This window comes from Maritimibacter harenae (assembly GCF_009882975.1).
GTDB classification, from domain to species: domain Bacteria; phylum Pseudomonadota; class Alphaproteobacteria; order Rhodobacterales; family Rhodobacteraceae; genus Maritimibacter; species Maritimibacter harenae.
Window position 1 is genome coordinate 403,093 of the sequence record NZ_WTUX01000010.1, and the last position, 55,105, is coordinate 458,197.

Annotated in this window: 53 protein-coding genes (2 of these 53 running past the window's edge); 23 read left to right on the forward strand and 30 right to left on the reverse strand. The window is 68.3% G+C overall.

From position 1 onward, the window contains the following. Window positions 1-501: the start of a putative DNA modification/repair radical SAM protein gene (locus GQE99_RS06200; RefSeq protein WP_161350716.1), read on the reverse strand. The gene continues 732 nt to the left of window position 1, outside the view; the window shows 501 of its 1,233 coding nt (coding positions 1-501); its start codon is at window positions 499-501; its stop codon lies off the left edge, out of view. Between the two features lie 64 nt (window positions 502-565). After that, entirely contained in the window at window positions 566-1,411 is an 846-nt protein-coding gene (locus GQE99_RS06205) for a helix-turn-helix domain-containing protein (RefSeq protein ID WP_161350823.1), read from the reverse strand. Between the two features lie 87 nt (window positions 1,412-1,498). Here GQE99_RS06205 and pobA point away from each other — a divergent pair, with 87 nt between their 5' ends. From pobA to GQE99_RS06225, 4 genes are all read left to right on the forward strand, one after another. After that, entirely contained in the window at window positions 1,499-2,683 is a 1,185-nt protein-coding gene (gene pobA, locus GQE99_RS06210; RefSeq protein ID WP_202530592.1) for a 4-hydroxybenzoate 3-monooxygenase, read from the forward strand. 184 nt (window positions 2,684-2,867) lie between these two features. After that, complete coding sequence (locus tag GQE99_RS06215; RefSeq protein WP_161350717.1) at window positions 2,868-3,275, forward strand: universal stress protein; 408 nt, start codon at window positions 2,868-2,870, stop codon at window positions 3,273-3,275. Between the two features lie 89 nt (window positions 3,276-3,364). After that, complete coding sequence (locus tag GQE99_RS06220) at window positions 3,365-3,703, forward strand: TFIIB-type zinc ribbon-containing protein (RefSeq protein ID WP_161350718.1); 339 nt, start codon at window positions 3,365-3,367, stop codon at window positions 3,701-3,703. 53 nt (window positions 3,704-3,756) lie between these two features. Continuing rightward, complete coding sequence (locus GQE99_RS06225; protein WP_161350719.1) at window positions 3,757-4,074, forward strand: antibiotic biosynthesis monooxygenase family protein; 318 nt, start codon at window positions 3,757-3,759, stop codon at window positions 4,072-4,074. Window positions 4,075-4,077: 3 nt separating this feature from the next. Here GQE99_RS06225 and GQE99_RS06230 read toward each other — a convergent pair whose 3' ends face one another. From GQE99_RS06230 to uvrB, 5 genes are all read right to left on the reverse strand, one after another. Next, window positions 4,078-5,052, reverse strand: a complete 975-nt coding sequence (locus GQE99_RS06230; RefSeq protein ID WP_161350720.1) for a hypothetical protein — start codon at window positions 5,050-5,052, stop codon at window positions 4,078-4,080. Between the two features lie 90 nt (window positions 5,053-5,142). Beyond that, window positions 5,143-5,649, reverse strand: coding sequence for a YdcF family protein (locus GQE99_RS06235; RefSeq protein ID WP_328794059.1), 507 nt, complete (start codon window positions 5,647-5,649; stop codon window positions 5,143-5,145). After that, window positions 5,646-6,020 (reverse strand): hypothetical protein, encoded by a 375-nt coding sequence (locus GQE99_RS06240; protein WP_161350722.1) that lies wholly within the window; start codon window positions 6,018-6,020, stop codon window positions 5,646-5,648. Before GQE99_RS06240 ends, GQE99_RS06235 begins: the two co-directional genes overlap by 4 nt. Window positions 6,021-6,116: 96 nt before the next feature. Further along, window positions 6,117-6,449, reverse strand: a complete 333-nt coding sequence (locus tag GQE99_RS06245) for a hypothetical protein (RefSeq protein ID WP_161350723.1) — start codon at window positions 6,447-6,449, stop codon at window positions 6,117-6,119. 150 nt (window positions 6,450-6,599) lie between these two features. Next, window positions 6,600-8,765, reverse strand: a complete 2,166-nt coding sequence (gene uvrB / locus GQE99_RS06250) for an excinuclease ABC subunit UvrB (protein ID WP_161350724.1) — start codon at window positions 8,763-8,765, stop codon at window positions 6,600-6,602. Window positions 8,766-9,145: 380 nt separating this feature from the next. On the opposite strand from uvrB, the gene GQE99_RS06255 reads away from it, so the two are divergent. Both GQE99_RS06255 and GQE99_RS06260 read left to right on the forward strand, forming a co-directional pair. Further along, window positions 9,146-9,457: an ETC complex I subunit gene (locus GQE99_RS06255; RefSeq protein ID WP_161350725.1), complete on the forward strand. Its 312-nt coding sequence runs from the start codon at window positions 9,146-9,148 to the stop codon at window positions 9,455-9,457. An 86-nt stretch (window positions 9,458-9,543) separates the two neighbouring features. After that, window positions 9,544-10,266, forward strand: a complete 723-nt coding sequence (locus tag GQE99_RS06260) for a phosphatase PAP2 family protein (protein ID WP_202530593.1) — start codon at window positions 9,544-9,546, stop codon at window positions 10,264-10,266. A 3-nt stretch (window positions 10,267-10,269) separates the two neighbouring features. Here the strand turns inward: GQE99_RS06260 and GQE99_RS06265 are convergent, their stop codons facing one another. Continuing rightward, window positions 10,270-11,028 carry an alpha/beta fold hydrolase gene (locus GQE99_RS06265; RefSeq protein WP_161350726.1) on the reverse strand — a complete coding sequence of 253 codons (759 nt, stop codon included), beginning with the start codon at window positions 11,026-11,028 and terminating at the stop codon, window positions 10,270-10,272. 72 nt (window positions 11,029-11,100) lie between these two features. Between GQE99_RS06265 and GQE99_RS06270 the strand changes: the two genes are divergently transcribed. After that, window positions 11,101-11,463, forward strand: coding sequence for a hypothetical protein (locus tag GQE99_RS06270; protein ID WP_161350727.1), 363 nt, complete (start codon window positions 11,101-11,103; stop codon window positions 11,461-11,463). Window positions 11,464-11,595: 132 nt separating this feature from the next. Here the strand turns inward: GQE99_RS06270 and glyA are convergent, their stop codons facing one another. After that, a complete protein-coding gene (gene glyA, locus GQE99_RS06275; RefSeq protein ID WP_161350728.1) occupies window positions 11,596-12,888 on the reverse strand; it encodes a serine hydroxymethyltransferase in 1,293 nt (430 codons plus the stop codon). Between the two features lie 168 nt (window positions 12,889-13,056). On the opposite strand from glyA, the gene GQE99_RS06280 reads away from it, so the two are divergent. Next, window positions 13,057-13,818, forward strand: coding sequence for an NAD kinase (locus GQE99_RS06280; protein WP_161350729.1), 762 nt, complete (start codon window positions 13,057-13,059; stop codon window positions 13,816-13,818). 10 nt (window positions 13,819-13,828) lie between these two features. Here GQE99_RS06280 and GQE99_RS06285 read toward each other — a convergent pair whose 3' ends face one another. The 3 genes from GQE99_RS06285 to GQE99_RS06295 all read right to left on the reverse strand — a co-directional run bounded on the left by GQE99_RS06285 (window position 13,829) and on the right by GQE99_RS06295 (window position 18,424). Continuing rightward, window positions 13,829-15,256 carry a sigma-54-dependent transcriptional regulator gene (locus GQE99_RS06285; RefSeq protein ID WP_235917123.1) on the reverse strand — a complete coding sequence of 476 codons (1,428 nt, stop codon included), beginning with the start codon at window positions 15,254-15,256 and terminating at the stop codon, window positions 13,829-13,831. A 140-nt stretch (window positions 15,257-15,396) separates the two neighbouring features. Beyond that, window positions 15,397-17,283, reverse strand: a complete 1,887-nt coding sequence (locus GQE99_RS06290; RefSeq protein WP_161350731.1) for a propionyl-CoA synthetase — start codon at window positions 17,281-17,283, stop codon at window positions 15,397-15,399. Window positions 17,284-17,518: 235 nt separating this feature from the next. Continuing rightward, the gene (locus GQE99_RS06295; protein WP_161350732.1) at window positions 17,519-18,424 is read right to left on the reverse strand and encodes a hypothetical protein; all 906 of its coding nucleotides are present in this window, start codon (window positions 18,422-18,424) and stop codon (window positions 17,519-17,521) included. 137 nt (window positions 18,425-18,561) lie between these two features. Here GQE99_RS06295 and GQE99_RS06300 point away from each other — a divergent pair, with 137 nt between their 5' ends. Beyond that, window positions 18,562-19,500 carry a hypothetical protein gene (locus GQE99_RS06300; protein ID WP_161350733.1) on the forward strand — a complete coding sequence of 313 codons (939 nt, stop codon included), beginning with the start codon at window positions 18,562-18,564 and terminating at the stop codon, window positions 19,498-19,500. A gap of 33 nt (window positions 19,501-19,533) precedes the next feature. Here the strand turns inward: GQE99_RS06300 and GQE99_RS06305 are convergent, their stop codons facing one another. Beyond that, window positions 19,534-21,816, reverse strand: coding sequence for an NADP-dependent malic enzyme (locus GQE99_RS06305; protein WP_161350734.1), 2,283 nt, complete (start codon window positions 21,814-21,816; stop codon window positions 19,534-19,536). A 155-nt stretch (window positions 21,817-21,971) separates the two neighbouring features. Between GQE99_RS06305 and GQE99_RS06310 the strand changes: the two genes are divergently transcribed. The 5 genes from GQE99_RS06310 to GQE99_RS06330 all read left to right on the forward strand — a co-directional run bounded on the left by GQE99_RS06310 (window position 21,972) and on the right by GQE99_RS06330 (window position 26,540). Further along, on the forward strand, window positions 21,972-22,373 hold the full coding sequence (locus GQE99_RS06310) for a cytidine deaminase (protein WP_407943785.1): 402 nt from the start codon (window positions 21,972-21,974) through the stop codon (window positions 22,371-22,373). Further along, on the forward strand, window positions 22,370-23,581 hold the full coding sequence (locus tag GQE99_RS06315) for a phosphopentomutase (RefSeq protein ID WP_161350735.1): 1,212 nt from the start codon (window positions 22,370-22,372) through the stop codon (window positions 23,579-23,581). Before GQE99_RS06310 ends, GQE99_RS06315 begins: the two co-directional genes overlap by 4 nt. Next, window positions 23,581-24,585 (forward strand): adenosine deaminase, encoded by a 1,005-nt coding sequence (locus GQE99_RS06320; protein ID WP_161350736.1) that lies wholly within the window; start codon window positions 23,581-23,583, stop codon window positions 24,583-24,585. Before GQE99_RS06315 ends, GQE99_RS06320 begins: the two co-directional genes overlap by 1 nt. Next, complete coding sequence (upp, locus tag GQE99_RS06325) at window positions 24,578-25,210, forward strand: uracil phosphoribosyltransferase (protein ID WP_161350737.1); 633 nt, start codon at window positions 24,578-24,580, stop codon at window positions 25,208-25,210. Before GQE99_RS06320 ends, upp begins: the two co-directional genes overlap by 8 nt. 103 nt (window positions 25,211-25,313) lie before the next feature. Next, entirely contained in the window at window positions 25,314-26,540 is a 1,227-nt protein-coding gene (locus GQE99_RS06330) for a hypothetical protein (protein ID WP_161350738.1), read from the forward strand. Between the two features lie 52 nt (window positions 26,541-26,592). Here GQE99_RS06330 and GQE99_RS06335 read toward each other — a convergent pair whose 3' ends face one another. Both GQE99_RS06335 and GQE99_RS06340 read right to left on the reverse strand, forming a co-directional pair. Then, window positions 26,593-27,615: a hypothetical protein gene (locus GQE99_RS06335; RefSeq protein ID WP_161350739.1), complete on the reverse strand. Its 1,023-nt coding sequence runs from the start codon at window positions 27,613-27,615 to the stop codon at window positions 26,593-26,595. A 318-nt stretch (window positions 27,616-27,933) separates the two neighbouring features. Next, window positions 27,934-28,923: a hypothetical protein gene (locus GQE99_RS06340; protein WP_235917124.1), complete on the reverse strand. Its 990-nt coding sequence runs from the start codon at window positions 28,921-28,923 to the stop codon at window positions 27,934-27,936. Window positions 28,924-29,120: 197 nt separating this feature from the next. On the opposite strand from GQE99_RS06340, the gene GQE99_RS06345 reads away from it, so the two are divergent. Further along, entirely contained in the window at window positions 29,121-30,377 is a 1,257-nt protein-coding gene (locus GQE99_RS06345; RefSeq protein ID WP_161350740.1) for an MGH1-like glycoside hydrolase domain-containing protein, read from the forward strand. 120 nt (window positions 30,378-30,497) lie between these two features. On the opposite strand, the gene GQE99_RS06350 is transcribed toward GQE99_RS06345, so the two are convergent. Beyond that, window positions 30,498-31,457, reverse strand: coding sequence for a zinc ABC transporter substrate-binding protein (locus GQE99_RS06350; protein ID WP_161350741.1), 960 nt, complete (start codon window positions 31,455-31,457; stop codon window positions 30,498-30,500). Between the two features lie 71 nt (window positions 31,458-31,528). Between GQE99_RS06350 and GQE99_RS06355 the strand changes: the two genes are divergently transcribed. Genes GQE99_RS06355 through GQE99_RS06365 form a run of 3 tightly spaced genes read left to right on the forward strand, consistent with a single transcriptional unit; the run spans window position 31,529 to window position 33,535 of the window. Then, entirely contained in the window at window positions 31,529-32,017 is a 489-nt protein-coding gene (locus GQE99_RS06355; RefSeq protein ID WP_161350742.1) for a Fur family transcriptional regulator, read from the forward strand. Next, window positions 32,014-32,760 (forward strand): metal ABC transporter ATP-binding protein, encoded by a 747-nt coding sequence (locus tag GQE99_RS06360; protein WP_161350743.1) that lies wholly within the window; start codon window positions 32,014-32,016, stop codon window positions 32,758-32,760. The genes GQE99_RS06355 and GQE99_RS06360 overlap by 4 nt, the downstream gene beginning before the upstream one ends. Then, a complete protein-coding gene (locus tag GQE99_RS06365; protein WP_161350744.1) occupies window positions 32,753-33,535 on the forward strand; it encodes a metal ABC transporter permease in 783 nt (260 codons plus the stop codon). Before GQE99_RS06360 ends, GQE99_RS06365 begins: the two co-directional genes overlap by 8 nt. A 39-nt stretch (window positions 33,536-33,574) precedes the next feature. Here the strand turns inward: GQE99_RS06365 and GQE99_RS06370 are convergent, their stop codons facing one another. The 7 genes from GQE99_RS06370 to GQE99_RS06400 all read right to left on the reverse strand — a co-directional run bounded on the left by GQE99_RS06370 (window position 33,575) and on the right by GQE99_RS06400 (window position 39,869). Next, a complete protein-coding gene (locus tag GQE99_RS06370; RefSeq protein ID WP_161350745.1) occupies window positions 33,575-34,504 on the reverse strand; it encodes an AEC family transporter in 930 nt (309 codons plus the stop codon). Beyond that, window positions 34,504-35,307 carry an MBL fold metallo-hydrolase gene (locus GQE99_RS06375; RefSeq protein WP_161350746.1) on the reverse strand — a complete coding sequence of 268 codons (804 nt, stop codon included), beginning with the start codon at window positions 35,305-35,307 and terminating at the stop codon, window positions 34,504-34,506. The genes GQE99_RS06370 and GQE99_RS06375 overlap by 1 nt, the downstream gene beginning before the upstream one ends. Continuing rightward, entirely contained in the window at window positions 35,307-36,098 is a 792-nt protein-coding gene (locus tag GQE99_RS06380) for a TatD family hydrolase (protein WP_161350747.1), read from the reverse strand. Before GQE99_RS06380 ends, GQE99_RS06375 begins: the two co-directional genes overlap by 1 nt. Continuing rightward, complete coding sequence (locus tag GQE99_RS06385) at window positions 36,095-37,225, reverse strand: DNA polymerase III subunit delta' (protein ID WP_161350748.1); 1,131 nt, start codon at window positions 37,223-37,225, stop codon at window positions 36,095-36,097. Before GQE99_RS06385 ends, GQE99_RS06380 begins: the two co-directional genes overlap by 4 nt. 69 nt (window positions 37,226-37,294) lie before the next feature. Further along, on the reverse strand, window positions 37,295-38,122 hold the full coding sequence (gene kdsA / locus GQE99_RS06390) for a 3-deoxy-8-phosphooctulonate synthase (protein WP_161350749.1): 828 nt from the start codon (window positions 38,120-38,122) through the stop codon (window positions 37,295-37,297). After that, window positions 38,119-38,919: a 3-deoxy-manno-octulosonate cytidylyltransferase gene (locus GQE99_RS06395; protein WP_161350750.1), complete on the reverse strand. Its 801-nt coding sequence runs from the start codon at window positions 38,917-38,919 to the stop codon at window positions 38,119-38,121. The genes kdsA and GQE99_RS06395 overlap by 4 nt, the downstream gene beginning before the upstream one ends. Continuing rightward, complete coding sequence (locus GQE99_RS06400; RefSeq protein ID WP_161350751.1) at window positions 38,916-39,869, reverse strand: KpsF/GutQ family sugar-phosphate isomerase; 954 nt, start codon at window positions 39,867-39,869, stop codon at window positions 38,916-38,918. Before GQE99_RS06400 ends, GQE99_RS06395 begins: the two co-directional genes overlap by 4 nt. A gap of 376 nt (window positions 39,870-40,245) precedes the next feature. Here GQE99_RS06400 and GQE99_RS06405 point away from each other — a divergent pair, with 376 nt between their 5' ends. Next, entirely contained in the window at window positions 40,246-41,112 is an 867-nt protein-coding gene (locus GQE99_RS06405; RefSeq protein WP_161350752.1) for a DMT family transporter, read from the forward strand. Between the two features lie 4 nt (window positions 41,113-41,116). Here GQE99_RS06405 and GQE99_RS06410 read toward each other — a convergent pair whose 3' ends face one another. Further along, the gene (locus GQE99_RS06410; RefSeq protein WP_161350753.1) at window positions 41,117-41,554 is read right to left on the reverse strand and encodes a hypothetical protein; all 438 of its coding nucleotides are present in this window, start codon (window positions 41,552-41,554) and stop codon (window positions 41,117-41,119) included. Between the two features lie 124 nt (window positions 41,555-41,678). Here GQE99_RS06410 and selD point away from each other — a divergent pair, with 124 nt between their 5' ends. Further along, complete coding sequence (gene selD / locus GQE99_RS06415) at window positions 41,679-43,862, forward strand: selenide, water dikinase SelD (protein ID WP_161350754.1); 2,184 nt, start codon at window positions 41,679-41,681, stop codon at window positions 43,860-43,862. On the opposite strand, the gene mnmH is transcribed toward selD, so the two are convergent. From mnmH to GQE99_RS06430, 3 genes are all read right to left on the reverse strand, one after another. Next, window positions 43,859-44,899, reverse strand: coding sequence for a tRNA 2-selenouridine(34) synthase MnmH (mnmH, locus tag GQE99_RS06420; RefSeq protein WP_161350755.1), 1,041 nt, complete (start codon window positions 44,897-44,899; stop codon window positions 43,859-43,861). The genes selD and mnmH overlap by 4 nt on opposite strands. 87 nt (window positions 44,900-44,986) lie before the next feature. Further along, window positions 44,987-46,207 (reverse strand): glycosyltransferase family protein, encoded by a 1,221-nt coding sequence (locus tag GQE99_RS06425; RefSeq protein WP_161350756.1) that lies wholly within the window; start codon window positions 46,205-46,207, stop codon window positions 44,987-44,989. Continuing rightward, window positions 46,200-47,009, reverse strand: coding sequence for an HAD-IIB family hydrolase (locus GQE99_RS06430; RefSeq protein ID WP_161350757.1), 810 nt, complete (start codon window positions 47,007-47,009; stop codon window positions 46,200-46,202). The genes GQE99_RS06425 and GQE99_RS06430 overlap by 8 nt, the downstream gene beginning before the upstream one ends. Window positions 47,010-47,179: 170 nt before the next feature. Here GQE99_RS06430 and GQE99_RS06435 point away from each other — a divergent pair, with 170 nt between their 5' ends. Beyond that, complete coding sequence (locus GQE99_RS06435; RefSeq protein WP_161350758.1) at window positions 47,180-47,881, forward strand: fumarylacetoacetate hydrolase family protein; 702 nt, start codon at window positions 47,180-47,182, stop codon at window positions 47,879-47,881. Window positions 47,882-47,890: 9 nt separating this feature from the next. Here the strand turns inward: GQE99_RS06435 and topA are convergent, their stop codons facing one another. The 3 genes from topA to tldD form a co-directional block, all read right to left on the reverse strand. Beyond that, entirely contained in the window at window positions 47,891-50,422 is a 2,532-nt protein-coding gene (gene topA, locus GQE99_RS06440) for a type I DNA topoisomerase (RefSeq protein ID WP_161350759.1), read from the reverse strand. A 99-nt stretch (window positions 50,423-50,521) separates the two neighbouring features. Next, entirely contained in the window at window positions 50,522-51,682 is a 1,161-nt protein-coding gene (dprA, locus tag GQE99_RS06445; protein WP_328794061.1) for a DNA-processing protein DprA, read from the reverse strand. Between the two features lie 204 nt (window positions 51,683-51,886). Then, window positions 51,887-53,314, reverse strand: a complete 1,428-nt coding sequence (gene tldD, locus GQE99_RS06450) for a metalloprotease TldD (protein WP_161350761.1) — start codon at window positions 53,312-53,314, stop codon at window positions 51,887-51,889. Window positions 53,315-53,523: 209 nt separating this feature from the next. Here tldD and coxB point away from each other — a divergent pair, with 209 nt between their 5' ends. Then, entirely contained in the window at window positions 53,524-54,384 is an 861-nt protein-coding gene (gene coxB, locus GQE99_RS06455) for a cytochrome c oxidase subunit II (RefSeq protein ID WP_161350762.1), read from the forward strand. Between the two features lie 76 nt (window positions 54,385-54,460). Beyond that, window positions 54,461-55,105, forward strand: partial view of a heme o synthase gene (cyoE, locus tag GQE99_RS06460; protein WP_161350763.1) — the 5' portion only. The gene runs 288 nt beyond the window's last position; the window shows 645 of its 933 coding nt (coding positions 1-645); it begins with the start codon at window positions 54,461-54,463; the stop codon falls past the right edge of the window.

A 55,105-nucleotide genomic window follows, 5' to 3' on the forward strand; every position in this document is an offset into this window, starting at 1 on the left:
CAGCCGATCGGCGTAACGCCCCGCCTCGTCGAGAAGCTCGGGGGAGGCGTCGGGGATGGTCTTGAGGTGGATGTAGCCGCGGAAGCCGTGTTCCTCCCGCAGCATGCGGGCGATCCGGACCATGTCGGCCATCGTGTCGTCCGGCGTGCGGATGATGCCGGAGGAGAGGAACAGCCCCTCGATGTAGTTGCGGCGATAGAATTCGAGCGTGAGGGTCACGACCTCTTCCGGCGTGAAGCGCGCGCGGGTGACGTTCGAGGACACCCGGTTCACGCAATAGGCGCAGTCGTAGATGCAGAAGTTCGTCATCAGGATCTTGAGCAGGCTGATGCAGCGCCCGTCCGGGGCGTAGGCGTGGCAGATGCCCGAGCCGGTGGTCGACCCAATCCCGGTGCCGTCGCGGGAGTCGCGTCTCTGCCCGCCGCTCGAAGCGCAGGAGGCGTCGTATTTCGCGGCGTCCGAGAGGATCGCGAGCTTCTGGTCGAGGGTGAGCCGTGCCATCTGTTCACCCTATGTTCGCGTCTTGAGGGCGGCAATCCTGACGTGGCTGACATTTCGGTGAGGCTCAGGTGGAGCCGACCTTCTGGCGGAAGGCGCGGGGGCTCTGCCCGGTCGCGCGTGAGAAGACGCGGCTGAAATAGGCCGGGTCCTGGTAACCGAGCGCATAGGCGATTTCTGCGATCGTGAGGTTGGAATAGACGAGGTTGCGCCGCGCCTCGCGGATGATGTGATCCTCGATCGCGGCCGAGGCGGGGCGCCCGGTGGCCTGGCGCATGACGCGGCTGAGATGCGTGGGGCTGACGGCAAGCCGGCGGGCGTATTCCGCCACCGGCAGGTGGTCGGTGTAATGCTGGGTCACGAGCGCCTCGAACCGGCGCTGGAGGGTGGAATCCGGCGTGGCCACGTCGTCGCCCGTTTCCGCGATGTCGCGTGCGACGAGCCCCGCGAGAAGCGCGATGCGCGCGCGCAGGACATGGGCGCGGGCGAAACGGTGGGCGAGGAAGTCCTCGAAGATCGCGACGAAGGCCCCCCGGATCTCGTCCGACCCGTCGATCCGCGCTGCGCGTGCGAGGACCGGGCGCAGGCCCTCGCCGTCGGCGAGCCATTCGTCGAGCACTTCGCTCGCCACCGTGACGACCCAACCCTGCGTGCCCGGCTCGAAGCTGTAGCTGTGGACGCACCCGGTGGGAACATTCGCCACCGTTCCGTCCGATAGGTCCACGTCGCGCCCGTCGAATTCGGCGCGCGCACGGCCGCGGTCGATCATTAGGAACTGGTGCAGCCGACCGTGGCGGTGCGGCGTCAATTCCCAGTCATGCAAGGCCGAGCGCACTTCGATCGTCTCGCAATGGACGACGTCGGGCAGGTCGGCATACTCGCCGAACAGGTTGAAGGTCTCGATCTCGCGCATGTTCGATCCGTACATGTTTCGGCGCGTTGGGTCCATTCAAAAGCGCGCGCGCGCGGGGCAATGTCCCGCCAGCATTGGAGGAGAAACATGGCGAACACCATCAAGACACAGGTCGGCATCATCGGCGGCGGTCCCTCGGGCCTGATGCTGAGCCAGCTGCTCGACCTCAAGGGCATCGACAGCGTCGTGCTGGAGCGAAAGAGCCGCGATTACGTGCTGAGCCGCATTCGCGCGGGCGTGCTGGAGCAGGGCTTCACCGACCTGATGCGCGAGGCCGGCGTCGGCGAGCGCATGGATCGCGAAGGCGAAATCCACGAGGGTGTGTGCATTTCCGACAACGGCGTGCTGCACCGCATCGACCTGGAAAAGCTGACCGGTGGCGACACCGTCATGGTCTATGGCCAGACCGAGCTGACCCGCGACCTCTACGAGGCGCGCGATGCACGAAACGGCAAGGTCATCCACGAGGCCGAGGACGTGCAGCCGCACGACATCACGACCGACGCGCCCTACCTGACCTACACCAAGGACGGCGAGGAATACCGCGTCGACTGCGACTTCATCATCGGGGCCGACGGCTTCCACGGCGTGAGCCGCAAGTCGATCCCGGAAAGCGAGATCCGCGAGTACGAGAAGGTCTACCCGTTCGGCTGGCTGGGCATCCTGTCGGAGACCAAGCCGGTGCATGACGAGTTGATCTATGCCCGCTCCGAGCGGGGCTTCGCCCTGTGTTCGCTGCGCAGCCGGGTTCTGAGCCGCTACTACGTGCAGGTGCCGCTCGAGGACACGGTCGAGGACTGGTCGGACGAGCGCTTCTGGGACGAGCTCAAGGCGCGCCTGCCCGAAGACGTGGCCGCGCGGCTGGAAACGGGTCCGTCGATCGAGAAGTCGATCGCGCCGCTGCGTTCCTTCGTCTGCGAGCCGATGCGCTACGGCAACCTGTTCCTCGCGGGCGACGCGGCGCATATCGTGCCGCCGACCGGGGCCAAGGGGCTGAACTCGGCTGCGTCCGACATCTACTACCTCTACCACGCGATGGTGGCCTATTACGCGGAAGGGGATGCCTCGGGGCTCGACAGCTACTCGGAAACCGCGCTGCGCCGGGTCTGGAAGGCCCAGCGGTTCAGCTGGTGGATGACCTCGATGCTGCACCAGTTCCCAAACGAGGATCCGTTCGACCAGCGCCTGCAGGAGATCGAGCTGGAATACTTCCTCTCCTCCGAAGCCGCGCGCACGTCGCTTGCGGAGAACTACGTCGGCCTGCCGTTCTGACGGCATTGCCGATCCCCGGATGATCCGACCGCCCGTGGCCCCGCCGCGGGCGGTCTTCGTTTTCGGAGGCGAAAAAATCACGGAAATCTGGTAGGATACCGACCTGCGGCAGTTTGACCTATGTCATGGCCGCGCGCCCGCGCGCGGCCCTATTCAGGATCAACGACAATTGGAGCGCTGACCCATGTACAAGAATATTCTCGTCCCCATCGCCTTCGACGAAGCCCGGGATTCAAAGACCGCGCTGGAAATCGCGCACGCTATCTCGGAAGAGGGCGCCAAGATCACGGCGCTGCACGTGGTCGAGGAAATCCCGTCCTACGTGGCGCAGTACCTGCCGGAAGGCCAGATGGCCAAGAACCTGCACGAGATCGAAGACTCGCTCACCGACAAGATCAAGGACGAGATCGGCGTGGACGTGAAGGTGGTCGAGGGCCACGCGGCCCAGTCGATCGTCGACTACGCGGCCAGCAACGGTATCGACTGCATCGTGGTCGCCTCCCACCGCCCGGGCGTGCAGGATTACTTCCTGGGCAGCACGGCCGCGCGCGTCGTGCGCCACGCCTCCTGCTCGGTCCACGTGGTGCGCTGACGCTTCCACGCGACAGACCGTCAATGCTGCGGCGGGCCCATTGCGGCCCGCCGTTTTCGTGCGCATATCCAAGGGCGGAGGTATGCCTGATGATCTGTCCCAACTGCGCCCGAGAGATGGAACACGTCGCCCGCCATGGCATCGTGCTGGACCGCTGCGAGGTCTGCGGCGGCGTCTGGCTCGATCGGGGTGAACTCGAGCATCTGATGGAGGCGGTGCGCGCGCCCGTCATCCAGCCGGAGCCGGACCCCGCGCCCCGACGGATGCCCACGGCCCGCCGTGCCGCGCCCGCGCCGCGCCATGCCGCACCGCGCCAGTGGGACGACGATCACCCCCGCAAGTCCGGCAAGAAGAAAGCGAAGCGCTACAAGCAGAAGTATTCCACCTCGGCGCGGATCAAGTACCTGCTCAAAGAGCTGCTCGACTGAGCTTGCGGTGTGACCGCGCGGTGCTAGGCTTGTCCTGACTGCAGGAGGAGCCAATGTCCACACACGAGACGCAAAGCGACCGCCAGACGGTCCTGACCACCTTCGAGACGACGCCGGGCACCTGCCAGGATCTGCTCGATCTGCTGACCGATGCCTACGACACGTACATCTCGAAACAGCCGGGGTTCATCTCGGCGCGCCTGCACGTGAACGACGCCCAGACGCGGATCGCGAACTACTCGCAATGGACGCGGCGCGAGGATTTCCAGGCGATGCTGCGCTCGGACGAGATGCGCAAGCGCAACCGCGTGATCAACGACCTGTGCCGCAGCTTCGAACCGGTGATGTACGACGTGGTCGCGACGTTCTGAGGGTCAGCTTGCGCGCCGGCGCGGTTGGGCCCGCTTGGCGGGGCTCGGCGCGGGCTGGGCGCGGCCGTCGCGGCGGGTGCGCTGCCCGGCGCGGATCGTCGGCGGCGTCGGGACCTGGCGGGCGAAGCTCGGGGTGCCGCCGGCGGGGGCCGGGGACCACTGGCGGGCTGCACGGCCTCCTCGCAGCCAGCGCGCCATCTTGTCGAGCGTGGTGGGACGCGGGCCGACGGGTGCACCGCCCTCGGCGCGGGCCGGGTGGCCCTGGCCCAGGTTGCGGCGGCGCAGCGCGGCCAGGCGGGCCACTTCGCGGCGGTTCTCCAGCACGGCCTTGAGAATCCAGGAGCCGGAGAACGCCCAGACGCCCAGGCTTTCGTCCCAGTAGACGATGTTGTGGTTCTGGATGAACATGGCGAGCGCGCCGTCGCCGGAATTCTTGATGGTCGACAGGATCATCACGTTCCATCCGGTGGTCCAGATGACGGCGCCCGCGACGAGGTAGACCTTGCGCTCCCACCCCCGCGCATCCGGCGCGTAGACGAGGAAGCAGGTCAGCGACATCATCAGGTAGAGCATGCAGGCCGAGGCGTAGTGGAACGCCGGCGAAACCTCGAGCCCGAGGGCGCGCTGGCTGAAGGTCGCGACCGTGTCGCTCTCGTTCGGGAAGAAGGCCACGCCGATCGCCGCGAGGCCCGCGAGAAGCGCCAGCAGGTCGGGCGAAATCCAGCGGCCCGGGTAGGGGCGGATGCCCCGGTGGACGGCCAGGAACACGCCGATCGCCACAAGCCCGCCGACAAGGATATCGCGTTGCGTCGTGTGGAAGAAATCCGATATCGTCGGCTGAACCTCACCGTCGGCCACGAGCCCCGCGACGGCCAGAACGATCGGTAGCGCGAGGCCGATCACGCCGAAGGCAATCCGCAGCCTGAAAAAGGCTCGGGCGTCGCGTTGGGCATGGTCTGCGGGGCGAATATCGGTCATGGTCTAACGTGTGAATGGACAGCCCCATCAGTCTACGCTGGCCATGTAACCGCGCAAGGCGCGCGCCCGCGCGAAACGGTAAGGAAAACCTTACCTTTTGCCGCAATTTTGGCGGCGAATTGCCCCAGCAGTGCCCGGAAAAGGTCTGATTGCGTACCAGAGGAGGGCCGGAAGCTCCCTCAGAACGGCCCGAGTGATTCGGCCTGGGTGGCTACCGCGCAGGCTTGGCGCCGCGCCCGTCGCGACCAGCCCGAGACGGCGCGCGACGAGCTTCGCACGGGGCAGGTGCCAGCGGTCGGTCACGATCACGACGGGGGCGCCGTCCGCCAGAAATGCCCGGGAATGAACGAGATTTTCCATTGTGGAGTGGGACCGGTCCTCGCACCGGATGGCGCTCTCGGGCACGCCCAGGTCGGTCAGAACACGGGCGGTGACGGCGGCTTCGCTGGGCGGGTGATCCCCGACACCCCCGGTGGTTATGATTACCTTGACAAGCCCATCGCAATAAAGTTGCGCGGCGACCTCGGCCCGGCGCCTGAGCGCGGGCGAGGGCGTGGCGCCCGGCCAGACGGCCGCGCCCAGCACGATGGCGGTCACTCCGGGTAGAGTTGTGCGCATTGCGCCCGTGCGGCGGCCGCTTCGCGCTCGAGCTCGGGAAGCTTCACCTTGAGCGCCCGAAGCTGGCGGCGCTGGTCGGCCACGTCGATGGCGACCGGGCGCTCGACCTCGCGGAACTCGGTGCGGGTACATTCGAACGGCTTGCCGTCCTTGTCCCGGCACACGCCCGTGAAGGTGTATGGCTCGGTCGTGCGGTGGATCGCGTAGCCGCGGGCGATGTTGCCCTCGAGCTCATTGATCCGGCTTTCGGTCGCGCGCAACTCGGCCGTATTGCGATAGACGCACATGTCCTGCTCGGTGCAGGCGGTGAGAAGCAGCGCGGCGGCGACGAGGGCGAGAAGTGGTTTCATGCCCCGATCATGCGGCGCGCCCGGGATGCTGTCCAGTGGGCGCGTGCCGCGTGGTCGCGTTGCGGGCCGGGCCGGCGAAACGACGCCGGCCTGTGGTCAGCTGCACGAGGTGATCGCGGTTTCGTGCTTCTGGCCGACGGCGTTGAGGTTCATCATAAGGTCTTCCGCCGTGGTCCCGGACTGCCCGGCGACCTGCGTGAAGGCGGTTTCCCAGGACTCCGCGATCGTCGCCCCGGTGGCCCGGGCGGCGAGGAAGGCGTCGCTGATCTCGGTGTAGGTGCCGCGTTCGTCCAGCGTGATGTTGCTGTTGAGCTCGGTCGTCGCGCATTCGCACTGCGCGGCGGTGTTGCCCATGTCGAGGCACAGCTCGGTCGGGTCCGCATAGGCCGCGAGTGGCAGGAGAACGAGAAGGGCGGTGAAACGTAGCATGGTTGCAAGTCCGTCATCGTTAACAATTCCGGACAATGTGCACGCGAATGCGGTGTTTTTAAGGCCGGTCGGGGGCGTCCCTGCACCGCAGCAGTGGCGCGCGAGCCCGCCGCGTGGCGCCGGAGTGGTGGGTTGGCACCCACTCGACGATCACCGTCCCTTCCTGCGTCCAGCCCGCTGCCCCGGCTTGCCCGCCGTCGACCGGCCCTTCGTCGCCTCGGCGCTGACCTTCTCGACCGCCTGCTGGCGGGCCATCGGGTCGTCGGCCACGGCCAGGTCGACCGCTTCGAGGCGCTTGATCTCGTCGCGCAGGCGCGCGGCTTCCTCGAACTCGAGGTTCTCGGCGGCCTTGCGCATGTCCTCCTTCAGCCCCTCGAGGTGGGCCTGGAGGTTCTGGCCGACGCCGACCTTGTCGACCGTGGCCGTGACGCGGTTCATGTCCACGTCGCCCGCGTAGAGCCCGGCCAGCACGTCCTCGACGTTCTTGCGCACCGTCGCCGGCGTGATGCCGTGTTCCTCGTTGTAGGCGATCTGCTTCTCGCGCCGCCGCTCGGTCTCGTCCAGCGCGCGCTGCATCGAGCCGGTGATGCGGTCGGCGTACATGATGACGCGGCCATCGGCGTTGCGCGCGGCGCGTCCGATGGTCTGGATGAGCGAGGTTTCCGAGCGCAGGAAGCCCTCCTTGTCGGCATCGAGGATCGCCACCAGCCCGCATTCGGGGATGTCGAGCCCCTCGCGCAGAAGGTTGATGCCGATCAGCACGTCGAATGCTCCGAGCCGCAGGTCGCGCAGGATCTCGATCCGCTCGATCGTGTCGATGTCGGAGTGCATGTAGCGCACGCGGATGCCCTGTTCGTGCATGTACTCGGTCAGGTCCTCGGCCATCCGTTTGGTCAGCGTCGTGACCAGGGTGCGGTAGCCCGCGTCGGCCACCCGGCGCACCTCGTCGAGCAGGTCGTCGACCTGCATCTCCACCGGCCGGATCTCGACCTGCGGATCGAGAAGCCCGGTGGGGCGGATGACCTGTTCGGTGAAGACGCCGCCGGTCCGCTCCAGTTCCCAGTTGCCCGGGGTGGCCGAGACGAAGACGGATTGCGGGCGCATCGCGTCCCATTCCTCGAACTTGAGCGGGCGGTTGTCCATGCACGACGGCAGGCGGAACCCGTGCTCGGCGAGCGTGAACTTGCGCCGGTAGTCGCCGCGATACATGCCGCCGATCTGGGGGACGGAGACGTGGCTTTCGTCCGCGAAGACGATGGCGTTGTCGGGGATGTATTCGAAGAGGGTGGGGGGCGGCTCGCCCGGGTTGCGGCCCGTGAGGTAGCGCGAGTAGTTTTCGATCCCGTTGCAGAAGCCCGAGGCCTCCAGCATCTCCAGGTCGAAGCGCGTGCGCTGCTCGAGCCGCTGGGCCTCCAGCAGCTTGCCCTCCTTCTCGAACTCGGCCAGCCGCAGGCCCAGTTCCTTCTTGATCCCCTCGATCGCCTGCCGGAGCGTTGGCGTGGGCGTCACGTAGTGCGAATTGGCATAGACCCGGACCTTCTCCAGCGTATCGGTCTTGGCCCCGGTGAGCGTGTCGAACTCGGTGATGCTTTCCAGCTCCTCGCCGAAGAACGACAGCCGCCAGCCGCGATCCTCGAGGTGCGAGGGCCAGATCTCGAGTGAATCGCCCCGCACCCGGAAACTGCCGCGCGCGAAGGCATTGTCGTTGCGCCGGTATTGCTGGGCCACGAGATCCTTCATGATCGCGCGCTGGTCGTATTCCTCGCCCACGGTGATGTCCTGCGTCATCGCCGTGTAGGTCTCGGGCGACCCGATACCGTAGATGCACGAAACAGAGGCGACGATGATCACGTCGTCGCGCTCCAAGAGCGCCCGGGTGGCCGAGTGGCGCATCCGGTCGATCTGTTCGTTGATCTGGCTTTCCTTCTCGATGAAGGTGTCCGTGCGCGGGACGTAGGCCTCCGGCTGGTAGTAATCGTAGTAGGAGACGAAGTACTCGACCGCGTTGTCGGGGAAGAAGCCCTTGAACTCGCCGTAGAGCTGCGCCGCCAGCGTCTTGTTCGGGGCGAGGATGATGGCGGGGCGCTGCGTCTCCTCGATGATCTTGGCCATCGTGTAGGTCTTGCCGGTCCCCGTCGCGCCCAGAAGCACCTGGTCCTGCTCGCCGTCGTTCACGCCCTGGGCAAGCTCCGCGATCGCCTTTGGCTGGTCGCCCGCCGGGTCGAACTCGGTGTTCATCCGAAAGCGGATGCCACCCTCGAGCTTGGGCTTCGCGGTGGGGGCGGTGGTCGGCGAGGTGAGCGGGCTGTCGGGCATGGGGGACTCCTTCGCGCTCTACCTTGTTCGCTTTTTGGTCCATTTCAAGGGGCAACGATCCGCGGCGATGCGTCCCCGGCTGCCGGTGACGAGAGGGGCGGGGCCGATACCGGCGAATGGTTAACAAAGGGTTTCTACTTAAACGAGAGTATCCTAAAGAAACTATCGCATAACGTGCAATTTGTTCTTGCCGCCTCCCGGTGCCTGCGGCTAGCGTGACAGGGCAAGCAGCAGACCGGCTGCCGGCCCCGGCGATCACCCACCCACCCCTCGCTCCCTCGCCGGGGCCGGCAGTCACCTCTCCCCCCGCCTCACTTGCTTTTCACTTGCGAAAGCCCCGGTTTTTCCCGATAAACCACGCGATCAACTGGAGGTTCGCCATGCGTGCTCGCATCTACAAACCGGCTCGCAACGCCATGACCTCGGGTCAGGCGAAGACCAAGCAATGGATCCTGGACTTCGCGCCCGACGAAAAGCGTGAGATCGACCCGCTGATGGGCTGGACCAGCTCGTCGGACACCCAGAGCCAGGTGCGCATCCGCTTCGCCACGAAAGAGGCCGCGCTCGCCTATGCCGAGGAGCACGGGATCGACGCCGTGGTGATGGAGCCGCACAAGCGCAAGCCCAACATCCGCCCCGGCGGTTACGGCGACAACTTCGCCACCAACCGTCGGCAGGTCTGGACCCACTGACGGGACCCGCGCGGCAGTGAACCCTGCCGCGCGTCCGGGCGTTGAGTGGGCCCAAGCCCCGCGACGCGCCTGAGCCGAGCCATCCAATGCCACGACATCTCCGCACCCTCACCGCTCTCCTGCGCCGCGCGGAGACGGTGACGCTGCTCGCCGTGCTCTGCGTCGCCGGCGGCCTCTGGGCCTTCGCGGCGCTGGCCGCGGAAATGCTGGAAGGCGACCTCCATGTCTTCGACGAAACCCTCCTCATGGCGCTGCGCCGCGCGGGCGATCCGGCGCGCCCGATCGGCGGCCCGCACCTGGAAATCGTGATGCGCGACATCACGGCGCTGGGCGGGATCACGGTGCTCACCCTCGTGACGATCAGCGCGATGGTCTACCTGGTGCTGCGCCGCCAGCGGGCCTCGGCCCTGTTTCTCGCTGTCGCGGTGCTGGGCGGGCAGGTGCTGTCACGCATCGCCAAGGCCGGCTTCGCGCGCCCGCGCCCCGATCTCGTCCCGCACGGGGTGGACGTGACGAGCGCGTCGTTTCCCTCGGGCCATTCGATGATGGCGGCGGTCACCTACCTCACGCTCGCGGTGATGCTGGCGCGCCAGGAACCCGCCTGGCCGATCCGGGCGTTCTTCGTCGTGGTGGCCGCGCTGCTGGCCATATCGGTGGGACTGAGCCGCGTCTATCTTGGCGTCCACTGGCCCTCGGACGTGCTGGCCGGCTGGGCGTTGGGCGCCGCCTGGGCGCTCCTCGTCTGGCTGGTGGCGCGCTGGATGGGGCGGCGCGGCGGGATCGAACCGGACCGCGCCCGGCCCGAGTGAGCCTCACGCCTCGAGGAACGCGCGCGCGGCCGCCTCGAACTCCCGGGGCTTCTCGGCGTGAAGCCAATGGCCCGCCCCGGGGATCTTGGCCTGCTGTGCATTGGGAAACAGCGCCTTGATGCGCGACCGGTGCCCGGGCTGGACGTAGTCGCTCTCTGCGCCGGCAAGGAAGAGCGTGGGACCCTCGAACGTCCCCTCGACCTCGGGAAAACCCGTGACCTTTTCCATGTCCCGCGCCAGCACGTCGAGGTTCAGCTTCCAGCGTTTCTCACGGACGTCGAGCGACTGAAGAAGGAACGCGCGCACCGGCGTCTCCGGGATCGCCGCGGCCAGGGCCTGGTCCGCGTCGCTCCGCGTCTCGACCCCGGACAGGTCCAGCCCCTGCATCGCCTCGATCAGCGGCAGCTGGCTGTGTCCGTAGTCCACAGGCGCGATATCGGCCACAATCAGGCGGTTGACCAGCGCCGGGCGGTCGAGCGCCAGCACCATCGCGGCCTTGCCGCCCATCGAGTGCCCGATCACGTCGGCGGGCCCGCCGATCTCTTCGATGACCTCGGCCAGGTCCTCGGCCATCGCCGCGTAGGATTGGTCGTCTGCGCGTGGGCTGTCGCCGTGGTTGCGCATGTCCACCGTGACCACACGCCGGCTGTCCGACAGGCGCTTGGCGATCACGCCCCAGTTGCGCCCGGACCCGAAAAGGCCGTGGACGATCAGGATCGGCGGGCGGGCGGTGTCGTCACCGAATGTCTGCATCGCAAGCATGGCTCACCCATAGCGCCAAGGCGTTGAGGCGGAAAGACCTTTCCCGTATCCTGCGCGTCGGAAGGGGAACCCATGGACCTGCAGGACCGGGCCGAGACATTGGCCAGGCTGATGGAAGAGCGGCTGGACATCCGCGGACCGGACCTGGCCGCGAAGACGCGCCGGGCCAGGCGCCGCGTCCCGCGCTGGCTCCGGCGCGAGCTGATGGCGCTTGTCCAGGCGCTGGAATATTCCCGCCATCCGAAGTTCGCCGCGCGCATAGACCACGCCCGGATCGAGACCGGGGCCAGGCGCGCGCAGAACTGGCTGGAGCAGGTGGACGCGACGGACCGGCGCAAGTCGCTGGTGATCCACTGGCTCGCCGGCAACGCCTTCAACGTTCTCGTGGTGATAGGGCTCGCGGTGGGCGTGATGGCCTGGCGCGGGCTGATCTGATCCCCTTCATCGTTCCGCAAATACTTCGGGGGAGCGCGAGGGGACCGGTCCCCTCGTGACCGCGGCGTCCCGCCGAAGGCGGGGCGGCGCAAATCCTGCGCGGGCGGCCCTCGGGCCGCCCGCACCATCGGATCAGAGGTTGGGGTAGATCGGGAAGGCCTCGCAGAGCGCAGCGACCTTGGCCTTCACGGCCTCTTCCACGGCCCCGTTGCCGTCCTCGCCGTTGGCGGCGAGCCCGTCGACCACTTCCACGATCAGGTCGGCGATCTGGCGGAACTCTTCCTCACCGAAGCCGCGGGTGGTGCCCGCCGGGGTGCCGAGGCGCACGCCGCTGGTCACCATCGGCTTTTCCGGGTCGAACGGGATGCCGTTCTTGTTGCAGGTGATGTGGGCGCGCCCCAGCGCCTTCTCGGTGGCGTTGCCCTTCACGCCCTTGGGGCGCAGGTCGACGAGCATCACGTGGGTGTCCGTGCCGCCGGTGACGATGTCGAGCCCGCCCTTCATCAGCTGGTCGGCAAGCGCCACGGCGTTCGCGCGCACCTGCTGCTGGTAGGACTTGAACTCGGGACGCAGGGCTTCGCCGAAGGCCACCGCCTTGGCCGCGATCACGTGCATCAGCGGCCCGCCCTGGATGCCGGGGAAGATCGCTGAGTTCACCTTCTTGGCGATCTCGGGGTCGTTCGTCAGGATCATGCCGCCGCGCGGGCCGCGCAGCGTCTTGTGCGTCGTGGTGGTGGCCACGTCGGCATGCGGGAATGGCGAGGGGTGCTCGCCCGCGGCCACGAGGCCCGCGAAGTGCGCCATGTCCACCATCAGGTAGGCGCCCACCATGTCGGCGATCTCGCGGAAACGGGCGAAGTCGATCTGGCGCGGGATGGCCGAGCCGCCCGCGATGATCAGCTTGGGCTGGTGCTCCTTGGCCAGCGCCTCGACCTGGTCGTAGTCGATCAGGTTGTCGTCGCGGCGCACACCGTACTGCACGGCGTTGAACCATTTGCCGGACTGGTTCGGCGGCGCGCCGTGGGTCAGGTGCCCGCCGGAGGCGAGGTCCATGCCCAGGATCGTGTCGCCCGGTTTGATCAGAGCGGTGAAGGCGCCCTGGTTGGCCTGGGAGCCGGAATTGGGCTGGACGTTGGCGAACTGGCAGCCGAACAGCTCGGTCGCGCGTTCGATGGCCAGCGTCTCGGCCACGTCGACGTACTGGCAGCCGCCGTAGTAGCGCTTGCCGGGATACCCTTCGGCATACTTGTTCGTCATGATGGAGCCCTGCGCCTCCATCACGGCGGCGGAGACGATGTTCTCCGAGGCGATCAGCTCGATCTCGTCGCGCTGCCGACCGAGCTCGCCGGTGATCGAGGCCCAGAGCTCCGGGTCGCGGGAAGAAAGCGGTTCGGTGAAGAAGCCGTTGTCTCGGATGTCCTTCATGGCGCGTCTCCTTGGACTGTCATCTGCGGCTCACATAGGCCATATCGGCCGTCATCGGAAGGCCAAGGGCGACCTCGACGGCCAAAATAACGGCAAATCTGGCGCTCACCCGAAACTTGTGTTTCTTTCGGAAACCAAACGGGCGTCCCAGGAAACAGAGGGCCGATCATGGCACCCAAGCTTGCCTTCATGGCATCCGACGCGACCAGCGCACAGAAGGCGCTGGTCGATTTGTCTGAGCGTTACGGGAACGTGCCGCCGGAAAACGCGGACGTGATCGTGGCGCTCGGCGGCGACGGATTCATGCTCAACACGCTGCACGGGACGCAGGAACTGGACGTGCCGGTCTACGGCATGAACCGGGGCACCGTCGGCTTCCTGATGAACGAGTTCTCCATCGAGCATCTCGAGGAGCGGTTGGGCGACGCCGAGCTCGAGGTGATCAACCCCCTGCGCATGCGCGCCACCACCACCGGCGGCGAGGTGATCGAGAAGCTCGCGATCAACGAGGTCTCGATGCTGCGGGCCGGGCCCCAGGCGGCCAAGATCGCGATTTCCGTCGACGGGCGGCGCCGGTTGGCCGAGCTCGTCTGCGACGGTGCGCTGATCGCGACGCCGGCGGGCTCGACCGCCTACAACTACTCCGCCCATGGCCCGATCCTGCCGATCGGCGCGGACGTGCTGGCGCTCACGGCCATTGCAGCCTTCCGCCCCCGGCGCTGGCGCGGCGCGCTGTTGCCGAAGGCGGCGCAGGTGCGTTTCGACGTGCTGGAGCCCGACAAGCGTCCGGTGATGGCCGATGCCGACAGCCGGTCGGCGGGCGTGGTCACCTCGGTCGAGGTGACGAGCGCCAAGGACATCCGGCACAAGGTGCTGTTCGACCCCGGCCACGGGCTCGAGGAGCGGCTGATCCGCGAACAATTCGTCTGAAGCACGGGCCTCAGCCCGACGATTCGCGGCTCCAGCCGTCGCGCTTTCGGTAGATCGTGGAGGGCGACACGTCGAGCACCCGGGCCGCCCGGGGCACCGACCCGCCCTCGGCCTGGATCGTCGCCTCGATCACCGCGCGTTCGATGTCGGCCAGCCTCTGGCCCACCAGCGAGGCGAAGCTCGCGTCCTGCGGGGGCTCGGAGCCATCGCGCACCAGCGTCGCCCCGGCGCGGTACATGTGGAGTTCCGGGGGCAGGTCGTGCGGGCCGATCCGGTCGCCGCAGGTGATCAGCGCCCCGCGCAGCCAGCCCACCAGTTCGCTCAGGTTGCCGGGCCAGTGGTAGCCGGTGAGCAGGGTCAGCGCCTCGCTGTCGATCGTCGGGGGGGCGCGGTCGAGCCGCCTTGAGATCTCGGCGATCTTCGCGGACAGGATCCGGCCCACGTCACCCTCGCGCAGGCGCAATGGGGGCAGGGCGAAGGTGATCACGTTGAGCAGGTAGTAGACATCCCGGCGCAGCCGCTTCGCCGCCAGCGCCTGCGACGGCGCGCCGGCCAGCGTGGCGATGATGCGAATGTCGGGGACCGAGGCGTCGCGCTCGTCGCAGGGCTTGAGCAGCGGAAGCAGGCGACCCTGCAGGTCGAGCGGCATCTCGTCGATCCGGTCGAGCACCAGCGTGCCGCCCACCGCGGCCACCCGTGCGCTGCCGGGCGCGTCGTCGAAGATCAGCCGTTCCAGCCCGCTCTGGTCGGTGCCCGCGCAATCGACGGTCACCAGTGGCCCTTCGGCGCGGCGCGAGCGGGCATGGATGGCACGTGCGAAGGCGGATTTGCCGGTGCCGACCTCGCCGTGGATCAGCACCGGTTCGTGGGCATCCGCGATCGTCGCGACCCTTGCGACGAGCCGGCGCATCTCGGGGCATTGCGCGATGAGCCCGTCAGGGGAGGCACCTGTCTCCGTCCCGGCGTCGCCGTCGAGCGTCGTCCACCGCTCCGGCGTCGCGGGCTGCGTGTCGCGGGGTTCGAGCGGCAGGTGGTGGACCAGCTCGCCCGACAGAACCGCCTTGAGAGCCCGGGTGAGCCGCGCGGTCGAGAACGGCAGGAAGAGGCAGTCGTCCGCCCCTTCGCGCATCGCCTCGGCGGCCTCGTCGATCTGGTGGTTGTCGGCGATGACGAGCACCGCGGTCCCGACCATATCCTTGCAGCGTTTCATGTAGGGGATCATCGACTGCCCGGCGAGCCGGAGGGGCATGACCACGACGCTGGGGCTGTGCGCGTCGCAGAGCGTCCTGGCGTCCTCGGGCGTGCTGGCCAGGTGCATGTCGAAGCCCGCCGCCGCGAAGGCCTCGGCCGGGTAGAGGTCCTGCGCGCCGGGGTTGCTCAGGACGATGGCCGTCCCGCGCGTGGCCGCGGGGCGGATGCCGTGATGCGCTTCCGTCAAATCAGGATCCAAGAGATGCCCTCGGTGCAATGCGGATAATGAACAAAACGCTGTGTCTCGAACTTCGATCCTGCACACTCAGCACGGGGAATCCACCCCGGAGAAGGGCCCGGGGCGGATTTTGCGGCCTGACCTATCCGTCAGGCGTAGCCCAGGCTCTCGAGCGCCTCGCGGATTTCGTCGAGGATCGCCGGATCGTCGATGGTGGCCGGCATCTTGAACTGCTTGCCGTCCGCGATCGACACCATCGTGGCGCGCAGGATCTTGCCCGACCGCGTCTTGGGCAGCCGGTCAACGACCACGGCCGACTTGAAGGCGGCCACCGGGCCGATCTTGTCGCGCACCAGCTTGACGCATTCCGCGACCACTTCCTTCTCGTCGCGCTCGGCCCCGGCGTTGAGGCAGAGGAAGCCCAGCGGAAGCTGGCCCTTGAGCTCGTCCGTGACCCCGATCACCGCGCATTCGGCCACGTCGGGGTGGGAGGCGAGGACCTCTTCCATCGCCCCGGTGGACAGGCGGTGGCCCGCCACGTTGATGACGTCATCGGTGCGCGCCATGATGTAGAGGTAGCCGTCCTCGTCCATGTAGCCCGCATCCCCCGTCTCGTAGTAGCCGGGGAAGGTGTTGAGGTAAGCCTTGCGGAACCGCTCCTCCGCGTTCCAGAGCGTGGGCAGCGTGCCCGGGGGCAGGGGCAGCTTGGCGACGATCGCGCCCAGTTCTCCCGGCGGCAGCTCGTTGCCGCCCTCGTCGAGGATCTTCATGTCGTAGCCCGGCATCGGCACGGCCGGCGAGCCGAGCTTCGTCTCCAGCAGCTCGATCCCCACGGGGTTGGCGACGGCCGGGAAACCCAGCTCGGTCTGCCACCAGTGGTCGATCACCGGCACGCCCAACTGGTCCTGCGTCCAGACGATCGTGTCGGGGTCCGCGCGCTCGCCCGCGAGGTAGACGGTCTTGAGGCACGACAGGTCGTATTTCTTGACGAACTCACCCTTCGGATCCTCGCGCTTCACCGCGCGGAAGGCCGTGGGGGCGGTGAAGAAGGATTTCACCCCGTGCTCGGAGATCACCCGCCAGAAGGTGCCGGCATCGGGCGTGCCCACCGGCTTGCCCTCGAACACGATGGTGGTGTTGCCGTGGATGAGCGGGGCGTAGCAGATGTAGCTGTGACCCACGACCCAGCCCACGTCGGAGGCCGCCCAGAACACGTCGCCCGGGTCGACGTTGTAGACGTTCTTCATCGTCCAGTTCAGCGCCACCAGGTGGCCCGCGGTATCGCGGATCACGCCCTTGGGCTGACCGGTGGTCCCGGAGGTGTAGAGCACGTAGCACGGGTGGTTGCCCTCGACCGGCACGCAGTCCGCCGGCGCGGCATCGGACACATCGGTCCAGTCGAAATCGTAGCCTTCCTTCATCTCGGCCGCGAGCGCGTCGCGCTGCAGGATGACGGTGAACTCCGGCTTGTGCTTGGCGATGTCGATGGCGCCGTCGAGGAGCGGCTTGTAGGGCACGACACGTCCCGGTTCGAGTCCGCAGGACCCAGCGATGATCGCCTTGGGCTTGGCATCGTCGATCCGTGTGGCGAGCTCGGTCGAGGCGAAGCCGCCGAACACCACGGAATGGATCGCGCCGATACGCACGGTGGCGAGCATCGCGACGAGCGCCTCGGGCACCATCGGCATGTAGATGATCACCCGGTCGCCCTTGGTCACGCCCTTGGCGGCGAGGCCCCCGGCGAGACGCGCGACCCGGTCCTGCATTTCGGCGTAGGTGATCTTGTCCTTCGCGCCCGTGATCGGGCTGTCATAGATGATCGCGACCTGGTCGCCCTTGCCTGCCGCCACGTGCCGGTCCACGGCGTTGTAGCAGGTGTTCACCATGCCATCGGAGAACCATTCGTAGAGCGGGGCGTTTTCGTCGAACAGGGCCTTCGACGGTTTGCGGTCCCAGTCGATCGCCTCGGCGGCTTCCATCCAGAACCCTTCCGGGTCGGCCTGCCAGCGATTGTAGACGTCCTTGTATGTCGACATGAAAACCTCCTCCGCAATCTGTCACGCTCGGTGTTAGTGACGCGGCGTCGCCCGGGCAAGAATGTTGGCGGTAACCTGCGACCAATTGCCGGGGCGATTTGCAGATTTCGGCCGCGCGGACCTGCAAATTTTTGCAAACTGCGCGCGGTTTCGCAGCCCGTCCGCAAAGCCGTGCGGACTTTGCAAAGTCCCGCGGCGCAGCCTGCAAATCAGCCCCGCCGCAGGGATTCGCCACTCACTCCGGCGGCCAGGGGGCGGGGCCGTCGCGCGTCATGCCGTCATCGGTGAAGCGGTAGAGCACGGCGCAGGGGCCCGCGCGGTCCGCCGGGCATTCCGAGCCGTGGCGGCGAAACACCATGCCCTCCTCGACCGCGCGGAAACCTTCGGCGATGCCGCGGAACCCCTCGACGAACCCCTCGCCCCGCGCGAGGTGGACGGCCACCTCGCAGCCCGCCCAGCCGCACCAGGCCGAGCCGATGGGGCCGCAATTGGCGGTGCCGTAGTTGATCAGCCAGTCGTCGCGCCCGTCGCCGTCGAAATCCTCGCGCCGGGCGAAGCCTTCGTTCACCACGGCCGCGCGGTTGTGGCCGTCGCGGCAATAGGCGGTCACTTCCGCGCGGGCCGCGGCTTCGGGATCGGCGCTCGCGTCTTGGCGCGACAACCAGCAGGCCGACAGCGCGTGGTCGATGGCGTCGCCCGACCCGGCAAGCGGCAGGTGGTCGCGCCACAGGTATTCGTCGGTGAAGAAGACGACGCTGCCGCGCAGGCCGGTCTGCATGGCTTCGATCCCTTCGGACCACTGCGGCCCGGACATTCCCTTGGCATAGCGCCCGTCGCCGGTGGCCATGAGCCGCAGGTCCCAGATCTCCTCGCCGTCCACCGTGATCGCCACGCCAAGATCGCCGGGCTGGTCGAAACCGGCCACGGACGCTGTGAAGAGAAGTGGCTCGCCCGGCGTGCATTCGAAGGAGATGCAGTTGTGCCGGCCGCCTTCCGGGTTCTCGTAGGGGCAGATGCTGGCGCCGGTGACGCCCGTGATCTCGTTCTCCGGAATCACGGTCCAGCGGTCGCTGTCGGCCAGCCCCGCGGTTGTCCCCGCCAACAAGGCGAGAATGGACATGACCCCGGCGATCCTGCGCATGTCGCGGCCCTCCCAACGTCGACGGGGCGAGCCTATCGGCTTCGCGCCGGGTTTCAAGCATTCCGGCCCGCAACGAAGCGGTTGCCGCCGGGACGCCGGCCTTCCATGATCCGGGCGTGTCACCGAGGAGGAAACCGATGCGATTCATTGCGCTGTGCCTTGCCTGTCTCGTCGCTGCATCCCCCGCGCTCGCGCAGGACGGGTGGAGCTTTCGGCAGGATGAGACGGGGACGGTGCGGGCCGCGACCTGCCCGGTGAACGACGACGAGACGGGCAATTCCCTGTGCCTGTCGCTGGGCTGCCGGCAGGGGCAGCCCCTGGGGTGGCGCGTCACGATGGCGGGGGGCGACCTGCCCGATCCGCTCGACGTCGAGATCCTCGTCGACGGCGCGCGCGCCGGGGCGCTGACCTTGACGCAGGTGCCCTCGGAGGTGCCGTTCGATTTCGTGGCGAGCGTCGATCCGGACCGTGACGCCGACCTGATCCAGACCCTGCGCGCCGGACGCGCGGCGACCCTGCGGCTCGGGGATGGGGCGGGGCAGGTCGAGCGGCCGATGTCGCTGTCGGGCAGCGCCAACGCGATTGCGTCGGTGCAGGCGCAATGTCCTACGCGTCCCGCGCTGGTGACCGATCCCGAGGCCGAAGTCGCCGCCCGGCTCGCGGCCGAATGTGCCGAGATCGACGGCGAGCTCGAGATGCTCGACGGCTTCGCGCGGCGCGCCGACCTCGACGCGGACGGGCGCGAGGACATGGTGCTGGAATACGGCGCGGCGCTGTGTTCGACGGCGCTGTCGCTCTACTGCGGCTCCGGCGGCTGCGCGACCGACATCTACCTTGCGCGCGACGGTGGCTATCTCCGCGCCTGGTCCGACGTGATGCGCGGCGTGGTGGACGAGCCGGGGGCGCCGCGGGTGGCGCTTTCGGTGCACGGGTCGGCCTGCGGCAGCGTCGGGGCCGATGCCTGCGTGCTGCGCGTGGACCTGTCGGGTGATGTGCCGCGCGTGGTCGAACGGGTGAGCGGGCCCGATGCGACCGCGCTGCTCGACGATCTCTACGAACAGGCGAAGACGCCCTGACGCGGAGCCCGGCGCGGCGATCTCTGCTTCAGGTCAGCCGTAATGCGCCACTGGCGTCCCCGCGATCGCCGACACGTTCAGGAGCCCGCGGGCGGTGATCGACGGCGTGACCACGTGGGCCCGGTTGCCCATGCCCATCAGGATGGGTCCGACCTCGAGCCCGCCGGCCTTCATCTTGAGCGTGTTGCGGATGCCGGATGCCGCGTCGGTGTTCGCGAAGACCAGCACGTTGGCCGGCCCCTCGAACCGGGCGCCCGGGAACATGCGCTCGCGCACGTCCACGTCGAGCGCGCTGTCCACGTGCATCTCGCCCTCGTAGGGGAAATTGCGCGGCTCGCTGTCGAGAATGTCGAGCGCCGCGCGCATCCGCCGACCGGTGTCGCAATCGAGGTTGCCGAATTGCGAGTAGGAACACAGGGCGATCTTGGGCTCCATGCCGAAACGGCGCACGTGGCGCGCCGCGCCGCAGACCGTCTCGGCGATCTGTTCCGGGGTGGGTTCCGGGTGCACGTGGGTGTCGGCGATGAAGAGGGGGCCGTCCTGCAGGATCATCAGGCTGAGCGCGCCCACGGGGTGGTATTTCTCCGCCCCGCCGCCGAGGATCTCGGAGACGTATTTCAGGTGCCACAGGTACTGCCCGAAGGTGCCGCAGATCAGGCTGTCGGCTTCGCCGCGATGCACCATCACGCCGCCGATGGCGGTGGTGTTGGTGCGCATGACCGCACGGGCGATGTCCGGGGTCACGCCGCGCCGGGCCATGATCCGGTGATAGGTTTCCCAGTATTCGCGGTAGCGCGGGTCGTCTTCGGGGTTCACCACCTCGAAATCCTCACCGGGCTTCAGCGGAAGCCCCGCACGGGCGAGCCGCGTGGCGATCACCTCGGGCCGGCCGATGAGGATCGGGGCGTCCGTGGTCTCTTCCAGCATCGCGTTGGCCGCGCGCAGCACGCGCTCGTCCTCGCCCTCGGCGAAGACGATGGTGCGTTCGGCGGTCGCGGCGGCGTCGAAGACCGGGCGCATGATGAGCGCGGAGCGGAACACCGACTGGTCGAGCCGGTCCTTGTACTCCGCGACGTCCGCCAAGGGGCGGGCCGCCACGCCGGACTCCATCGCGGCCTTCGCCACGGCGGAGGCGACGACACCCATCAGGCGCGGATCGAAGGGTTTCGGGATCAGGTAGTCGGCCCCGAAGGAGAGCTGTTCGCCCTTGTAGGCCGCCGCGGCCTCGGCGCTTGTCGTGGCGCGGGCGAGCGCGGCGATCCCCTCGATGCAGGCGATCTGCATCTCGTCGTTGATCTCGGTCGCGCCCACGTCGAGCGCGCCGCGGAAGATGAACGGGAAACACAGGACGTTGTTGACCTGGTTGGGGTAGTCCGAACGCCCCGTGGCGATGATGGCGCCGGGGGCCACGGCGCGCGCGTCGTCCGGCATGATCTCGGGCGTCGGGTTGGCGAGCGCGAAGATGATCGGCCGGTCCGCCATCGCCTTCACGTGGTCCTGGGTCAGGACGCCCGGGCCGGAAAGCCCGAGGAACAGGTCCGCGCCCTCGATCACTTCGCCCAGGGCGCGCAGGTCGGTGTCCTGCGCGAAGGCGGCCTTCTGCGGGTTGAGGTCATCGCGTCCGGTGTGCACCAGCCCGTCGATATCGCACAGCCAGACGTTCTCGCGCTTCACGCCCAGCTTCAGAAGCATGTTGAGGCAGGCGATCCCGGCGGCACCGCCACCCGTGGAGACGACCTTGATGTCCCCGAAGGACTTCCCCGCGACGCGCAGCGCGTTGGTGGCGGCGGCGCCCACGACGATGGCGGTGCCATGCTGGTCATCGTGGAAGACGGGGATGTTCATGCGCTCGCGGCAGATCTGTTCAACGATGAAACAATCCGGTGCCTTGATGTCCTCGAGGTTGATCGCGCCGAAGGTGGGGCCCAACGAACAGACGATGTCGGCGAGCTTCTCGGGGTCGCTCTCGTCGATTTCCAGGTCGAAACAGTCGATGTTGGCGAATTTCTTGAAGAGCACCGCCTTGCCCTCCATCACCGGCTTGGAGGCCAGTGCCCCGATGTTGCCGAGCCCCAGGACCGCCGAGCCGTTCGACACCACCGCGACCAGGTTGCCGCGCGCGGTGTAGCGCGGGGCGGTCAGCGGGTCGGCCTTGATTTCAAGACAGGCCTCGGCCACCCCCGGGGAATAGGCCAGCGCCAGGTCGCGCCCGTTCGCCATCGGCTTCGTCGCCCGGATTTCAAGCTTTCCGGGTTTCGGATACTCGTGGTAGTCGAGCGCGGGGTGGCGGGGATTGCTGCCGGTATCGTCGGGCATGGCGGGCTCCTTCCCGGAGATAGTTTAACGCTAAACCAATTTTCCTCGCGCGGGGCTTAGCCGATCACGCGGGGTCAAGGCAAGCGTAAGCGCGATTCGCCTTGCGTGTGCAGTGCATATCTACAAACTGGACCATACGGTCAAAGGAGGCGCAGGTGGCGGAAAAAACGCTGATGGAACTGGCGAAAGAGGTTCGTGGCAACGCGCATGCGCCCTATTCGGGGTTCAAGGTCGGGGCCGCGCTCCGTTCGGCCAGCGGCCGGGTCCACCTCGGTGTGAATGTCGAGAACGCGGCCTACCCGGAAGGCACCTGTGCCGAAGCGGGGGCGATCGCCGCGATGATCGCGGCGGGCGACACCGAGATCGCCGAGATCGCGGTGGTGGGCGACGCACCCGCCCCGGTCACCCCTTGCGGCGGCTGCCGCCAGAAGATCGCGGAATTCGCGCCGAAGGGCACGACGGTCACGATGGGCACGACGGACGGGGCCGAGCTGGTCGCGACCATCGAGGAGCTCATCCCGTACGCCTTCGCCAAGGCGCAGATGGAGGGCGGATGACACGCGCGTTTCTCGTGGTGCTGGATTCGGTCGGGATCGGCGGTGCGCCGGATGCGGCGTCTTTCTTCAACGACGGCACGCCCGATACCGGGGCCAACACCGTCGGCCACATCGCCGAAGCCTGTGCCGAGGGCCGGGCGGACGAGGGCCGCGAGGGGCCGCTGAGGCTGCCAAACCTCGACCGCCTCGGCCTGGGCATGGCGGTGAAGCTCGCCTCCGGGATGGTCGCGCCGGGCCTCGGGGCCGACCCTGGGGGCGCCTGGGGCGCGGCGACGGAGGTTTCGAAGGGCAAGGACACGCCGTCGGGCCATTGGGAGCTTGCGGGCGTCCCCGTGCCCTTCGACTGGACCTACTTCCCGGACACCGAGCCCGCCTTCCCGGAGGACGTCACGCGGGCGATCTGCAAGGCCGCCGGCACCGACGCGATCCTGGGCAACAAGCATGCGAGCGGGACCGTGATCCTCGAGGAGCTGGGCGCGGAGCATGTGCGCACCGGCCTGCCGATCTGCTACACGAGCGCCGACAGCGTGCTTCAGATCGCCGCGCATGAAGAGATCTACGGGCTTCAGCGGCTCTACGACCTGTGCGAAGCGATCGCGCCCATGCTGCACGAAATGCGCGTTGGCCGGGTGATCGCGCGGCCCTTCGTGGGGGATCCCGAAAGCGGGTTCGAGCGCACCATGAACCGTCGCGACTTCGCGCTGGCGGCCCCCGCGCCGACGCTTCTCGACTGGGTCGTGGGCGCGGGCCGACCGATGCATGCCGTGGGCAAGATCGGCGACATCTTCGCCCATCGCGGCGTGACCGACAACGCCAAGGGCGCGGACGAGGACCTGATGGAGGCGCTGGTCGCGCTGGGCGACACGGCGGAAGATGGCAGCCTCACCTTCGCGAATTTCGTGGAGTTCGACTCCAAGTATGGCCACCGGCGCAACGTGGCGGGCTATGCGCGCCACCTGGAATGGTTCGACGCGCAGCTGCATCGCTTCTTCGACAACCTGCGCGACGGGGATCTCGTGATCTTCACCGCGGACCACGGCAATGACCCGACCTGGATGGGCACCGACCACACCCGCGAACGGGTGCCGGTCCTGTGCCACGGGATCGGGACGCGCAAGCTCGGGCAAGTGGCCTTCGCCGACGTGGCCGCGAGCGTGGCCGATCACCTCGGCCTGGACGAACGCGGGGCAGGGAGCTCGTTTCTGTGATGCTCGACGAAGAACTCGCCGACGCGATCCGACGCATGCCGAAGGTGGAACTGCACCACCACATCGAGGGCGCCGCGCCCCCGGCCTTCGTGCGCGGTCTGGCCTCGGAGAAGGGCTTGGACGTTTCCGATATTTTCGACCCGTCTGGCGCCTATGAATACGCGGATTTCTTGCAGTTTCTCAATGTCTACGAGCAGGCCGTGCGCCCGCTCCAGACCCCCCGCGATTACGCCCGGCTGACCCGCGCCGTGCTCGAGGAAGCCGCGGCGCACAACGTCGTCTACCTCGAGACCTTCGTCTCGCCCGACTTCTGCGGCGGCGGCGACGTGGGTGCGTGGAAGGAATACGTCCACGCGATCCGGGAGGCGGCCGCCGAGGTGCCCGAGACCGACCTGCGCATCGTCGTGACCGCCGTGCGCCATTTCGGCGCGGACAAGGCGCGCGCCGCCGCGCGCTGCGCGCAGGAGGCGGCGGGCGATTTCGTCACGGGCTTCGGGATCGGTGGCGATGAGAACGCGGGCCACCTGTCGGACTTCACCTACGCCTTCGACGCGGCGCGCGAGGCGGGGCTGCGGCTCACCGCCCATGCCGGCGAATGGGGCGGGCCGCGATCGGTGCGCGACGCGATCGAACACCTCAAGGTCGAGCGCATCGGCCACGGCGTCCGCGCCGTCGAGGATCCGAAGCTGGTCGAGTACCTGGCCGCTGCCGGCATCGTGCTCGAGGTCTGCCCGCAATCGAACGTGGCGCTGGGCGTCTATCCCTCGACCAGGGCCCACCCGATCGACAAGCTGCGCGACGCCGGCGTGACCGTCACCGTGTCCACCGACGACCCGCCCTTTTTCCACACCACCATGACGAAGGAATTCGAGGAGCTGGCAACCGCGTTCCACTGGGGCGTTGACGATTTCCGGCGTCTCGGGCTAACCGCAGCGGATGCGGCCTTCTGCGACCCCGACACACGCGCGGCCCTCAAGAAACGACTGGAGACTTTCGATGCCTGACCACCTGACCGTCGTCAAACACCCGCTGGTTCAGCACAAACTGTCGATCATGCGGGAGAAGGAAACGTCGACGGCGGTGTTCCGGCAGCTTCTCAAGGAAATCAGCCTGCTCCTGGCCTACGAGGTCACGCGCGACCTCTCGATGACCACCAAGACCATCGAGACGCCTCTGACCACGATGGAGGCCCCGATCCTCGCCGGCCGCAAGCTCGCCCTGATCTCGATCCTGCGGGCGGGCAACGGGCTTCTCGACGGGATGCTGGAACTGATCCCATCCGCCCGCGTGGGCTTCGTCGGCCTCTACCGTGACGAGGAAACGCTCAAGCCCGTGCAGTACTATTTCAAGGTCCCGGAACTCATGGGCGAGCGCACCGTGATCGCGGTCGACCCGATGCTGGCGACCGGCAACAGCTCGGCCGCGGCGATCGACCTTCTCAAGGAGGCAGGCGCCACGGACATCCGGTTCCTGTGCCTGCTGGCCGCCCCCGAAGGCGTCGCGCGGATGAAGGAAGCGCACCCGGACGTGCCGATCGTGACGGCCGCGCTCGACGAGAAGCTCAACGAAAAGGGTTACATCGTTCCGGGCCTCGGCGACGCGGGCGACCGCATGTTCGGCACGAAATAACCTGTTTCCAAGGTCTTGCGGCGATATTGCGGCGCGGCCACTGGACAGGTGAAAGCCCATCGGTCATGCTGATCCCCATATATATAGTGTTGGGGGACACTTGATGAAAAAGATTAGCTTTCTGAGCGCCTTGGTCGCTGCCGCAACCCTCGCCACCAGCGCGAGTGCCATTACACTGCAACAGGGCGCCAAGCCCCGCGAAACGCCGCCGTCGGGATATTCCGGCGATGTCTACGTCGACAGCCGCGGCTGCGCCTATGCCCGCGCCAACGTGGGCCAGGCCACGAACTGGGTCCCGCGCCTGACCGCCAACCGAAAGGAGGTGGTCTGCGGACTCACGCCCACCTTCGCCGCCGGGAATGCCCGCGCGCCGCGTCCGCCGGCGCCGATCGCGCCGCCCGAGCCTGCGGAGATGGAAGTCGCCGCGGCCCCCGCGACCCCCGAAACCGCCCCCCGGGCCCCGGAGCGCGAGGTCACGACCCGACCCCGCCAGGCGGCCTTCCAGACAACCTCGCTCTTCGACGATCTGCCCACGCCCAGCCCGGCCCCGGAGCCCACGAACGTCTCCCCGGGCCACAACGACGTGGAAGAGGCGGAAGACGGCAATCGCCGCATGACCGTGACCTGCCCGGCCACCCGTGGCTCGGCCCGCGTGAAGATCGGGGGCACCACGGTGAACGTGAACTGCGGCACCTCGGCCACCCAGCCGCGCGTCTACCGTGTCCAGCACGAAGGCGGCGCGACGACCGAGATCGTGGCCTCGCCCGCCCCGGTGGTGATGGCCCAGGCGCGGCAGATCCACAGCTACGGCGACTATCGCCCCGCGGTGACGGTGGTGCGCGTGCCGCGTGATCCCAACCGCGTGGTGATCAACCACCCGACCTACGAGGTGCCCGCGGCCTCGGCGAATGGGCGCTACCTGACGACCGCGCCGCGCCTCACGATGGAAGACGCCAACATCCAGAGCACCTACCGCGTGCCGCACGCGGGCGAGAGCTACCAGGCCTACGTCGCCGACAAGGCGCGCGCGATGGAAGAGGCCGGGGTGCCCTACAACTACGGCGAAGAGCTCGAGGCGAAACCGCTGCCGTCTCCTTACGAGAACTTCCACGAGCGCCATTATCACCGCGCGCCCCGCGCGACGACGACCGAGCCCTATTCCAATCCGCCGGCCGGTACGCCCACGGCGACGGCGGTGCCCGAGGGCTACCGCCCGGCCTGGGAAGACGGGCGGCTCAACCCCCACCGGGGGCCGCGCACGATCCAGGGGGAAGTGGACCAGAGCCTCGTCTGGACGAACACCGTCCCGCGCCGCCTGGTCTCGCAATAGGCGCCACGCCGATACGGCACTTCGGAAAGACCCCGCCCACCGGCGGGGTTTTTCATGTCCCGCAGATGCTTTGCAGGCTCACCCAGTCGTCATCGGGAAGAAGCGGCTCGGCCACGGCCACAGGCACCGGGTCCGCCTCGATCAGCGGCAGCGTGCGCTCGCCCGAGGCGTCCACGGCGAAGGCATAGGGGGTGGAACGGATGCGCGCGGCCTCGAACAGGGGCAGAAGGGCGGTGGGGCGGAGTTCCTCTTGCGGGGTGGTCAGAAGATGACGGGCATGGGCGTCGAGCACCGCGTCCGACAGCGTGCCGGTGGTCAGCATACGCATCGTGGCCCAGAGCCCCGCCCGGTCGAGCAGTGCCTGCATCGGGTCCGTGCGCGTGGCCCGGAGCGCCTCGGCCAGGAGGTAGCCCGCGGCCGCGTCCGGCTCGTCATGCGACTCGATCAGCGCGGCATCGAGCAGGATGATCCGGCCCGGCAGATGCTCGGCCCCGTCCACCCCGTCCTGCAGGACGTGCAGGCGCGGCGCGTCCGGCCCCAGCACGCGCGTGCCCAGCCGGTTCAGCGCGGCACGCCCCCGCGGCGTCTCGCAGGGCGCGCCCGCAATGGTCTGGATCCGGGTGAAAAGCTGCTGGCCCACCGCCGCGCGCGTCTCGGGCGGCAGGAGCGCCGCCGTCTGCCGGGTCAGCGCCCCGGGCAGCCACGTGACGGCCAGCAGCAGGAGCACGAGCGCGACCGTCGCGGTCAGGGCGAAACGCAACCGCCCGCTGCGTGGCCGGCGCCGGGCGATCGCCTTTCGCACCCGCTCGATCGCCGCGATCATGTCCTCGTCGGCGATCTCGAGATGCTCGGTCTCCTCGGGATCCTCGGACGGCGCGTATTCCGCGGGCCGCTGTCCGGGGTTGAGCCTGTGGACGGCGGCCAGCGACCAATGCGCCAGCGCCCGCTCGGCCATGTCGCTCAAGGTCAGCGTCGCATCCCCGATCGACACGATCACATCCACCCGCTGGGCACCGGGATCGGCGCGCCAGAGGCCGGAGGCTTCGAGCCGGTCGTATTCTGTGAGGGCCGTCATCGTGGCCAATCGCTGCTCGTCATGAATTGCGCGGCAGGATAGCCAGCGCCGGACCATTTGGAAAGACGCTGTCAAGCAGAGCGCGCGTGCCGCGCGCGCAGGTCATGCGCCGCCCCGCGTGTGCCACGCGGACCGGCGCGGGCGGGGGGCCAGCCCCCCGCGCCATGGCTTTGCGGGCAAAGCCATGCCGTCCCCCCGAGGTATTTCGAAAAACGAAGAAGGAGGGTGGGGCGCGGTCATGCCCTTCTCCGGTCGACAAATATCCTGGAGGGGGTCCGGGGGAGGTGAAACCGCCCCCGGCGTTTCGGCCGGGCGCCTTCAGAGGTGAAAGCGGCGTTTGACCAGGAGCAGGAGACCCGCGATCACCGCGACGAGGACGTAGTCGATCAGCGGAATGCGCGCGACTTCCTCGAGCCGGGTCCAGCCGCGCTCGGAATAGACCGCGAGCGTCGCGCCCACGACCGCGACGCCGATGATCCAGCGCGTGGCCCGCGTGAGCCCGAGGCCGTGCATCTGGGTGATCACCACGAGGGCGGCGAAGCCGAAGGCGAACATCGGCCAGAAATCCTGGCCCGCCACCAGCGCGACGATCACGCCGTGGATCAGCACCGTGCCCTCGAGTGCGAAGGTCCACCACCGGTTGGTGTGCACGCGGGTGAAGATGAAGCTTGCCTGGATGAAGAGCAGGAACGTGTACAGGAAGCCGAGCACGTGGCCCCAGGTCGTCTCCATCGGGTGGTACCAGTAGGTGAAGGTCACCGCCCAGGCGAAGTAGTAGCCGTGGGTGCGCACGAGGAGCGGGCGGGTGGCCGCGAACCAGCCCTTGCCGACCCCGAAGAAGAGCCCGCGCCGCGGCGCCTCCATCAGTAGGATGATCACGAGCACCAGCACGACGGAGCCCTGCGAATACATCACCGGCACGTCCTGAGCGAGCCCGTCGTAGAACAGCGCCGTCTGTGCCGCGTGGAGGGCGGCGAAAACGGCGGTGCCACCGAGCGCCACCCAGTTCAGCGGATGCATCGTCGTTCGGTCGCGCAGGCGGTCGCGGTTCTGCTGCGCCCACCAGATCAGACCCCAGAGAAAGACCTGGTGTGCCAGGTAACCGCCCCAGGCCGTGGCCCGGCTCAGCACATCCGGGTCGGGGCGCTTCCACAGGTACCAGTTGTAGCCCTGGTCGGGCGGGAACTCTACGTGCGAAAGTGCGGGCCCCAGCGCGAAGATCGCGAGCGAGGCGGCGAAGGCGAGGAACACCGAGACGGCGAAGGGGCGGGCGATGGCGCGGGGCATTGTGGCCTGAAGCTTTTCCATGACTACGCCACGGCGCGCCTTCGGGATCAACCGCGGGCCCGGGTCTGCCCAAATTCCGGGCAGCGGCCTGTTTGCCCGGCATGTCCGGGCCCGGGATATTTGCGTCACGGCCCTGCCTTGCCTAGAACCGAAGCAGTCGCCTTGCCGCCCCGGGGTCGCCCCGGCAGCGTGAGGCCGGGCAGGGCGCAGGTCTGGGCATGAACTACGACAAGATCGACAAGAAGGCCCGCAAGGTGCTCCAGGGCAACGACCGGGGGCTCTACACGGTGCCGACCAAGGGGCTCTATCCCTACCAGTGGAACTGGGATTCCGCCTTCGCGGCCTGGGGCTTTTCCGTCTTCGACCCGAAACGCGCCTGGGCCGAGCTCGAGACCCTGTTCCAGGGCCAGTGGGACACGGGGATGGTGCCCCATATCGTCTTCCACAAGCAGAGCTTCGGCTATTTCCCCGGCCCGGACGTCTGGGGCATCGACCGGGTCCCGCATACCTCGGGCATCAGCCAGCCACCGATCGCGGCCACGATGGCGCGCGCGGTCTACGAGGCGGACAAGCATTACGGCCGCGTGCACATGGAGCTTCTCTATGGCCGGCTGGTGAGCTGGCACCGCTGGTGGATGAAGAACCGGGTCGAGAACGGCATGGTCTGCATCACCCACCCCTGGGAAAGCGGGCGCGACAACGCGCCCGACTGGGACGCGGCGCTGATCAACGTGGATACCAGCGAGGTGGGCGAATACCACCGTTCCGACACCGATCATGTCGACCCCTCGATGCGGCCCTCCAAGCTCGACTACGACCGCTACGTGGCGCTCGTGCAGCTTGCGCGGGCTGCGAAGTGGGACGAGGCCGAGATCGCGCGCACGAGCCCCTTCCGCGTCGCCGACTGCGGCATGACCTTCATGTTCCTGCGCGCCTGCCGCGACCTTTTGCACATCGCGGCCGAGTTCGACATGGGCACCGAAGAGATCGAGGGATGGATCTACGATCTCAAGCAGGGGGTGAAGGCGCACTGGAACGAGGCGCGGGGGCATTACGACAGCGTCAACATGCGTACCGGGGCCTTCACCAACACGCTCAGTTCGGCGAGTTTCCTCAACTGGTACGCAGGTATCCGCGACGACCGGCAGTTGAAGCACCTGCACCGGATCCTGGACGAGGTGCAGTTCGGCATCCCCTCGCTCGACCCGAAGGACGCGAAGTTCGACAAGCTGCGGTATTGGCGCGGCCCTGTCTGGGGGATCATGAACACGCTGATCGGCCTGGGGCTGGCGGAGACCGGGCATACCGTGCTGGCCGAGCGGCTGCGCAAGGACACCCAGAAGCTCATCGCCGAGCACGGGTTCTACGAGTATTTCTGCCCCATCGACGGCGGGTCTGCCGGGGGCGGGGCCTTCACCTGGACCGCCGCGATCTGGCTCACTTGGGCCAGCCCGCACGCCAAGGGGCGGTTCTGAGGCGTCAGGCACGTCATCATTGGCGGGTGCGCCACGGCGCCCTCACCTGCGGTTCGCGCGGGTGCGGCCGCCGTGGAGGCTCCGGATGACGATGACGGGATTAAGTCCGAGCGCTCACCCTCAGTCGGCGGTGAGGCAGGTTTCCACGGAGTCCGCCAGGTCCGCCATCATCCGTCCATAGAGCTCCGGCCCCGGCGTCAGCGTCACGCCGGTCATGTCGAGAACGCCGATCCTCAGGCCGGTTTCGCCCGCGATCGTGTCGAGCAGCCCGGTATCCGCCCCGGGCTCGGAAAAGGCACAGGACACGGCGTGCTCCGCCACGATGTCCTGCAGGGCGTCGACGGCCGCTGCCGATGGCGCGGCCCCATCTCCCGCCTTCACGCTGCCGGCCACCTCGAGCCTGTAGGTATCCGCGAAATACCCGAAGGCATCGTGCAGGGTGACGATCTCGGTCCCGGCGAACGGTTCGAGCTGGGCCTCGATCCGGGCATCGAGCCGGGTGAGGTCGACGATCGCGGCTTCGGCATTGGCGGTGTAGCGTTCGGCATTTTCCGGGTCGCGCGCGGCGAGCGCCTCGGCCAAAGCACCCAGCCAACCGCGCGCGTTGTCCGGCGACAACCAGGCGTGGGGGTCGACCCCGTCGTCGCCATGCGCATGGGGGTCGTCATGGTCGTCGTCATGGTCGTCATCATGCGCATGGGTGTCGAGGTGATCGTCCTCATTGGCCTCGTGCGGTTCCGGCGCCACCTGTACGAAATCGCGCAGGGTCGTCGCAGGATGGTCGAGCAGCGCGATGGTCTCGGCGCCCGACAGGTCCGCCAGGGCCCGGCCGAGCCAGGGGGTCAGCGCATCCCCGACCCATATCACCAGATCGGCGTTCTCGAGCGCGCGTGCCTGGCTCGGGCGAAGGGAGACCGAGTGGGGGTCGGCCACGCCGTCGAGCAGCAGGGTCGGCTCGGCCACGCCTGCCATCACCTGCGACACCAACGAATGGACCGGCGCGATATCGGTGACCACGGCCGGCGGTTCGGCCCAGGCGGGAAGCGGGGCGAGAAGGGCGGCGACAAGGGGAAGGCGCATGGCTTGTGGAGGCTCCGTTGATGTAATACTATAACGCGCATGTAATATCATAACGTTCCGGGGTGCAACCCATGACCGCAGATCCCTCCGCGGCCTTTCACGATCACGATCACGCGGCCTGTGCCGCCACCGCGCTGTCGCGCGCCGAGGCGATCTGTGCAGACGCCGGCGTGCGCCTGACACCGGTGCGCCGCCGGGCCCTTGAAATCCTGCTCGAGGAACACCGCGCGCTTGGCGCCTACGACGTCCTTGAAAAACTGGCCGCAGACGGGTTCGGCAAGCAGCCCCCGGTGGCCTATCGCGCGCTGGATTTCTTGGTCGAGCAGGGGCTCGCCCACCGCATCCGGCGCCTGAATGCCTTCACCGCCTGCACCACGCCGGGGGATGCGCACGCGCCGGTCTTCCTGATCTGTTCGACCTGCGACGCGGTGGCCGAAGCGCCCGGCGCGGCGGTGCGCGATGCGCTCGACGGTGCGGCCGAGAGCATCGGGTTCGCGGTCACGCGCGCGAGCGTCGAGGCGGTGGGCCTGTGCCCGGCCTGCCGCGAGGCCACGTCATGAGCCTGATCCGGGCCGACCACGTCAGCCTTGCATACGGACGCCAGACGGTGCTGAGCGACGTGAGCCTTGCCATCGAACCCGGTGAGATCGTGACGCTCGTCGGGCCCAACGGGTCCGGAAAAAGCTCGCTCGTGAAGGTGCTGACCGGCCAGATCCGGCCGGACGCGGGCCAGGTGCGGCGCAAGCCGGAACTGCGGCTGGGCTACGTGCCGCAGAAACTGGCGATCGACCAGAGCCTGCCGATGACGGTGCTGCGTTTTCTGAACCTGCCCCGGCGCCGCGACCCGGAGGCGATCCGGCGCGCGGCGGCGGAGACCGGGATCGAGGGGTTGGAGCAGCGCCAAGTCGCGGACCTGTCGGGCGGGCAGATGCAGCGGGTGCTGCTGGCCCGCGCGCTCCTGGTGTCGCCCGAGCTCCTGATCCTCGACGAGCCGACACAGGGCCTCGACCAACCGGGGGAAGCGGCCTTCTACCGTCATCTGGAACGCCTGCGCGACTCGCTGGGCTGTGCCGTCTTCATGGTGAGCCACGACCTCCACGTCGTGATGAGCGCGAGCGACCGGGTGATCTGCCTCAACCACCACGTCTGCTGCGAGGGCACGCCGAAAGTGGTGCGCGATGCGCCGGAATACCGGGCGCTCTTCGGGCAGGGCACGCAGGGCGCGTTGGCGCTCTACCAGCACGACCACGATCATCATCACCACGACCACGAACACGACCACCAGGGCCACGACCATGCTTGACGATTTCCTGGTGCGCGCGGGCCTTGCGGGGATCGGCGTCGCGGTGGCGGCCGGACCCCTGGGCAGTTTCGTGGTCTGGCGCCGGATGGCCTATTTCGGCGACGCGACCGCGCATGCCGCAATCCTGGGCGTGGCGCTGGCGCTGATCTTCTCGGTCCCCGTCACGGCGGGCACGCTGATCGTGGCTCTCGCGATGGCGACCGGGGTGAGCTGGCTGGCCACCCGTGGCCATGCGATGGACGCGACCCTCGGGGTGTTGAGCCACGCCGCGCTTGCCGCGGGTCTGGTGGCCATCAGTTTCGTGCCCGGGGTGCGCGTCGACCTCTCCGCGTTCCTGTTCGGCGACATCCTTGCCGTCGGCAAGAGCGACATCGCGGTGATCTGGGGCGGGGCCGCATTGGTCACGGCGCTGATCGCGTGGCGCTGGTCGCCGCTTCTGACGGCGACGCTGTCCGAGGACCTCGCCGTGGCCTCGGGCATCGACCCGCGCCGCGAACGGCTGGTGCTCACCCTGGCGCTCGCCGTGGTGGTGGCGGTGGCGCTGAAGGTCGTGGGCGCGCTCCTGATCGCCGCGATGCTGATCGTTCCGGCGGCGGCGGCGCGCAGCCTGTCGCGGGTGCCGGAAGCGATGGCGTTCTGGGCAGTGGCCATCGGCGCGCTCGCGGCGCTGGGCGGGCTCGCGATGTCCTATCTCGGCGATACGCCGGCGGGGCCGTCGATCGTGGTCGTGGCGGCGGGCATGTTCCTGCTGACGACGCTGGTGCGCCGGCGCTGAGGCGAAATCCGGCGCGGCGTTCTGAGGGGCGGATGCGCGTCAGGGCAGCAGGTGCAGCCAGACCCAGACGGTGAGGATCGAACAGGCGGTCGCGACCAGCACCGTGGTCGCGTTCACCCGCTTGCTCACGCCGTACATGTTGGCGAAGAGAAAGGCGTTCACGCCGGGTGCCATCGCGGCGGTCACGACGGCCGAGCGGAACTGCGCGTCCGTCAGCCCGGTCAGCGTCCCCATCATCCAGGTCACCGACGGGTGCAGGATCAGCGACACCGCCACCATCCAGGCCACGACCCGCATGTCGCCGCGGGGGCGATAGGCGACAAGCACGCCGCCCAGGCCGAAAAGCGCCGCGGGCAGCGCCGCGCGCGCCACCAGGTCGACCGCGTCGCGCGCAGGGCCGGGCAGAGTGAGCCCCGACAGGTTCGCCGCGATCCCCAGCGCGATCCCGATCACCAGCGGGTTCTTCGCCATCGACCGAGCGACACCTGCGAGCGGCGCGGCGATGCCCGATCCGCCGGAGCGCACGATCTCCATCGCGGTGACGCCGACGACGTAGCAGAACGGCGCATGCAGCGCGATGATCGCGTAGTTCGGTCCGAGCGACTCGGCCCCGAAGGCGCGTTCCATGATGGGAAGGCCCAGGAGGACCGAGTTGGAAAAGAGCGTTGCGAAGCCGATCGCGACGCTGTCCGCCCAGGGCCGGCCGAACAGGAACCGCGCGCCCAGAAGCCCGGCGGCGAAGCCGGAGAGCGCGCCGGTGTAGAACGAGGCGAGGAGCGCGATGTCGAAATTCTCGCCCAGCTCGAGCGTGGAGAGCGCGCGGAACAGGAGCACCGGCACCGCGAAGTTCTGTGCGAAGGTCATGAGACCCTGCACGGCGGTGTCGGCGAATTTCAGTTTCCAGCGCGCGAGGTAGCCGAACCCCAGGACGAGGAAGACCGGCAGGATGACCTCGATCAGCGCCTGCATCAGATCTCGTAGGTGATGGTCATCCCATCGTAGGCGGCCGAGATGTTGTCGGGCGTCTCGGCCTCGATCGTGTCGTGGTCGATGTCGATGTGCATGTTCGTCAGCACGCCGCGCCGGGTCCCCGATTGCGCCAGCCAGCCCAGGGATTTCTCGACGTGCGCATGGGTCGGGTGGGGCGTGTAGCGCAGCGCGTCCAGCACCCAGCAATCGAGATTGTCGAGCGCGCGCCAGGCCTCGGGTTTCATGTCCGACACGTCGGGCAGGTAGGCCAGGTCATGGACGCGGAACCCCAACGCGTCGATGCTGCCGTGTTCCACCTCGAAAGGCGTAAAAGTGATAGAACCGCCGGCGCCCTCGATGGTGAAATCGCTGTCGGCATCGATTGTGTGCAAGTCGAGGATGGCCGGGTAGCTCGATCCCTCGGGCTGGACGAAGGCATATCCGAACCGCGCGAGCAGTGCGTCCTGCGTCGCCCCGTCGGCCCAGACCGGCAGGCGCTGGCGCATGTTGAAGACGATCATGCGCAGGTCGTCGATACCGTGGACGTGGTCGGCATGCGAATGGGTGTAGATCACCGCGTCGAGCGTTCCGACGCCCGCGTCGAGAAGCTGGGACCGCAGGTCGGGCGAGGTGTCGATCAGCACGCGGGTGGTCGCGTCCCCCTCGGTCCGCTCGACCAGCATGGAGCAGCGGCGGCGCGTGTTCTTGGGGTTTTCCGGATCGCAGGCCCCCCAATGCCCGCCGAGGCGCGGCACGCCGCCGGACGAGCCGCAGCCCAGGATGGTGAAGGTGAGCGTCGCCATCAGGCCGCCGCCTTCCAGAACAGGCGTTCGAAGTTTTCCTGCGTGGCGCGGGCGAAGTCCGGGTAGTCGAGGCCGAAGACCTCCGCACCCACACGCGCGGTGTGCGCGGTGAAGGCCGGTTCGTTGCGCTTGCCACGATGGGGCGGCGGGGCGAGGTAGGGGCTGTCGGTCTCCACCAGGATCCGCTCGAGCGGCGCCTGGCCGAAGATGTCGCGCAGGTCGGAGGACCGCGGGAAGGCCGCGATGCCCGACATGGAGAGGTAGAAGCCCAGGTCGAGCGCGGCCTCCGCCAGTCCCGGCCCGGACGAGAAGCAGTGCATGACGCAGGTATAGGCACCGGCGCGGTGCTCTTCCGTCAGGATGCGCGCCATGTCCTCGTCCGCGTCGCGGGCGTGGATGATGAGCGGCAGCCCGGTGCGCCGCGCGGCCTCGATATGGATGCGCAGGCTTTCCTGCTGAATGTCCTTCGAGTCGGCGGTGTAGTGGTAGTCGAGCCCCGACTCGCCGATGCCCACGAACTTCGGGTGCTCGGCCAGTTCGACCAGCTCGTCGACCGAGGCCAGCGGTTCGTCCGCCGCGCTCATCGGATGGGTGGCTGCGGCGAAGTAGATCGGGTCGTGCGCCTCGGCGATCGCGCGGACCTGCGGCACGTTGCGCAGCTTCGTGGCGATCGTGACCATGCGCGTGACACCCGCCTCGCGGGCGCGCGCCAGGACGTCGTCGATCTCGCCTTCGAAGTCGGGGAAGTCGAGGTGGCAGTGGCTGTCGGTGATCTCGGGGTTTTCGGTCATGCGGCCTGGGATGAAGCGGTCTCGTTGATCCTGAAGGTGATATCGAGGATGAGGGCGGCAGGGTCAAGGTTGACCGCCCGCCCGTGCGCGGCGCGTGCCGAGATCTCCTGCGCCAGTTCCGCCCAGCGGCGGGCGCGGCGCATGTCGGGGGCCAGGCGGGCGAAGAGTTCGGTCTCGCCCGGTGCCGCTTCGATCAGCGGAGGCTGGCCGGCCCCGGCGCGTGCGAGTCGCGACAGGAACAGGTCGACGAGATCGAGGATCAGCGCGAAACGCGGCGCATTGGCCGCCCCGGGCGCGCTTTGGGCCAACGAAATCGCGCGCGGCCTGTCATAGCGCGGCGCATGCGCGAAGATCGTGACGAGGTCGGAATAGATCGAAAGCCCGCCCAGTTCGGCAAGCCGCATCGCCTCGCCGACCGAACCGCCGGAAAGCTCCCCCAGCGCCTCGGCATCCGGACCGGGGGCCATCCCGGCGGCGTCGAGCGCCTGGGCCAGCTCGGGCGGGGCCAGCGGCGTGAGCCGAAGCTCGCGGCATCGTGACCGGATCGTGGGCAGAAGGCGCGATGGCTGGTGGCTGACGAGCAGCAGCACGGCACCGCGCGGCGGCTCCTCCAGCATCTTCAGAAGAGCGTTGGCGGCCTGCGTGTTCATCTCGTCCGCCGCGTCCACGATCACCACGCGCCGTCCGCCGCCGGAGGCCGACAGGCCGAAGAAGTCGCGCAGCTTGCGCACCTCGTTCACCCGGATGTCCGCCGACAGCTTGTCGCCCTTGTCGTTGGGACCGCGGCGCAGGAGGAACAACCCCGGTTCGGCCAGCTGCATGGAGCGGCGCATGACCGGGTGCTCGGGGTCGATGTCGAGCGTTTCGGGCGCCGGCGGCGCGCCGAAGAGTCCGTCTTCGCCCGCGGGGGGCGTGGCCAGCAGGAAGCGCGCGATGCGCCAGGCCAGCGTCGCCTTGCCCACCCCGCGCGGGCCGGTGATCAGCCAGGCGTGGTGCAGCCGGTCCGAGTTGAAGGCAGTCAGGAACGCGCGTTCGGCCGCGTCCTGCCCGACCAGCCGCGCAGTTTCGCGCGGATGCGGTGCACCCTCGATCCGGTCGGGTTCAGGAAGCTCGGTCAGGTCGGCCATGGCGTCACTCTAGGGAAATCCCGGGCAGGGGGAAGCGGGTCGGGGCAAATTTCGCGGTCGTGCCGCGTGTCAGCGGGCAAGCTCGCGCGACAGGGCGTCGAAGCGCACGAGCGCGGTCAGCACGTCGGCCAGCTCGGCGACCGGGATCATGTTCGGCCCGTCCGACGGCGCGTTGTCCGGATCCTGGTGGGTCTCGAGGAACACCGCCGACACGCCCACGGCGCAGGCTGCGCGCGCAAGTACCGGGGCGAAGCGCCGGTCGCCGCCCGAGGTGGTGCCTTGCCCGCCCGGTTGCTGCACCGAGTGCGTCGCGTCGAAGACGACCGGGTAGCCGGTCTCGGCCATGATCGGCAGGCCCCGGAAATCCGTGACCAGCGTGTTGTAGCCGAAGGAGGTGCCGCGGTCGCACAGCAGGATGTTCTCGTTGCCCGTCGAGGAGATCTTGGCCGCCACGTTGCCCATGTCCCAGGGGGCGAGGAACTGACCCTTCTTCACGTTGATCGCGCGACCCGTCTCGCCGGCGGCGAGAAGGAGATCTGTCTGGCGGCACAGGAAGGCAGGGATCTGGAGCACGTCGACGGCCTGCGCGGCCGGGGCACATTGGCCGGGCTCGTGCACGTCGGTGAGCACGGGAACGCCGAACTCGTCGCGGATCTTCGACAGGATCGACAGGCCCTCGTCCATGCCGAGTCCGCGCCTGGTGGCGACCGAGGACCGGTTGGCCTTGTCGTAGCTCGACTTGAAGATGAAACGCGCCCCGGCGGCCTCGCAGGCCGCCGCGATCCGCTCGGCCATCATGCGTGCATGATCGAGGCTTTCCAGTTGGCAGGGACCGAGGATGAAGGACACGGGCGCGTCGCCGCCCAGCGTGATGTCGCGGATCGTCACCTGGGTCATTGTGCCATCGCCTCCAGTGCCTGTTCGATGCGCGCGGTGTCGTGCGGGTTGTTGAGCTCCCAGAACACCCGTCCGCGCGCCTCCACCTCGACGCAGCGGACCTTTTCGCCGTTGGCGAGGAACCGAAGCTGTTCGAGCCCTTCGTGTCGTTCGAGCTCGCATTCCCCCCAACCCGCATAATCCAGAAGCGTCTCGCGCCGGTAGGCATAGACGCCGACGTGGTGGAAGACCGGGATCACGTCCATCTCCGCCACCTTCTGCGGGTCGAGCCAGGGCAGCACCTCCTTGGAGAAGTAGAGCGCGTTGCCGAAGCGGTCGCAGACGGCGGTGGTGCCGCCGACCATGCCGCGCCGCCGGTCCTCGACGAAATTGCCGTAGGTCTCGCGGTCGCAGTGGATGATCGGCGTGGCCATGCGTGCCTCGGGGTCGCGGATCATCTCGTCGATCAGCGCCTCGACGAACCACGGCGGCGTGAGGGGCGCGTCGCCCTGGAGGTTAACGACCAGGTCGGCGTCGAGCCCGGCACGCGCCACGGCATCGGCGCAGCGGGCTGTGCCGTTCTCGCATTCGCGCGCCGTCATGATGACGTCCGCCCCGAAGCGGTGGGCCGCATCCTCGATCCGCGGGTCGTCGGTCACGACGAAGACGTCGTCGATACCGGGGACCGCGCGTGCGGCCTCCCACGACATCTCGATCAGCGACTTTGTCGCGCCGTCGGGTTGGCGCACCGGGACGAGCGGCTTGCCCGGGTAGCGGGTCGAGGCATAGCGCGCCGGGATCAGGATCGCGGTCTTCATTTCACGCCGAGCCGAAGCAGGTCGTGCAGGTGAATGATGCCGATGGGTTCGTTGTCGGCGTTGGTGACGAAGAGTGCCGTGACCGCGTGCTCCTCGATGATCGAGAGCGCCCGGCCGACCGGCACGTCCGTCGTCGTGGTGATCGGCGCCGTGGTCATGATGTCGCCCGCCGTGCGTTCGAACAGCCCGTCGATCTGGCGGCGCAGGTCACCGTCGGTGATGATGCCGACGAGCTTGCCGTCCTCCACGATCCCGGCCGAGCCGAAGCCCTTCTCCGAGATCGCCAGCACCGCGTCCTTCATCGGCACGTCGGGGGCGAGAAGCGGCAGCCGGTCGCCCTCGTGCATGATCTGGCCCACGCGGGTGAGCTGCGTGCCCAGCTTGCCCCCGGGGTGGAAGACGCCGAAATCGGTCGAGCTGAACCCGCGCTTGCGGATCAGCGCGGCGGCCAGCGCATCGCCGAGGGCGAGCGTCATGGTCGTGGAACTCATCGGGGCGAGCCGGATGGGGCAAGCCTCGGGCACCTTCGGCAAGAGCAGCTCGCAGTCGGAGGCGAGCATGAGGGTCGAGCCGGGGACAGACGAGATGCCGATGATCGGGATGTCGAACCGCTTGCAGTACTCGATGATCACGAGCAGTTCGGTCGTCTCGCCGGAATTCGAAATGAGAAGCGCGGTGTCCGCTTCCTCGATCATGCCCAGGTCGCCGTGGGCGGCATCCGTGGGATGGATGAAGAAAGCGGGCGATCCGGTCGAGGACAGCGTCGCGGCCATCTTGCGCGCGATGTGTCCGGACTTGCCGACCCCGCTGACGACGACCTTGCCGGGCCGGCCGAACACCATCTCGACCGCGTGTTCGAAATCCGGCGGAAGGGCGTCGGCGAGGCGCGTGAGCGCGCCGGCCTCGGTCAGAAGCACGTCGCGGGCGGTATCGAGAATGGGTGTGGACATGGCCTACTTGACGATCGGGGGCACCGCGCGGGGCCGTTGGATGCAAAAACGAGTGTCACAACAGGGCCGAGAGGTCAACGCAGGGGCGTTGGCAAGGCGCCGCCGATGCGGCAGGAGACGATGTTTCGTCGGGGCGTTGGTACCTGGTCGATTGTCCGAAAATGGAAAGGGATCCGGCGAATTTGGCTGGTTCAAGCACATGGAATGTTCGCCAAGTGAAGGCCGTGCGCGACGCGTCGTGACCCTGGCCCCGGCGCTTGCTTCGCGTCATGGCGCGCGTCCCGGACAATAGCGAAAGTCCCGCCGGACCCCAAGGGCCCCCTGCGGCGGACAGCGGATGCTGGCGCTCGGCGCGATTTGGCGATACTTGGTTTCCATGGAAACTTTCTGGCCGGCCATCCTCTCGCTCGCCGCCGCCGCCATGTGGGGGCTGGGCAACCACGTGCAGCGGATCGCGCTGGACGACACCGACCCCCTGACCGGCGCCTTCGTCTCGGTCGCCACGATGGCCGGGCTGTGCTGGATCGCAGCGCCGTTCCTGGTCGATGCGTCTTGGTGGTGGACGCGCAGCACGCTGATCTTCGCCATCATGGGCATCTTCTTCCCGGCGCTGGGTCAGCGCTTCCAGATCGCCTCGGTCGGGCTGGTGGGGCCCTCGCTGACCGCGTCGCTGTCGGCCTTCACGCCGGTGATCGCGGTGAGCATCGGGGTGCTGTTCCTGGGCGAAGAGGTGGGTGCGCAGTCGCTCGTCGGGCTCGCCCTCATGGTCGCGGGGCTGGCGCTTGCCACCTGGTCGCCACGCGGCATCAAACGCGGCTGGCCCATCTGGGCGATCCTCGTGCCGCTGAGCGCGGCGCTCGTGCGCGGGATCAGCCAACCGGGCCTGAAATGGGGGATGGAGGGCGTGCCGAGCCCGTTCTTCGCGCTCCTCGTCACCGGTACGATGTCGACCCTCGTGCTCGGCCTCATGCTCTGGCCGCGCCACCGGCAGGGGCGCACCCGGACCGGCGCCGGCCTGCGCTGGTTCGTGGCCAACGGCGTGATCAACGGGGCTGGCATCTTCGCGCTCAACGCGGCGCTGTCGCTGGGCGCGCTCACGCTGGTTTCGCCCCTGTCGGGGACCGTGCCGCTCTGGGCGTTGGCCTTCGGTGCGATCATCTTCCGGCGCGAGACGCTGGGCCTCAAGCACCTGGCCATCGCGCTCTGCGTGGTGATCGGCGGCGCGCTGATCCTGACGCGCTGACCGTTCAGCCGGCGAGGTCGACCACCGCCACGTAGCCCCCGTCGTACCCGCGGTAGAAAACCACGTTGCCCGAAACCGCCTGGTTCACCAGCGCGTCCGCCACGACACCGGGCGACAGCGGGCAGTAGCCGATCACCCGCGCGCCCGACAGCTGCTGGCGCCTGGCGAGACTGGTAAAATACCCGTCGCGGCTGTCGTAGGCGGTGAATTTGCCGAACTTGTGGACGTTCGCCCGGTCCTGCTGAAGCACCTGGCCCGCCGTGGTCAGGCGTGCGCCGGACGAGTTGAAATGATCGAAATCGGACCAGTCGGCGGTATAGCGCACGATGACGTTGCCCGGGATACTGGCCGACCCGTCGCTTCCGAAAGCGATGCAATCCTGCGCGGCGGCCGGGGCGGCCAGGGCGCCTGCCAGCGCGAGGGTGGAGAGGAATGTCTTCATCTGAACCTCCTTTGATGGGCCGATGCTAGGGCGCCACCCATGCCCGGGCCATGCGCCAGATCAAGCGGCCGTGCCGCATGGCAAAGCATTTCAGGGCGCGTTATGGGAGGATAAAGGAGACGACATGACGCCCGACATTCCCCTGACCCGTGACCTCGTGCTGATCGGCGGCGGCCATTCACATGCGCTGGTGCTGCGCATGTGGGGCATGAAGCCGTTGCCGGGGGTGCGGCTCACGCTGGTGAACCCCGGGCCGACGGCGCCCTACTCTGGCATGCTTCCCGGCCACATCGCGGGGCATTACACGCGCGAGGAGCTGGACATCGACCTCGTGCGGCTCGCGCGTTTCGCAGGCGCGCGACTGATCCTGGACGCGGCCGAGGCGATCGACCCGCAAGCGCGCCGCATCCGCGTCGGCGGGCGCGAGATCGCCTACGACGTGGCCTCGATAGACATCGGGATTCACGCCCGGATGCCCGACATCGAAGGGTTTTCCGACCATGCCGTCGGAGCCAAGCCGCTCGACCATTACGCCAGCGCGTGGGAGCGCTTCGTGGAGCGCGCGGCGGCGGGCGAGGTGGCGCCGGAGGTCGCGGTGATCGGCGGCGGCGTGGCGGGCTGCGAGCTTGCCATGGCGATGAGCCATCGGCTCCGCACGGCGGGCTGCACGCCCAAGGTCACGCTGATCGAAGCCGACGCGGCGCTCACCGGTTTCTCTGGGCGCGCGCTCTCGCGGGTGCGCCGGGCGCTGGGCCGGCTCGACGTGACGGTGAAGACCGGAACGGTTGTCGAGCGTGTCACGGCAGACGGCGTCCAGCTGGCCGGTGGGACGCATCTGCGCGCGGATTTCACGGTGGGCGCGGCGGGGGCCTTCGCCCACGGTTGGCTGGCCGACAGCCCCCTGCCCACCACCGAGGCGGGCTTCGTCCGGGTGGGCCCCACGCTCCAGGTCGAGGGGCATCCGGAGCTCTTCGCCGTCGGCGACTGCGCCCACCTGGTCGAAACGCCGCGTCCCAAGGCGGGGGTCTTCGCCGTGCGTGCCGCCCCGGTCCTGCTCCACAACCTCAAGGCGCAGCTTGCCGGCGGGACGAACCGGACCTTCCGGCCGCAGAAGGATTTCCTCAAGCTCGTCTCGCTCGGCGGCAAGTCCGCGATCGCGACGAAATGGTCGCTCGCCGCCTCCGGCCCGCTGCTGTGGCAGTGGAAGAACCGGATCGACCAGAAATTCATGGATCGCTTCCGCCACCTTCCGGAGATGAAGCCGGAGCCGCTGCCCGACCCGGTGGCCGAGGGCGTGCGCGCCGAGCTGGGGGACGCAGCGCAGATGCTCTGCGCGGGCTGCGGATCGAAGGTCGGCCCCGGCGTGCTCGGCGCGGCGCTCGAGCGGCTGGGGCATCGCGACATGCGCGACGACGTGCTGACCGGCCCGGGTGACGATGCGGCCGTTCTGGACATCGGCGGGGTGCGGCAGGTTCTGACCACCGACCACCTCCGCGCCTTTACCGAGGATGTCGGGCTCTTCGCCCGGATCGCCACCGTCCATGCGCTGGGCGATGTCTGGGCGATGGGGGCCGAGCCGCAGGCCGCGCTCGTCTCGGTCACTCTGCCCCGGCAGTCCGAGGCGCTTCAGGCGCGCGCGATGGAAGAGATCCTCGGCGCGGTGGACGATGTGGTCTCGGGCGAGGGGGCCCAGGTCGTCGGCGGCCACAGCACGATGGGGCGCGAGACGGTGCTGGGTCTGACCGTCACCGGCCTTCTGGACCGTGACCCGATCACGGTCGAAGGCGCGAAGCCCGGCGACGTCCTGATCCTCACGCGGCCCATCGGGACCGGCACGCTGCTTGCCGGTGAGATGCAGGGCGTGGCGCGGGGCCGCGACGTGGCGGACATGCTTGAGCGGATGGCGCGCCCGCAGGGGGCGGTCGCGGCGGCGCTGGGTGCGGCGCATGCGATGACGGACGTGACCGGCTTCGGGCTTGCGGGCCACCTGGCGGCGATCTGCCGGGCCTCGGGCGTGGGGGCCGAACTGGTGCTGGACGACGTGCCGCTCTATCCCGGCGCGCGCGACCTGGCGGCTCGTGGCATCCGCTCGACCATCCACGCCGCCAACGCCGCCGCCGCGCCGGTTGCAGGGCAGGGGGACGGCGCGGCCTACGCGCTGCTTCATGATCCGCAGACCGCCGGCGGGCTGCTCGCCGCCGTGGCGCCCGGGGACGTGGCGGCGTGCCTGTCCGGCATCGCAGCGGCGGGCGAGACGGGGGCGGTGATCGGCAAGATCGTCGCGGGCCACGGCGTGCGCCTGGCCTAGCCGAACCTCGCCAGCAGGTCGCGGGCCGTCCCGGCCAGCGTATCCTCGGACAGGTCGTCGAGTTCGAGCAACGCCTTCGGCTCCGCATCCCGCCGGATACGCTTGTAGCGCGGGTCGTAGTGCAGTTCGATCAACGCCTCGGCCAGCGCGTGCCAGGCGCCGGCCCGTGCAAGGTCATGCCAGCCATCGACAACCTCGTGCCCGTGGTAGCGGCGCAGCCGGTCGAGCGTGGCGCCCAGCCGCTCGGGGTCTTCGACGATGTCCTGGTAGGTCTCCACGATATGCCCCGCCCGCGCAGCGCGCGGCGCCGTCACCTCGGCATAGTCCGAGGCCCGCATCGCCAGCCAGAGCGATGGCGGGATCAGGAGATCGCCGATCTTGCTGCTTTCGGCCTCCACGAAGATCGGCCGGGCCGGGTCGAGCTTGGTGAGCGTCATGGCGATGGTCGACTCGAACGCCTTCTGGCTGGGCTGCGCGGCCCCCACCTGGCCGAAGAGCGACCCGCGATGCGCGGCGTAGCCTTCGAGGTCGAGGATCTGGCCCCCGGCCGCCGCGATATGGTGCAGGAGCCGCGTCTTGGCGCTGCCCGTCCCGCCGTCGATCAGCACGAAGCGCTGGTCGAGCGGGTCGCGGTGGAGCATGTCCACCACCATCCGCCGGTAGCTGCGATAGCCGCCCTCGATCACCTCGGCCCGCCAGCCGATCTGGCTCAGGATCGAGGCGAAGGAATTCGACCGCTGCCCGCCGCGCCAGCAATAGACCAGCGGGCGCCAGCCGCCGGGGCGGTCGGCCAGCGGTCCCTCGATATGCGTGGCGGCGTTGCGCGCGACCAGCGCGGCGCCGATCTTGCGCGCCTTGAACGGGTCTTCCTGGACATAGATCGTGCCGACCCGCGCCCGTTCGTCGTCATCGAGCACCGGCAGGCTGATCGCCCCCGGCACGTGGTCCTCGGCATATTCCGAGGGCGAACGCACGTCGATGACCTCGTCGAAATCGAGGGCCGCGAAGTCGGACAGGGATGCAAGCTTGAGCGCCATGGGTGTTCCCGCAGGCCGGACCCGGTGCCCGGCCGTGCGGGTGTAACGCAGCCCCGCGGCCATGACCAGCGCCCGGGACGGGCGGGGTCAGGCGAACTCCACCAGGTCTTCGCGCGCGGCGATCTGGAGGTCCTTGAGGAAATGCGGATCGGCCGCGTGTACGCGGTTCCAGGTCGGGATGAAGGGGGTCTCGTGCGGGTTGTCGAGAAACACGTTCCCGGCGCGGATGATGTTCTCGGCGAAGAGCTCGATCGACTTCTCCTCACGGTGCCGGTCGATCACCAGCCCGTTCATCTTGGCGTCGTTGTAGTAGCCGTCGAGCAGGTCCAACGCCATGCGGTAATAGGTGGCCTTGAGCGTGCGGAACACGTTGGGGGTGAAGACCGTGCCATCGGCGGCGAGCTTGCGGAAGATCGCCTTGCAGATGTCCGTCGACATGCGGCTCAGCCCGGTCGAGGCATCGTCTGCCGACAGGTCCTGGTGCTTGTGGTCATAGGCGTCGGCGATCTCCACCTGGCAGACCGACTTGGGCGCGAGGTTGCGCCACGCCTCGGACAGCACCCCGATCTCGAGCCCCCAATCCGAGGGGATGCGCAGATCCGGCAGGATCGCCGTGCGCATCGCGAATTCGCCCGAGAGCGGGTAGCGGAACGAGCGCAGGTAATCGAGGTAGTCGCGGTCCCCGATCACCTTCTTCAGCGCGATGAGGAGGGGCGAGATAAGAAGCCGCGTCACGCGCCCGTTGAGCTTGCCGTCGCCCACGCGCGGGTAGAACCCCTTGGCCACCTGGTAGGGGAAGGTCGGGTTCGCGACCGGGTAGACGAGGCGGGCCAGCATCTCGTTGTCGTAGGTGAGGATGTCGCAATCGTGGATCGCCATCACCGCGCTGTCGGCGCAGCCGATCAGGTAGCCGATGCAGGACCAGACGTTCTTGCCCTTGCCCGGCTCCTGCGGAGCAAGGCCGAGGCGTTCGAGCCGCGCCTGCATTTCCTGCATCCGGGGGCTGTCGTTCCAGATCACGATGTGGTTCTGCGGCAGGCGAGAGAAGAAGTCGCGGGCGTGGCGGTACTGCGCCTCGTCCGCGCGGTCGAGCCCGATGACGATGCGGTGGAGGTAGGGGACCTTCGAGAGCTCGTCGAGGATGTGGGGCAGGGCGGGCCCTTGCAGTTCCGAGAAGAGCGAGGGCAGGATCAGGCTGATCTTGCGGGTCTGTGCGAAGGCCGAAAGTTCGTAGTTCAGTTCCTCGACCCCGCGTGAGCGCAGGTTGTGAAGCGTGGTGATGTTTCCGTTCTGGTGAAAATCAGCCATGCGCAACTCCTGCCTTCGTCAATTCCAATTCATCAATCACTTGGCCCACCGCCTTGTTCCAGCCCTGCGGGCCGGGCAGGTCGATACGCCGGATGCGCCCCTCGGCTTCGCCCATGAGAGGCGGCAGCGGATGGCCGTGCGGATTGGGGATGATGATGCCGATCTCTGCGGCCTCGATCATCTCCGCGTCGTTGGGGGCGTCGCCGAGCGCCATCGTGTGGCGGGGGCGGAGTTCGTCGGTCAGATCCGCCATCGCGTCGGCCTTGGTGCGACCGAAAGACAGGGTCAGGAACCGCCCGCCGCGGCGCGCGGTTATGCGGTGTTCGGCCAGCGCTTTCGTGAAGGTCGCTTCCTGCGCCTCGGTCCCGGACCAGAGCCCCGGCTCGGAAAAGGCCCGCGTCCGCGCCTTTGCGGCCGCCTGCGGGGCAAGCCCCGTGGCCTTCGCGACATCCGCGTCGGTCATGTCGCCGAAGCCCCGGAACGCGCCGCGCAGATCGGCGGGCAAACCGTCGAGCGCTCTGCGCAGGCAGTCGTATTCCTCGCGGTCACTGTCGCCGTCGGCCCCCGGTGCAAGGATGCCTGCGCCATTCTCCACGATCGCGGGCCAGTCGGAGAGGCTCATCTCGTCGCGCAGCGTGGCCACCTCCGGCGCGGTCTTGGACGTCGCCAGCACCACCCCGCCGCCCAGCCTCAGAAGCCGTTCCAGCGCCGGGCGGGCCGGCGTCCAGTCGTAGCTCTCATGATCGAGCAGCGTGCCGTCGAGGTCGGAAAAAACCAGAAGCGGTGGCGGCTGTCGGGTCATGCCGGTCTCTCCGGGTGTGGCCTCATGCTTGAGATGATAGGACAACACACGCCGCAGCGCCGCAACCGTCATTTCCCGCATGCGGCCAAAATGCGCGCCCGCCCTCGGTGGACCGCTGTTCCTTGCCCGCGGATCGCAGTATGCCGGCTGCAAACGGACAGGAGGTGCAGATGACCCGCTATCTTTTCGACCCCGAACCCGTGGCCGCGGTTCCGATGCGGGGCAACGACGCGCTCTACCCGGTGCGCCGGATCTTCTGCGTCGGGCGCAATTACGCGGCCCATGCCGCCGAGATGGGGGGTGAGGTCGACCGGGAGGCGCCGTTCTATTTCACCAAGACGCCGTTTCACCTGTGCGCCTCGGGTCGGACACTGCCCTATCCGCCGGGGACAGGCTCCTATCACCACGAGATGGAGTTGGCGTTCACGCTGGCCCGCCCGGTCTTTCGCGCCGAGCGGGACGAAGCGGGGGCGGCGATCCATGGCTACGCCGCGGCGCTCGACATGACCCGGCGCGACCTGCAGGACGCCGCGAAGGCGGCCCGCCGGCCCTGGAGCCTGTCGAAGGACGTGGAAGGCGCCGCGATCCTGGCGCCGCTGACCCCGGCCGACGCGATGGGAGAGATCGGGCCGCAGCGCATCACCCTCACCGTGAACGGCGAGACGCGCCAGGACGCGCGCCTGTCGGAGATGATCCACGACTGCGCGGGGATCGTGGCGCACCTGTCGGGCTACTATCACCTCGGGCCCGGGGACCTCATCCTCACCGGCACGCCCGCAGGCGTGGGCGCGGTCGCGCCGGGCGACCGCATCCGGGGCGAGATCGACGGGCTCGACCCGGTCGAGCTCACGATCGGCGCGCCGGAGGGCTGACGCCCCGCCTCAGGCCTTCTTCTTCTTGGCCGGGGCTTTCTTCTTGGTGCCCTTCTTCGCGGCCTTCTCGGCGATGAGCTCGACGGCCATCTCCATCGTGACGTCCTCGGGCTTCACGTCCTTGGGCAGGGTCGCGTTGACCTTTTCCCACTTCACGTAGGGCCCGTAACGCCCGTCCATCACGTTGACCGCGCCGCCCTCGTCCGGGTGATCGCCCAGTTCCTTCAACGGCTTGGCCGCCGCGCGCCGGCCGCGGCCGGGGTTGTTGCGCTTCTCGGTGATGAGCTCCACGGCGCGGTTCATGCCGATTTCGAACACCTCGTTCGGATCGGGCAGGTTGGCGTAGACGGGCTTCGCCTCGTCCGGCAGCTTGTGCATCACGTAGGGCCCGAATCGGCCGAAATTCGCGCTGATCGTCCCGCCTTCGGGATGCTCGCCCACCTCGCGCGGCAGGCTGAGGAGCGTGAGCGCCTTCTCAAGGTCCATGTCGTCCACGGACCAGCCCTTGGGCACGCTCGAGCGCTGCGGTTTCTTGTTGTCCTCGGTCACCTCGCCGCGCTGGACGTAGGGGCCGAACCGGCCCGAGCGCAGGCTGATCTCGTTGCCGTCTTCGTCTTCGCCCAGGATCCGGTCGCCGCCGGTTTCCTCGCCGCCGATGGGGCGGGTGTAGCGGCATTCCGGGTAGTTCGAACAACCGATGAAACCGCCCGAACGCGAGGTCTTCAAGTGCAGGTCGCCGCTGCCACAGAGCGGGCACTTGCGCGGGTCCGACCCGTCCTCGCGCGGCGGGTAGAGCTGCGGGGCCAGCGCCTCGTCGAGCTTGTCGAGAACCTCGGAAATCCGAAGCTCGCTGGTTTCGGCGATGGCGGCCGAGAAATCGCGCCAGAACTGGGCGAGCAGCTTCTTGTAGTCCTTCTCGCCCGCCGACACCCGGTCGAGGTCTTCCTCGAGCTCCGCGGTGAATTCGTAGCCCACGTAACGGCGGAAGAAGTTGAGCAGGAACATCGTGACGATGCGCCCCTTGTCCTCGGGGAACAGCCGGTTCTTGTCCTTGCGAACGTATTCGCGGTCCTGGATCGTGGTGACGATCGAGGCATAGGTGGAGGGGCGGCCGATGCCGAGCTCTTCCATCTTCTTGACCAGCGTCGCCTCGGTATAACGCGGGGGCGGCTGGGTGAAGTGCTGCTCGGGCGTGACGCTTTCCTTGGCGGTGGCGTCCCCTTCGGACATCTGGGGCAGGCGGTTGTCGTCGTCATCCTCGATGACGTCGTCGTCGCGGCCTTCCTCGTAGACCTTGAGGAACCCGTCGAAGAGCACGACCTGGCCGGTGGCGCGCAGGCCCACCTGGCCGTCGGCGCTTCCGATCTCGACCGTCGTGCGCTCGAGCTTGGCGCCCGCCATCTGGCAGGCGAGCGTGCGCTTCCAGATCAGGTCGTAGAGCTTGCGCTGGTCGGCTTCCAGCTTGCCCAGCTGGCCGGCATCCAGGCTCATGTCCGTGGGCCGGATGCATTCGTGCGCTTCCTGCGCGTTCTTGGCCTTGTTCTTGTAGACCCGCGGTTCGCCCGGCACGTATTCGGCCCCGTAGCGCGACTTGATCTCTTCACGCGCCGCGGTCACGGCCTCGGGCGCCATGTCGATGCCGTCGGTCCGCATGTAGGTGATGTAGCCCGCTTCATACAGGCGCTGGGCGGTCGACATCGTCTGGCGCGCGCCGAAGCCGAACTTGCGGCTGGCTTCCTGCTGCAGGGTCGAGGTCATGAAGGGGGCCGAGGGGTTGCGGCTGCCGGGCTTGGCCTCGACCGATTTCACGGCGAGATCGCGCGCCTCGATGGCCGATACGGCGAGCCCCGCTTGCTCCTCGTTCTCCAGGTCGAACCGGTCGAGCTTCTTGCCGGCGTAGTTGACCAGCCGCGCCTCGAAGCTCTGGCCGCGCGGCGTCTTGAGCTGGGCTTTCACCGACCAGTATTCGCGCGGGTTGAACGCCTCGATCTCCATCTCGCGCTCGACGATGAGCCGGAGGCAGACCGACTGGACCCGGCCGGCCGAGCGCGCGCCGGGCAGCTTGCGCCAGAGCACCGGGCTCAGGTTGAAGCCGACGAGGTAGTCGAGCGCACGCCGCGCCAGGTAGGCCTCGACAAGGTCGTCGTCCACGTCGCGCGGGTTCTTCATCGCCTCGGTCACGGCGGACTTGGTGATCGCATTGAACACCACGCGGCTGACCGGCGTGTCCTTCTTGATCGCCCGGCGCTTGCGCAGCGCTTCCTCGAGGTGCCAGGAGATCGCTTCGCCTTCGCGGTCGGGGTCGGTGGCGAGGATCAGGTTGTTGTCCTGGGCCAGCGCGTCGGCGATCGCTTTCACATGTTTGCGACTGTCGGTCCCGACCTCCCATTTCATGGCGAAATCGTGCTCCGGGTCGACCGAACCGTCCTTTGGCGGCAGGTCGCGCACGTGGCCGTAGGAGGCAAGCACGGTGTAATCGTTGCCAAGATACTTGTTGATTGTCTTGGCCTTGGCCGGGCTCTCCACGACGACGACTGGCATGTATTTCCTCTCGACTCTGCGCTGGGCTTGAACGCGTTAGATGGGTCGGGGGCCGATACATTGTCAATGGCGCTTGGGTCCGGGACCGGAGCGAAAGGGTCAGGCGCGGCGCGCGATCATGCCGCCGGGCGCCCGTTCGATCCGCCCGTCGAGCTCCAGCGTCGTGAGCTCCGAGGCGACCGCGCCGGTGGGCAGATCGAGGTCGCGCACGAGCTGGTCTTCGGACACAGGCGAGGGACCCAGCCGGTCGAGGATCTGCTGATGCAGCGCCACGGTATCGGACAGGGTGCGTGTCTCGGGCGTCGGGGCGGGAATGTCCATCGGAAGGGCCGGATGATCGGTCGCCTCGCCGTCGGGGCCGACCTCTTCGGGCGCCGGGGCAAGCCCGTCCAGGACGTCCTGCGCCCCGCGCACCAGCGTCGCCCCGTCGCGCACCAGCCGGTTGCAGCCGGCCGCGCGGGCGTCGAACGGGTGTCCGGGCACTGCGAAAACCTCGCGTCCCTGCTCGAGAGCCTGTTCGGCGGTGATGAGCGAGCCGGACTTGCCCGCCGCCTCCACGACGACGATGGCGCGCGCGAGCCCCGAGATGATCCGGTTGCGGCGCGGGAAATGGCGCGCCTGCGGGGCAAGCCCCATCGGCGCTTCCGACAGGCGCAGCCCGCCCCGGACGATCTCCTCGCCCAGCACCGTGTTCTCGGACGGGTAGACCACGTCGACCCCGCCCGCCATGACCGCGATGGTCCCGGTGGGCAGCGCGGCGGTGTGGGCCGCGGTGTCGATCCCGCGGGCGAGCCCGGAGACCACGACCTGTCCCGCCTGCCCGAGATCGGTGGCCAGCCGGCGCGCCATCCGTGTGCCGAGCGACGATGCATTGCGGGCCCCCACGATGGCGACCGCGGGCGCGTGCAACAGAGCGACGTTCCCCATCGCCCAGAGGATCGGCGGCGGGTCCGGAATCTGGGACAGGAGCGGCGGATACGCCGCCTCGCCGAAGCACAGCATCCGCGCGCCGCAGGTCTCGGCCCAGGCCATTTCCTGTTCCACCACCGCCAGCGGGCAGACCTCGTAATCGTCCACCCCGGCCGCCTTGGCGACCCCGGGGAGCGCCTCGAGCGCGGCGGGGGCGGTATCGTGTTCGCCCAGCAGGCGGAAGAACGTGCTCACGCCGACGCGGCGTGAACGCAAGAGACGAAGCCAGGCGACCCTGTCTTCCGCACTTGGGGGAGGGGTGAGGGTGTGAAGGGAAGGGAGTGTATCCACGGGTCCACCTGATTCCGTCTCTTGCCCGCCCAACCTGCGACACACTGGTTAATGCGCCGTTACCAACACCGCACGGTCAACGGACCGCCCGCCCCTTCATCGTTCAGGAAATACTTCAGGAGGTCTGGAGGACTGGTCCTCCAGAGGCGGCGCAGCCGCCTGCCGCCGCGCCGGGCCATGCCCGGCGCAAGCGCTGGGTCGCACTCAGCTCGCCTGGCTGCCCCCCACGGTCAGCCCGCCGATCATCAGCGTCGGCTGGCCCACGCCCACCGGCACCCATTGCCCGGCCTTGCCGCAATTGCCGATGCCGGGATCGAGCGCCATGTCGTTGCCGACCGCGCGGATCTGCTTCATCGCCTTGGGCCCGTCACCGATCAGCGTCGCACCCTTCACCGGCGCGCCGATCTTGCCGTCCTTCACGCGGTAGGCCTCGGTGCAGGAAAAGACGAACTTGCCGTTGGTGATGTCCACCTGGCCACCGCCGAAGCCCACGGCGTAGATGCCGTCCTTGAGGTCCGCCACGATCTCTTCGGGCGACGCGTCGCCGCCTTCCATGATCGTGTTGGTCATGCGCGGCATGGGCGCATGGGCATAGCTTTCGCGCCGGCCGTTGCCGGTCGCCTCGACCCCCATGAGGCGGGCGTTCTGGCGGTCCTGCATGTAGCCCACCAGCACCCCGTCCTCGATCAGCACGGTGCGCGAGGAGGGCGTGCCCTCGTCGTCCACGGTGATGGAGCCGCGCCGGTCGGGGAGCGAACCGTCGTCGACCACGGTCACGCCCTTGGCGGCGACCTGCTGGCCGATCAGGCCGGAGAAGGCGCTCGAACCCTTGCGGTTGAAGTCGCCCTCGAGCCCGTGGCCCACCGCCTCGTGCAGCAGGATGCCGGGCCAGCCGTTGCCGAGGACCACGTCCATCTGGCCCGCGGGCGCAGCTTCGGCCTCGAGATTGACCAGCGCGATGCGCAGCGCCTCGTCGACGCTGGCCTTCCAATGCTCGGGCCGGATCAGCGCCGCCAGCCCCGCGCGTCCGCCGCCGCCGTGGCTGCCGCTTTCGCGCCGGCCGTCCTTCTCGACGATCACGCTCACGTTGACGCGGCTCATCGGGCGGGTGTCCGATACCATCGTGCCATCGGGGCGCAGGATCACGACTTCTTGCAGGCTCGCCGCGATCGTGGCCGACACCTGGACCACCCGGCTGTCGCGTCCACGGGCGTATGCGTCAATTTCGCGCAGGGTCTCGACCTTCACCGGGAACTCGGCGTCCGCCATCGGGTCGGCATCCGTGTAGAGCCGGCGGTTCGTGGCGGCCGGGCCGTCGGCCAGCGTGCCGCCGCCCGCGCCCACGGCGAGGCGGGCGGTTTCGGCCGCGCGGGTCAGCGCGGCTTCCGAGATGTCGGTGGAATGGGCGTAGCCGGCGGTCTCGCCGCGAACCGCCCGCAAACCAAAGCCTTCCGAGGCATCGTAGCTCGCGTTGCGCAGCCGCCCGTCGTCGAAGACGAGCGCCTCGGAGCGGCGTCGTTCGAGGAACAATTCGCCGTCATCGGCCCCGTCGGTTGCGGCGCGCAGGGTCTTCAGCGCGCGGGCGTCATCGAGCTGGTCGGCGAAGGGGCGGAACGGCGTCTGGTCGGTCATGTGGTCCTTTTCTGCCTGCCATGATCTGCATCAAAAGCGTGCGAGAACGCGTCTGTATGCGACGGAATGAAGCAGGATTTATCTTGTCCGATACCCCCTAATATGGTTTGAGACGCGCGGGAGACAACGGGATTCCCGCCGCGCGTGCGGTAAACCCGGAATTGTGGCGCGAAGGACCGCGTCGAGACAGGAAGATAGGGATGCAAAGAATGACCAAGACCCTGCGGCCTCTGGCCTATCTGGCGGCACTCTTCACGGGCTTCGCGGCCCGGGCCCAGGATGTGGGCCAGGACCTTGAGGTCATCGGCAAGCCCACCCCGGGCGGCATGTCGTTTCAGCCGGCGGCAACCGACATTTCGCAGGCGACTTTCGGCCTCGACAACCTGCTGCACATCATCTCCATCGTGATCGCGGTCTTCGTGGCCCTGCTGATCGTGTGGGTGATCGTCCGCTACAACAAGGCGGCCAACAAGACGCCGGGTACCTTCACCCACAACACCGGGGTGGAAATCGCCTGGACGCTGGTGCCGATCCTGATCCTCGTCTTCATCGGCGCGCAGTCGCTGCCGGTGCTGTTCAAGCAGCAGGAGATCCCGGAAGGCGACGTGGTCATCAAGGTCACCGGCTACCAGTGGTACTGGGGCTATGAATACGTGGACGAGGACTTCCAGTTCTCCAGCTTCATGCTGGGCGAGGACGAGCTCGAGGAAAACGGCTACAGCCAAGACCTCTACAAGCTCGCCACCGACACCGCCGTCGTCGTGCCCACCGGCCAGAAGGTCGTGATGCAGGTCACCGGCGCCGACGTGATCCACTCCTGGACCATTCCCGCCTTCGGCGTGAAGCAGGACGCCGTGCCGGGTCGCCTGGCCGAGCTGTGGTTCACCGTGGAGCCGGGCATGGAAGGCGTCTACTTCGGCCAGTGTTCCGAGCTCTGCGGCAAGGACCACGCCTACATGCCGATCACGGTGAAAGCCGTGACGCCGGAAGATTACGAAGCCTGGCTCGAGGGCGCCCGCGAGGAATACGCCGGCATCCCGGCCTCCGTGAAAGTGGCCTCGGCCGAGTAAGGCCGAGAGGGCAGGGGCCGCACGTCGGCCCCCGCACCCCGGCCCGAGGCCGGCGTGCCGTCCGAGGTAAGACATCATGACCGACACGAGCATTCTCGATCAGGACCGCGACGCGGGTTTCGGCGATTACGTCGCCCTGCTCAAGCCGCGCGTGATGTCCCTCGTCGTGTTCACCGCCTTCGTCGGGCTGCTCGTGGCGCCCGGTGGGATCAATCCCTTCGTGGGCCTCTGCGCGATCCTCTTCATCGCGGTGGGCGGGGGCGCTTCTGGCGCGCTCAACATGTGGTGGGACGCGGACATCGACGCGAAGATGCGTCGCACGCAGGGCCGTCCGATCCCGACCGGGCGGGTGCGCCCGGAAGAAGCGCTGGGACTCGGCGTGGCGCTCACCGGTTTCTCGGTTGTCATGCTGTTCCTCGCGACCAACTGGGTCGCGGGCGGGCTCCTGGCCTTCACCATCTTCTTCTACGTCGTGATCTACACGATGTGGCTCAAGCGCTGGACGCCGCAGAACATCGTCATCGGCGGCGCCGCGGGCGCCTTTCCCCCGATGATCGGCTGGGCGGCCGTCACCGGCGACATCACGATTGAATCGATCCTGATGTTCGCGCTGACCTTCGCCTGGACGCCGCCGCATTTCTGGTCGCTCGCGCTCTTCGTGAAGAGCGACTACGCCAAGGCCGACGTGCCAATGCTGACCGTGACCCACGGACGGCGCGCC

Bases quoted from the DNA above. Each gene is read 5' to 3' on its own strand.
- GQE99_RS06205 (WP_161350823.1), bottom strand. From the start codon at position 1,411: ATGCGCGAGATCGAGACCTTCAACCTGTTCGGCGAGTATGCCGACCTG.
- pobA (WP_202530592.1), top strand. From the start codon at position 1,499: ATGGCGAACACCATCAAGACACAGGTCGGCATCATCGGCGGCGGTCCC.
- GQE99_RS06215 (WP_161350717.1), top strand. From the start codon at position 2,868: ATGTACAAGAATATTCTCGTCCCCATCGCCTTCGACGAAGCCCGGGAT.
- GQE99_RS06220 (WP_161350718.1), top strand. From the start codon at position 3,365: ATGATCTGTCCCAACTGCGCCCGAGAGATGGAACACGTCGCCCGCCAT.
- GQE99_RS06225 (WP_161350719.1), top strand. From the start codon at position 3,757: ATGTCCACACACGAGACGCAAAGCGACCGCCAGACGGTCCTGACCACC.
- GQE99_RS06230 (WP_161350720.1), bottom strand. From the start codon at position 5,052: ATGACCGATATTCGCCCCGCAGACCATGCCCAACGCGACGCCCGAGCC.
- GQE99_RS06240 (WP_161350722.1), bottom strand. From the start codon at position 6,020: ATGAAACCACTTCTCGCCCTCGTCGCCGCCGCGCTGCTTCTCACCGCC.
- GQE99_RS06245 (WP_161350723.1), bottom strand. From the start codon at position 6,449: ATGCTACGTTTCACCGCCCTTCTCGTTCTCCTGCCACTCGCGGCCTAT.
- uvrB (WP_161350724.1), bottom strand. From the start codon at position 8,765: ATGCCCGACAGCCCGCTCACCTCGCCGACCACCGCCCCCACCGCGAAG.
- GQE99_RS06255 (WP_161350725.1), top strand. From the start codon at position 9,146: ATGCGTGCTCGCATCTACAAACCGGCTCGCAACGCCATGACCTCGGGT.
- GQE99_RS06260 (WP_202530593.1), top strand. From the start codon at position 9,544: ATGCCACGACATCTCCGCACCCTCACCGCTCTCCTGCGCCGCGCGGAG.
- GQE99_RS06265 (WP_161350726.1), bottom strand. From the start codon at position 11,028: ATGCTTGCGATGCAGACATTCGGTGACGACACCGCCCGCCCGCCGATC.
- GQE99_RS06270 (WP_161350727.1), top strand. From the start codon at position 11,101: ATGGACCTGCAGGACCGGGCCGAGACATTGGCCAGGCTGATGGAAGAG.
- glyA (WP_161350728.1), bottom strand. From the start codon at position 12,888: ATGAAGGACATCCGAGACAACGGCTTCTTCACCGAACCGCTTTCTTCC.
- GQE99_RS06280 (WP_161350729.1), top strand. From the start codon at position 13,057: ATGGCACCCAAGCTTGCCTTCATGGCATCCGACGCGACCAGCGCACAG.
- GQE99_RS06290 (WP_161350731.1), bottom strand. From the start codon at position 17,283: ATGTCGACATACAAGGACGTCTACAATCGCTGGCAGGCCGACCCGGAA.
- GQE99_RS06295 (WP_161350732.1), bottom strand. From the start codon at position 18,424: ATGCGCAGGATCGCCGGGGTCATGTCCATTCTCGCCTTGTTGGCGGGG.
- GQE99_RS06300 (WP_161350733.1), top strand. From the start codon at position 18,562: ATGCGATTCATTGCGCTGTGCCTTGCCTGTCTCGTCGCTGCATCCCCC.
- GQE99_RS06305 (WP_161350734.1), bottom strand. From the start codon at position 21,816: ATGCCCGACGATACCGGCAGCAATCCCCGCCACCCCGCGCTCGACTAC.
- GQE99_RS06315 (WP_161350735.1), top strand. From the start codon at position 22,370: ATGACACGCGCGTTTCTCGTGGTGCTGGATTCGGTCGGGATCGGCGGT.
- GQE99_RS06320 (WP_161350736.1), top strand. From the start codon at position 23,581: ATGCTCGACGAAGAACTCGCCGACGCGATCCGACGCATGCCGAAGGTG.
- upp (WP_161350737.1), top strand. From the start codon at position 24,578: ATGCCTGACCACCTGACCGTCGTCAAACACCCGCTGGTTCAGCACAAA.
- GQE99_RS06330 (WP_161350738.1), top strand. From the start codon at position 25,314: ATGAAAAAGATTAGCTTTCTGAGCGCCTTGGTCGCTGCCGCAACCCTC.
- GQE99_RS06335 (WP_161350739.1), bottom strand. From the start codon at position 27,615: ATGACGGCCCTCACAGAATACGACCGGCTCGAAGCCTCCGGCCTCTGG.
- GQE99_RS06340 (WP_235917124.1), bottom strand. From the start codon at position 28,923: ATGGAAAAGCTTCAGGCCACAATGCCCCGCGCCATCGCCCGCCCCTTC.
- GQE99_RS06345 (WP_161350740.1), top strand. From the start codon at position 29,121: ATGAACTACGACAAGATCGACAAGAAGGCCCGCAAGGTGCTCCAGGGC.
- GQE99_RS06350 (WP_161350741.1), bottom strand. From the start codon at position 31,457: ATGCGCCTTCCCCTTGTCGCCGCCCTTCTCGCCCCGCTTCCCGCCTGG.
- GQE99_RS06355 (WP_161350742.1), top strand. From the start codon at position 31,529: ATGACCGCAGATCCCTCCGCGGCCTTTCACGATCACGATCACGCGGCC.
- GQE99_RS06360 (WP_161350743.1), top strand. From the start codon at position 32,014: ATGAGCCTGATCCGGGCCGACCACGTCAGCCTTGCATACGGACGCCAG.
- GQE99_RS06365 (WP_161350744.1), top strand. From the start codon at position 32,753: ATGCTTGACGATTTCCTGGTGCGCGCGGGCCTTGCGGGGATCGGCGTC.
- GQE99_RS06370 (WP_161350745.1), bottom strand. From the start codon at position 34,504: ATGCAGGCGCTGATCGAGGTCATCCTGCCGGTCTTCCTCGTCCTGGGG.
- GQE99_RS06375 (WP_161350746.1), bottom strand. From the start codon at position 35,307: ATGGCGACGCTCACCTTCACCATCCTGGGCTGCGGCTCGTCCGGCGGC.
- GQE99_RS06380 (WP_161350747.1), bottom strand. From the start codon at position 36,098: ATGACCGAAAACCCCGAGATCACCGACAGCCACTGCCACCTCGACTTC.
- GQE99_RS06385 (WP_161350748.1), bottom strand. From the start codon at position 37,225: ATGGCCGACCTGACCGAGCTTCCTGAACCCGACCGGATCGAGGGTGCA.
- kdsA (WP_161350749.1), bottom strand. From the start codon at position 38,122: ATGACCCAGGTGACGATCCGCGACATCACGCTGGGCGGCGACGCGCCC.
- GQE99_RS06395 (WP_161350750.1), bottom strand. From the start codon at position 38,919: ATGAAGACCGCGATCCTGATCCCGGCGCGCTATGCCTCGACCCGCTAC.
- GQE99_RS06400 (WP_161350751.1), bottom strand. From the start codon at position 39,869: ATGTCCACACCCATTCTCGATACCGCCCGCGACGTGCTTCTGACCGAG.
- GQE99_RS06405 (WP_161350752.1), top strand. From the start codon at position 40,246: ATGGAAACTTTCTGGCCGGCCATCCTCTCGCTCGCCGCCGCCGCCATG.
- GQE99_RS06410 (WP_161350753.1), bottom strand. From the start codon at position 41,554: ATGAAGACATTCCTCTCCACCCTCGCGCTGGCAGGCGCCCTGGCCGCC.
- selD (WP_161350754.1), top strand. From the start codon at position 41,679: ATGACGCCCGACATTCCCCTGACCCGTGACCTCGTGCTGATCGGCGGC.
- mnmH (WP_161350755.1), bottom strand. From the start codon at position 44,899: ATGGCGCTCAAGCTTGCATCCCTGTCCGACTTCGCGGCCCTCGATTTC.
- GQE99_RS06425 (WP_161350756.1), bottom strand. From the start codon at position 46,207: ATGGCTGATTTTCACCAGAACGGAAACATCACCACGCTTCACAACCTG.
- GQE99_RS06430 (WP_161350757.1), bottom strand. From the start codon at position 47,009: ATGACCCGACAGCCGCCACCGCTTCTGGTTTTTTCCGACCTCGACGGC.
- GQE99_RS06435 (WP_161350758.1), top strand. From the start codon at position 47,180: ATGACCCGCTATCTTTTCGACCCCGAACCCGTGGCCGCGGTTCCGATG.
- topA (WP_161350759.1), bottom strand. From the start codon at position 50,422: ATGCCAGTCGTCGTCGTGGAGAGCCCGGCCAAGGCCAAGACAATCAAC.
- tldD (WP_161350761.1), bottom strand. From the start codon at position 53,314: ATGACCGACCAGACGCCGTTCCGCCCCTTCGCCGACCAGCTCGATGAC.
- coxB (WP_161350762.1), top strand. From the start codon at position 53,524: ATGACCAAGACCCTGCGGCCTCTGGCCTATCTGGCGGCACTCTTCACG.